At 62.5% G+C, this 57671-nt stretch carries 44 protein-coding genes and 1 tRNA gene (1 of these 45 only partly in view); 32 read left to right on the top strand and 13 right to left on the bottom strand.

Going from position 1 to position 57671, the window contains the following annotated elements:
* The 4 genes in view from AC3A3X_RS00740 to AC3A3X_RS00725 are tightly spaced (each overlapping or abutting the next) and all read right to left on the bottom strand, a layout consistent with a single transcriptional unit that may run on beyond the window.
* Positions 1-1025, bottom strand: partial view of an AGE family epimerase/isomerase gene (locus AC3A3X_RS00740; protein WP_487581153.1) — the 5' portion only. 217 nt of this gene lie to the left of the window's left edge; only the first 1025 of its 1242 coding nucleotides appear in the window; the start codon lies at positions 1023-1025; its stop codon lies off the left edge, out of view.
* Positions 1022-2029 carry a carbohydrate kinase family protein gene (locus tag AC3A3X_RS00735; RefSeq protein WP_487581152.1) on the bottom strand — a complete coding sequence of 336 codons (1008 nt, stop codon included), beginning with the start codon at positions 2027-2029 and terminating at the stop codon, positions 1022-1024. Before AC3A3X_RS00735 ends, AC3A3X_RS00740 begins: the two co-directional genes overlap by 4 nt.
* Positions 2026-3327, bottom strand: coding sequence for a sugar MFS transporter (locus AC3A3X_RS00730; protein WP_487581151.1), 1302 nt, complete (start codon positions 3325-3327; stop codon positions 2026-2028). The genes AC3A3X_RS00735 and AC3A3X_RS00730 overlap by 4 nt, the downstream gene beginning before the upstream one ends.
* Positions 3324-4373: a LacI family DNA-binding transcriptional regulator gene (locus AC3A3X_RS00725; protein WP_487581150.1), complete on the bottom strand. Its 1050-nt coding sequence runs from the start codon at positions 4371-4373 to the stop codon at positions 3324-3326. The genes AC3A3X_RS00730 and AC3A3X_RS00725 overlap by 4 nt, the downstream gene beginning before the upstream one ends.
* A 276-nt stretch (positions 4374-4649) precedes the next feature.
* Between AC3A3X_RS00725 and AC3A3X_RS00720 the strand changes: the two genes are divergently transcribed.
* The 3 genes from AC3A3X_RS00720 to AC3A3X_RS00710 all read left to right on the top strand — a co-directional run bounded on the left by AC3A3X_RS00720 (position 4650) and on the right by AC3A3X_RS00710 (position 8581).
* The gene (locus AC3A3X_RS00720; RefSeq protein ID WP_487581149.1) at positions 4650-7046 is read left to right on the top strand and encodes a GH92 family glycosyl hydrolase; all 2397 of its coding nucleotides are present in this window, start codon (positions 4650-4652) and stop codon (positions 7044-7046) included.
* A 67-nt stretch (positions 7047-7113) separates the two neighbouring features.
* Positions 7114-7186, top strand: a tRNA-Ile gene (locus AC3A3X_RS00715).
* Between the two features lie 180 nt (positions 7187-7366).
* Positions 7367-8581, top strand: coding sequence for a tyrosine-type recombinase/integrase (locus AC3A3X_RS00710; protein WP_487581148.1), 1215 nt, complete (start codon positions 7367-7369; stop codon positions 8579-8581).
* 736 nt (positions 8582-9317) lie between these two features.
* On the opposite strand, the gene AC3A3X_RS00705 is transcribed toward AC3A3X_RS00710, so the two are convergent.
* From AC3A3X_RS00705 to AC3A3X_RS00695, 3 genes are read right to left on the bottom strand one after another with little or no spacing between them, the layout of a single operon-like run.
* Positions 9318-10043, bottom strand: coding sequence for a hypothetical protein (locus AC3A3X_RS00705; protein WP_487581147.1), 726 nt, complete (start codon positions 10041-10043; stop codon positions 9318-9320).
* Position 10044: 1 nt separating this feature from the next.
* Positions 10045-12387, bottom strand: coding sequence for an N-6 DNA methylase (locus AC3A3X_RS00700; protein ID WP_487581146.1), 2343 nt, complete (start codon positions 12385-12387; stop codon positions 10045-10047).
* Positions 12384-12839: a MerR family transcriptional regulator gene (locus AC3A3X_RS00695; protein ID WP_487581145.1), complete on the bottom strand. Its 456-nt coding sequence runs from the start codon at positions 12837-12839 to the stop codon at positions 12384-12386. The genes AC3A3X_RS00700 and AC3A3X_RS00695 overlap by 4 nt, the downstream gene beginning before the upstream one ends.
* A gap of 687 nt (positions 12840-13526) precedes the next feature.
* On the opposite strand from AC3A3X_RS00695, the gene AC3A3X_RS00690 reads away from it, so the two are divergent.
* Positions 13527-14483, top strand: coding sequence for a DUF932 domain-containing protein (locus tag AC3A3X_RS00690; RefSeq protein ID WP_487581144.1), 957 nt, complete (start codon positions 13527-13529; stop codon positions 14481-14483).
* Positions 14484-14531: 48 nt separating this feature from the next.
* Here AC3A3X_RS00690 and AC3A3X_RS00685 read toward each other — a convergent pair whose 3' ends face one another.
* Positions 14532-14972, bottom strand: a complete 441-nt coding sequence (locus AC3A3X_RS00685) for a helix-turn-helix domain-containing protein (protein WP_487581143.1) — start codon at positions 14970-14972, stop codon at positions 14532-14534.
* 156 nt (positions 14973-15128) lie between these two features.
* Here AC3A3X_RS00685 and AC3A3X_RS00680 point away from each other — a divergent pair, with 156 nt between their 5' ends.
* From AC3A3X_RS00680 to AC3A3X_RS00650, 7 genes are all read left to right on the top strand, one after another.
* A complete protein-coding gene (locus AC3A3X_RS00680) occupies positions 15129-16430 on the top strand; it encodes a J domain-containing protein (RefSeq protein ID WP_487581142.1) in 1302 nt (433 codons plus the stop codon).
* A 78-nt stretch (positions 16431-16508) separates the two neighbouring features.
* The gene (locus tag AC3A3X_RS00675; protein ID WP_487581141.1) at positions 16509-16721 is read left to right on the top strand and encodes a hypothetical protein; all 213 of its coding nucleotides are present in this window, start codon (positions 16509-16511) and stop codon (positions 16719-16721) included.
* Between the two features lie 2 nt (positions 16722-16723).
* Positions 16724-17530, top strand: a complete 807-nt coding sequence (locus tag AC3A3X_RS00670) for a hypothetical protein (protein WP_487581140.1) — start codon at positions 16724-16726, stop codon at positions 17528-17530.
* Between the two features lie 106 nt (positions 17531-17636).
* The gene (locus AC3A3X_RS00665; RefSeq protein ID WP_487581139.1) at positions 17637-18134 is read left to right on the top strand and encodes an antirestriction protein ArdA; all 498 of its coding nucleotides are present in this window, start codon (positions 17637-17639) and stop codon (positions 18132-18134) included.
* Between the two features lie 102 nt (positions 18135-18236).
* On the top strand, positions 18237-19205 hold the full coding sequence (locus AC3A3X_RS00660; protein WP_487581138.1) for a YqaJ viral recombinase family nuclease: 969 nt from the start codon (positions 18237-18239) through the stop codon (positions 19203-19205).
* A complete protein-coding gene (locus tag AC3A3X_RS00655; RefSeq protein WP_487581137.1) occupies positions 19199-20098 on the top strand; it encodes a recombination directionality factor in 900 nt (299 codons plus the stop codon). The genes AC3A3X_RS00660 and AC3A3X_RS00655 overlap by 7 nt, the downstream gene beginning before the upstream one ends.
* Positions 20099-20472: 374 nt before the next feature.
* Positions 20473-20838 carry a JAB domain-containing protein gene (locus tag AC3A3X_RS00650; protein ID WP_487581136.1) on the top strand — a complete coding sequence of 122 codons (366 nt, stop codon included), beginning with the start codon at positions 20473-20475 and terminating at the stop codon, positions 20836-20838.
* A gap of 90 nt (positions 20839-20928) precedes the next feature.
* Here the strand turns inward: AC3A3X_RS00650 and AC3A3X_RS00645 are convergent, their stop codons facing one another.
* Positions 20929-22320: a DUF3987 domain-containing protein gene (locus AC3A3X_RS00645; RefSeq protein ID WP_487581135.1), complete on the bottom strand. Its 1392-nt coding sequence runs from the start codon at positions 22318-22320 to the stop codon at positions 20929-20931.
* Positions 22321-22707: 387 nt separating this feature from the next.
* Here AC3A3X_RS00645 and AC3A3X_RS00640 point away from each other — a divergent pair, with 387 nt between their 5' ends.
* From AC3A3X_RS00640 to AC3A3X_RS00600, 9 genes are all read left to right on the top strand, one after another.
* The gene (locus AC3A3X_RS00640) at positions 22708-22902 is read left to right on the top strand and encodes a helix-turn-helix transcriptional regulator (protein ID WP_487581134.1); all 195 of its coding nucleotides are present in this window, start codon (positions 22708-22710) and stop codon (positions 22900-22902) included.
* Positions 22903-23117: 215 nt separating this feature from the next.
* A complete protein-coding gene (locus AC3A3X_RS00635) occupies positions 23118-24458 on the top strand; it encodes a YagK/YfjJ domain-containing protein (protein ID WP_487581133.1) in 1341 nt (446 codons plus the stop codon).
* A 100-nt stretch (positions 24459-24558) separates the two neighbouring features.
* Positions 24559-27441 (top strand): SNF2-related protein, encoded by a 2883-nt coding sequence (locus tag AC3A3X_RS00630; protein WP_487581132.1) that lies wholly within the window; start codon positions 24559-24561, stop codon positions 27439-27441.
* Positions 27442-27454: 13 nt separating this feature from the next.
* Positions 27455-27631 carry a hypothetical protein gene (locus tag AC3A3X_RS00625; RefSeq protein ID WP_487581131.1) on the top strand — a complete coding sequence of 59 codons (177 nt, stop codon included), beginning with the start codon at positions 27455-27457 and terminating at the stop codon, positions 27629-27631.
* The gene (locus tag AC3A3X_RS00620; RefSeq protein WP_487581130.1) at positions 27628-29949 is read left to right on the top strand and encodes an AAA family ATPase; all 2322 of its coding nucleotides are present in this window, start codon (positions 27628-27630) and stop codon (positions 29947-29949) included. The genes AC3A3X_RS00625 and AC3A3X_RS00620 overlap by 4 nt, the downstream gene beginning before the upstream one ends.
* Positions 29950-29955: 6 nt before the next feature.
* Positions 29956-31755, top strand: coding sequence for an AIPR family protein (locus tag AC3A3X_RS00615; protein WP_487581129.1), 1800 nt, complete (start codon positions 29956-29958; stop codon positions 31753-31755).
* An 11-nt stretch (positions 31756-31766) separates the two neighbouring features.
* Positions 31767-33476 (top strand): site-specific DNA-methyltransferase, encoded by a 1710-nt coding sequence (locus AC3A3X_RS00610; RefSeq protein WP_487581128.1) that lies wholly within the window; start codon positions 31767-31769, stop codon positions 33474-33476.
* Positions 33476-36211: a DEAD/DEAH box helicase gene (locus AC3A3X_RS00605; RefSeq protein WP_487581127.1), complete on the top strand. Its 2736-nt coding sequence runs from the start codon at positions 33476-33478 to the stop codon at positions 36209-36211. The genes AC3A3X_RS00610 and AC3A3X_RS00605 overlap by 1 nt, the downstream gene beginning before the upstream one ends.
* Before the next feature lie 12 nt (positions 36212-36223).
* Positions 36224-37435 (top strand): hypothetical protein, encoded by a 1212-nt coding sequence (locus AC3A3X_RS00600; RefSeq protein WP_487581126.1) that lies wholly within the window; start codon positions 36224-36226, stop codon positions 37433-37435.
* A gap of 451 nt (positions 37436-37886) precedes the next feature.
* Here the strand turns inward: AC3A3X_RS00600 and AC3A3X_RS00595 are convergent, their stop codons facing one another.
* On the bottom strand, positions 37887-40352 hold the full coding sequence (locus AC3A3X_RS00595) for a ComEC/Rec2 family competence protein (protein WP_487581125.1): 2466 nt from the start codon (positions 40350-40352) through the stop codon (positions 37887-37889).
* 789 nt (positions 40353-41141) lie between these two features.
* On the opposite strand from AC3A3X_RS00595, the gene AC3A3X_RS00590 reads away from it, so the two are divergent.
* The 6 genes from AC3A3X_RS00590 (at position 41142) to AC3A3X_RS00565 (ending at position 47054) form a co-directional block, all read left to right on the top strand.
* A complete protein-coding gene (locus tag AC3A3X_RS00590) occupies positions 41142-43844 on the top strand; it encodes a CHAT domain-containing protein (RefSeq protein ID WP_487581124.1) in 2703 nt (900 codons plus the stop codon).
* Positions 43845-43917: 73 nt separating this feature from the next.
* The gene (locus AC3A3X_RS00585) at positions 43918-44199 is read left to right on the top strand and encodes a hypothetical protein (protein ID WP_487581123.1); all 282 of its coding nucleotides are present in this window, start codon (positions 43918-43920) and stop codon (positions 44197-44199) included.
* Positions 44200-44242: 43 nt separating this feature from the next.
* Complete coding sequence (locus AC3A3X_RS00580) at positions 44243-44914, top strand: Vgb family protein (RefSeq protein WP_487581122.1); 672 nt, start codon at positions 44243-44245, stop codon at positions 44912-44914.
* A gap of 181 nt (positions 44915-45095) precedes the next feature.
* Complete coding sequence (locus AC3A3X_RS00575; protein ID WP_487581121.1) at positions 45096-45881, top strand: DUF899 domain-containing protein; 786 nt, start codon at positions 45096-45098, stop codon at positions 45879-45881.
* A gap of 83 nt (positions 45882-45964) precedes the next feature.
* On the top strand, positions 45965-46537 hold the full coding sequence (locus AC3A3X_RS00570; protein WP_487581120.1) for a hypothetical protein: 573 nt from the start codon (positions 45965-45967) through the stop codon (positions 46535-46537).
* Positions 46538-46640: 103 nt separating this feature from the next.
* Entirely contained in the window at positions 46641-47054 is a 414-nt protein-coding gene (locus tag AC3A3X_RS00565) for a low affinity iron permease family protein (protein ID WP_487581119.1), read from the top strand.
* Positions 47055-47084: 30 nt separating this feature from the next.
* Here AC3A3X_RS00565 and AC3A3X_RS00560 read toward each other — a convergent pair whose 3' ends face one another.
* Positions 47085-47762, bottom strand: a complete 678-nt coding sequence (locus AC3A3X_RS00560) for a DUF3011 domain-containing protein (RefSeq protein WP_487581118.1) — start codon at positions 47760-47762, stop codon at positions 47085-47087.
* Positions 47763-47767: 5 nt separating this feature from the next.
* A complete protein-coding gene (locus tag AC3A3X_RS00555) occupies positions 47768-48094 on the bottom strand; it encodes a hypothetical protein (RefSeq protein WP_487581117.1) in 327 nt (108 codons plus the stop codon).
* A 187-nt stretch (positions 48095-48281) separates the two neighbouring features.
* Between AC3A3X_RS00555 and AC3A3X_RS00550 the strand changes: the two genes are divergently transcribed.
* The 4 genes from AC3A3X_RS00550 to prpF all read left to right on the top strand — a co-directional run bounded on the left by AC3A3X_RS00550 (position 48282) and on the right by prpF (position 54022).
* A complete protein-coding gene (locus AC3A3X_RS00550) occupies positions 48282-49310 on the top strand; it encodes an NADP-dependent oxidoreductase (protein ID WP_487581116.1) in 1029 nt (342 codons plus the stop codon).
* A 308-nt stretch (positions 49311-49618) separates the two neighbouring features.
* A complete protein-coding gene (gene acnD / locus AC3A3X_RS00545; protein ID WP_487581115.1) occupies positions 49619-52216 on the top strand; it encodes a Fe/S-dependent 2-methylisocitrate dehydratase AcnD in 2598 nt (865 codons plus the stop codon).
* 130 nt (positions 52217-52346) lie between these two features.
* The gene (locus AC3A3X_RS00540; RefSeq protein ID WP_487581114.1) at positions 52347-52805 is read left to right on the top strand and encodes an SRPBCC family protein; all 459 of its coding nucleotides are present in this window, start codon (positions 52347-52349) and stop codon (positions 52803-52805) included.
* 29 nt (positions 52806-52834) lie between these two features.
* Complete coding sequence (prpF, locus tag AC3A3X_RS00535) at positions 52835-54022, top strand: 2-methylaconitate cis-trans isomerase PrpF (protein ID WP_487581113.1); 1188 nt, start codon at positions 52835-52837, stop codon at positions 54020-54022.
* Between the two features lie 174 nt (positions 54023-54196).
* Here the strand turns inward: prpF and AC3A3X_RS00530 are convergent, their stop codons facing one another.
* Entirely contained in the window at positions 54197-54874 is a 678-nt protein-coding gene (locus AC3A3X_RS00530; protein WP_487581112.1) for a hypothetical protein, read from the bottom strand.
* A 347-nt stretch (positions 54875-55221) separates the two neighbouring features.
* On the opposite strand from AC3A3X_RS00530, the gene AC3A3X_RS00525 reads away from it, so the two are divergent.
* Both AC3A3X_RS00525 and AC3A3X_RS00520 read left to right on the top strand, forming a co-directional pair.
* On the top strand, positions 55222-56592 hold the full coding sequence (locus AC3A3X_RS00525; protein ID WP_487581111.1) for a hypothetical protein: 1371 nt from the start codon (positions 55222-55224) through the stop codon (positions 56590-56592).
* A gap of 151 nt (positions 56593-56743) precedes the next feature.
* Positions 56744-57547: an SDR family oxidoreductase gene (locus AC3A3X_RS00520; protein WP_487581110.1), complete on the top strand. Its 804-nt coding sequence runs from the start codon at positions 56744-56746 to the stop codon at positions 57545-57547.
* Positions 57548-57671 lie beyond the last annotated feature (124 nt).

Here is a 57671-nt window from a genome sequence, read left to right as displayed (position 1 = left end):
GCGTCGCCGGTCGCCTGCGCCAACCGCGCCGCCGCGGCGAGCGATTCGGCCTGTACCCAGAAGTACTTGTCGTGGTCGCAGACCGGGTAACCGGATTCGGGCGAGAAGCCGTAGAACAGGCCGCCGTGGCGCGCGTCCCAGGAGGCAGCCACCGCAGTGTCGAACAGGTGCGCCGCGCGCTCGCGCAGCCAGTCGGCGACGACACCGCGCTCGCGCAGGTGGCCATCGAGGATCAGCAGCAGCTTGCTCCACTCGGTCTGGTGGCCGGGCTGGAATCCCCACGGGCGGAACAGGTGCCTGGGATCGTCGCGGTGGTAGTCCCAGTCGATGTTCCAGTCGCGGTCGTAGTGTTCCCAGACCAGGCCGCCGGCCTGCGCGGCCTGACGGCGGGTCATGTGGTCGGCCAGCATCAGCGCGCGATCGAGGTAGCGCGACTGGCCGCTGGCCTCGAACGCGGCCAGCATCGCCTCGCACATGTGCATGTTGGCGTTCTGGCCGCGGTAGCCGGAGAAGTTCCAGTCGGCGTCGGCCTCGTCGCGGTAGAGGCCATGTTCGGCCTCCCAGAAGCGCGATTCCAGCAGCTCCCAGGTCTCGTCCATCCAAGGCGCGGCCTCGTCGATGCCGGCCTTGAGTGCAGTGGAATAGGCGAGCAGCACGAAGGCGACGCCGTAGCAGTGGTTGGTACGGTCCTCGGCGACGCCGTCGCGGATGGTCCAGGCATAGCCGCCACTGCGCGGGTCGCGGTGGACCTCGCGCAGATAGCGCAGGCCATGATGCGCCACGTCCAGGTACTCGGCATTGCCGAACTCGCGCGCTGCCATCGCGTAGTTGAAGACGAAGCGCGTGCTGCTCACCAGGTGCCGGTGGGTTGCGTCATAGACACTGCCGTCGTCGCGGAAGTAGTGGAAGAAGCCACCCTGCGGGTCGATCGCACGCGGGTGGTAGAACGCCATCGTCTCGGCGATGTGCGAACGCAGGAAGTCCTGGCTGCGGAAGTCGGGCAGGGAAGGGGGAATGCGGCTCATGGTTCCGTCCGTGAAATGGGTCGCAGCAGTTGATCGAGGTCGTCGCGGCCCGGCATGGCGGCGAACGCGCCATGGCGTGTCGTCGCCAGCGCGCCACCGGCGGCGGCGTGTCGGAGTGCATCGGTGAGCGCGACGCGGTCATCGAGCAGCGTCACCAGCGAGTCGGCACCGGCGCCGCGTTCGACCAGCCGGTGCAGCAGGGCGCCGACGAACGCGTCGCCGGCCGCGGTGGTGTCGATCGCCGTGACGGCGAAAGTAGGCGCCACGCCTTCGGCATCGCGCGTGAACCAGCGCACCGGCTGGTCGCCGTCGGTGATGAGCACGCACTTGGCGTGCCCCTGCCACAAGCGGCGCAGCATCGCCTTCTCGTCGCCTGCGCGACGGATCAGGAAGTCGGCCTCGCTGCGGCACAGCTTCACCAGGTCGGCCTGCGCGAGTGCGTCCCACAGGCGCGGCGCCGGGTCGACGCCTTCCGGCCACAACGACGGACGCAGGTTCAGGTCCATGCTGACCATCGCCCCGGCCTCGCGCGCCAGTTGCATGCCGGCGAGCGTGGTGGCGGCGATGTCGGCCTCGGTGAGGCTGTTGGAGCACACGTGCAGCACGGCTGCGTCGTCGAAGCAGGTCGGGTCGAAGTGCTCCTCGCGGAACAGCAGGTCGGCGGCCGGCGGGCGGTAGAAGCTGAAACTGCGTTCACCGTCGGCGTCGAGCGACACGAAGGCCAGTGCCGTGCGTGCTGCCGACGTGTGCACGGTGTAGCGCGTGTCCACGCCCATCGCGCGCAACTGCGACATCAGGAACTCGCCGAACATGTCCGCGCCGAGCATGCCGACGAAGCGCGCGTTGCCGCCCAGCCGCGCCACCGCGGCGGCGACATTGGCCGGAGCGCCGCCGGCGTACTCGGCGAACTGGCGTGGCTGACCGGCCACGGCCGGCACCGCGAGGAAATCGATCAGCGCCTCGCCGAAGCAGGCAATCGCGGTGCGGCCCTGCGTCGTGCTCATGGCGAGGTCACCGCCGCTGCCTGCACCGGCACCTGCTCGCGTCGCGCACCGCGGAAGCCGTACCAGGCGACATAGACGTAGCACAGCAGCGGCAGCACGAACGCGTGCTGGATGCCGATGCGGTCGGCAAGCACGCCCTGCAGCAGCGGCACCACCGCGCCGCCGACGATGGCCATCACCAGCAGGCTCGACGCCTTGCTGGTCAGCGGGCCCAGGCCCTCGATGCCGAGGGTGAAGATGGTCGGGAACATGATCGAGTTGAACAGGCCGATGGCTATCACGCTCCACATCGCGATTGGGCCACCGGTGACGATGGTGGTCGCCAGCAGCGCCATCGTGACGATCGCGAACAGGCCCAGCAGGATCCGCGGCTCGATCCTGCGCAGCAGCAGCGACCCGATGAAGCGGCCGACCATCGCCGCGCCCCAGTAGTAGGACACGTACTTGGCGGCGGCCGACTCGTCCATCGCGCCGATGCCGGGGCTGGCGATGTAGTTGATCAGGAAGCTGCCGATCGCGACCTCGGCGCCGACGTAGACGAAGATCGCGACCACGCCCAGGCGCAGGTGCCGATGGCGCAACGCTTCGGCAAAGGTGTGGACCTTGTGGTCGGCACCCTCCGTGGCCTCGGTCAGCGCCGGCAGACGGAACAGCAGCACGAAGGCCGCCAGCGCGAACAGGCCCACGGCCAGCCCGAGGTAGGGCAGCTGCACCGATTCGGCCTGGGCGATGCGGTAGGCGGTCTGTTCGGCCAGCGGCATCTGCGCCAGCTCGGCGCCGCCGATCACCGCGACCGACAGGATCAGCGGACCGATCAGCGCCGGCGCGATGGCATGGCCGAACGAGTTCAACGCCTGCGCCAGCGTCAGCCGGCTCGACGCGCTCTGCGCATCGCCGAGCAGCGCGATGTACGGATTGGCCGAGACCTGCAGCAACGTAATGCCGCTGGCGAGCACGTACAGCGCGAACAGGAACAACGGGTACGACGGGATCCTCGCGGCCGGGAAGAACGCCAGCGCACCGATGCCGGCCACGACCAGGCCGATCACGATGCTGCGCTTGTAGCCGAAGCGTGCCACCACCTTGCCGGCCGGCAGCGACATCACCAGGTAGGTGCTGAAGAAGGTGAACTGGATCAGCATCGTCTGCGCGTAGTTCATCGCGAACACGGCTTTCAGGTGCGGGATCAGCACGTCGTTGAGGCTGGTCAGTGCGCCCCAGGTGAAGAAGATCGTGGTCAGCACCGCGATGGCGGTGGCGGGCGACGAGGTGGCTGGGGTCTGGTCGTTTCGCATCATGCGCTGGTTCCTCCTTGGGGCTGCGGGATGGTGCTGCTGGCACGGATCTGCAACTGCACGGGTGCGACGACGGTGGCGACCGTGGCGGACGGGTCGCGCAATCGCTGCAGGATCAGTTCGGCTGCCTGGCGCCCGCGCGCGCGCGGGTCGACGGCAATGGTGGTCAGCGGCGGCGCGCTGACGGCGGCTTCGGGGATGTCGTCGAAACCGGTGATGGCGAAATCCTGCCCGGCGCGACGGCCGCGCGTGGCCAGTCCTGCCATCAGCCCGAGCGCGACCGCATCGTTGTAGCAGACCGCCGCGGTCGGCGCGGGATCGCGCACGAACAACGCGCCGGTCTGGCGTGCCGCTTCCAGGCGCGTCGGCGCGCACTCGACCAGCCACTGCGGCTCGGGCGTGATGCCGGCCGCGACCAGCGCCTCGCGATACCCCTCGCGACGCTGATGGCACGAACTGGAATCCTGGTGCCCGCCGAAGAAGGCGATGCGGCGATGGCCCTGCGCCAGCAGGTGCTCGGTGGCGATGCGCGCACCGCGCACGTTGTCGAGCGAGAGGAAATCCCAATCGGCGCCGAGCTCGCGGTTGAACACCAGCGTCGGCGTATGCACGCCGAGCAAGCCGCGCAGGCGCGCACCGTCGCTCCCCTCGGCGGGCGAGAGGATGATGCCCGCCGGATCGTGCTCGAGCAGGGAGGCCAGCACTGTCTGCTGGCGTTCGGCCGACTCGCCGGTGCTGCCGAGCAGGGTGACGTAGCCGGCCGCGGCCAGGGCCTCGTCGACGCCCGCCGCGAACTCGGCGAAGAACGGGTTGGACAGGTCGTTGATGACCAGCGCCACGGTCGAGGACACGTTGCGGCGAAGGTTGGCGGCGCCGCGGTGATAGACGTAGCGCTGGCGCTTGAGCTCGGCCTCGACCCGCGCCCGCGTCTCGGCGTTGACCAGCGGGCTGCCGCGCAGGACCAGCGAGATCGTCGCCCGCGACAGGTCGCAGGCGCTGGCGATGTCGGCCAGGGTTACCCGGGCGCGGGGTCGCACCGGTGGGGTCATCGCGGAAGTCCGGAGGGCATCTGGCGGGATTTGGATCGTTCTAAATTGCACACATCCTGCGCCCGGGGTCAGAGGAGCGCATTCTGCACCGCAGCATGAACCGGCGGCGGTCGCGTGCTAGGTTGCCGCGGCTTGCTCTGTCATCCCGAGCGGAGCGAGGGACCTGCTTTCCGCGGCCAGACAGCAGGTCCCTCGCTACGCTCGGGACGACATTCGACTTGGCATTAGAACGATCTAAATTCCCGTCCGCCAGCACCGCGGACCCCAGGAGCGACCATGCCCCGCCTTGCCCGCCAGACCACCCCCTCGCCCGCGATCCAACGCCGTCTTTTCCTGCTGTCGGCGCTGTGCACCTGGGCGATGGCCGGCATGGTCGTCGCCGCCCCCGCACCCAGGGCCGATGCCGCCGCCGCCCGCGCCTACGCCTCGGTCGACCCCTTCATCGGTACCGGCGGCGAAGGTCATACCTTCCCGGGTGCAGTGGTGCCGTTCGGCATGGTCCAGCTCAGCCCCGACACCCAGATCAAGTCGCGCAAGGAAGGCTACGGCTGGGCCGCCGGCTACCGTTACGACGACAACACGATCACCGGCTTCTCGCACACGCATTTCTCCGGCACCGGCCACTCCGACCTCGGCGACGTGCTGGTGATGCCGATCGCCGGCGAGGTGAAGCTCGAACGCGGCGACATCGGCAAGCCCGGCAGCGGCTACATGTCGCGCTTCAGCCACGACGGCGAGATCGCCCAGCCCGGCTACTACGCGGTGACGTTGCAGGATTACGCGATCCGCGCCGAACTGACCGCCAGCGCCCGCGTCGGCGTGCACCGCTACCAGTTCCCGAAGGGCAAGCCGGCACACGTGCTGGTCGACCTGCGCACCAGCATGTACGACTACCTGGGCAAGGTGCAGTGGTCGCGGCTGCGCCTGCGCAGCGACGGCACCGTCACCGGCTTCCGCGAAACCCGCGGCTGGGCGCCGGGCCGCCAGCTGTATTTCGCCATGCGCTTCTCGCAGCCGGTCAGCGGCCACCAGTTCAACGACACCGAGCAGGACGTCCCCTACAAGGGCTTCCCGCCGCCGGGCGAGAAAGACCCGCGCCAGCGCGCGCAGATCGAAGGCCGCCAACTGGTCGGCGCCTTCGACTTCGACGGCGCCGCCGGCAAGTCGATGGTGGTGAAGGTCGCGATCTCGCCGGTGAGCGAGGACAGCGCGATCGCCAACCTCGACGCCGAAGTGCCGGGCTTCGACTTCGACGGCGTGCGCAACGCCGCGAAAGCACAGTGGATGCAGGCACTGGGTGCCGTCGACGTCGATGCCCCCGAAGCGCAGCGCCGCAGCTTCTACACCGCGCTGTACCACACGCTGATGGGCCCGAGCCTCTTCATGGACAGCGACGGCCGTTACCGCGGTCCCGACAACGCCGTGCACCAGGCCAAGGGTTTCACCCACTACTCGACGTTCTCGCTGTGGGACACCTACCGCGCGCTGCATCCGCTGTTGACGCTGGTGCAGCCGGAGCAGCGCAACAACGACTTCATCAACTCGCTGCTGGCCTCGCACGACCACAGCCCGTATGGCGTGCTGCCGGTGTGGTCGTTCCACGGCCTGGAGACGTGGTGCATGATCGGCTACCACGCCGTGCCGGTGATCGCCGATGCCTACATGAAGGGCATCCGCGGCTATGACACCGACAAGGCGCTCAAGGCCATGGTCGACAGCGCCAGCTACGGCCCCTACGACGGCATCGCCCAGTACATGCAACTGGGCTACGTGCCGATCGACGAGGAAGGCGAGGCCGCCTCGAAGACGCTCGAGTACGCGTTCGACGATTGGACCATCGCGCGCATGGCCGAGTCGATGGGCAACAAGGAAGTCGCTGACCAGTTTGGCAAGCGCGCCTCCAACTGGCGCCACGCCTTCGACGAGAAGACCGGCTTCATGCGCGCACGCAAGCGCGACGGCAGCTTCCGCGAACCCTTCGACGCCACCGCCAGCGGCTACGGCAGCGACTACACCGAAGGCAACGCCTGGCAGTACTCGTGGTACGTACCGCAGGACGTCGCCGGCCTGGCCGCCGCGCACGGCGGCGAGGACAAGCTGGTCGCGCGCCTGGATGCGGTGTTCGACGCCAAGGTCGACCCGAAGATCTTCGAGCACATGGAAGACATCACCGGCCTGATCGGCTGGTACGCGCACGGCAACGAACCCAGCCACCACGTCGCCTACCTGTACGCCTATGCCGGCCAGCCGTGGCGCACGCAGGAACGGCTGGGGCAGATCATGGCCTCGCAGTACGCGGCGCGGCCGGATGGGCTGGCGGGCAACGACGACCTGGGGCAGATGTCGGCCTGGTATGTGTTCACCGCGCTGGGGTTCTACCCGGTGGCGCCGGGCAGCAACGAGTACATCATCGGCCGGCCGTTCCTGCCGCGTGCGAGTCTCAACCTGCCCAATGGGAAGCGGTTCACGGTGGTGGCCGACGGGCTTGATGCGGCGCATCCGTATATCGGCCGGGCGATGCTCAATGGCAAGCCGCTGGAGCGGGCTTTCATCCGTCATGAGGAAATCATGGCGGGTGGGGAGCTGCACTTCACGATGCAGGCGCAGCCCGACAAGGCATGGGCGACGGGGGCGGCGGAGCGGCCGTATTCGATGTCGGCAGCTGGGCGCTGAAGGCGCGGCGGGCTCGCCCGAGCGGCGAGCCGCCTGAAAGCGTGGGCTGGTAAGATGCGCAGCCCACGGGCCTATAGCTCAACGGTTAGAGCAGGGGACTCATAATCCCTTGGTTCCAGGTTCGAATCCTGGTGGGCCCACAAAAAAGTAGTCCAGGGCTGTCCGAGTTGGTCCGGAAGACACCAGGAACGCCAATGAAATAGAGGCATGCGCGGCTGCTTGGGTCCACTGATGTCCAGTTGCATCCAGAAATAAAGTGAGTCAGGCTGTGAGTCGACGAGCGACATGGGGTCGCTTCGACTCACAGATGCCTGACTCACATGCTCACGGACACCAAGCTTCGCGCACTGAAATCCAGAGAGGCCTCATTTCGCGTGGCTGACTCGAATGGTCTGTGCATAGAGGTGCGTCCCACTGGTGCAAAGGTGTGGCGCTACCGCTACCGCTATGCCGGCAAGCCAAGCATTGTGACTATTGACGAGTATCCGGGGATGTCGCTCATGCAGGCCCGCGCTGAGCGCGACAAGCTGCGCATGCTGCTGAAGGGTGGAGCTAATCCGGCCCATGTCGCCCGGGTCGAACGAGCCGTGCAGGCCGAGCGAGTAAACAGCACCTTTGGGGCCATTGGGCTGGAGTTGTTGGCTAAGCGAGCGAAGGAAGGGCTCAGCCCGGGTTCGGTAAAGCGGGAGCGCCGATTGATCGAAAAGGATCTGGCCTCAATTGCCGACATGCCGATCACTGACGTAAGTGCGCCCATTCTTTTGGCTGCTCTGCGGAAGTTAGAACGGCGAGGCGTCGTGGAAACCGCTCATCGGGCCCGCGCCCATGCAGGGCGCGTTTTCCGGTACGCCATTGCTACGGGCCGAGCCCAGCGGAATCCCGCTGACGACCTGACAGGGGCATTAGAGCAGCCACAGACCAAGCACTTCGCAAGCCTCACTGAGCCCGAGCGGATCGGTGAGCTTCTGCGCGCGCTGTGGACTTATCAGGGTTCGCCCGTAACCCAGGCAGCCCTCAAGCTTGCCCCGATGCTCTTTGTGCGCCCCGGCGAACTGCGGCAGGCCAAATGGGCGGACGTCGACTTGGAGGCCGGCGAGTGGCGCTACGTCACCAGCAAAACCAAGACCGCGCACATCGTCCCATTGTCAGTGCAGGCTGCGACGGTGTTGGAGGAACTGTGGCCTCTGACCAAGCGCAGCGACTATGTGTTCCCCGGCGTCCGTAGCGCTGATCGCCCCATGAGCGAGAATACGGTCAATGCCGCCCTCCGTAACTTGGGGTTTGACGGAGAGACCATCGTAGGGCACGGGTTCCGTGCGATGGCGCGTACTGTCCTGGACGAAGTACTGGGGTTCCGTCCGGACTACATCGAGCATCAGCTAGCGCATGCAGTACGTGATCCACTAGGACGAGCCTACAACCGCACGGCTCATCTGTCGGAACGTAAGAGGATGATGCAAGCGTGGGCAGATTACTTGGACGGCTTGCGACAGGCGAGCAAGAAGGTCGTGCCGATTCGCAAGAAGATGGAGTGAGTTCCAATAACCGGTGGCGAAGTGCACCGAGCAACCCATGACGCATGGCTATTCTGTTGGCCCCCTCCTATGGCGCGCAGTAGTTGGCGTGGAGGCGATTCAGCGTTCGTCCCGGCCCTTTGCTACCCATGCGGGCAGTCGCTACAGTCGGGTCCTAAATCTCCCAGCTGCATCGCCTCCAATGTCGCGACGAGTAGCCCGTCGCGACATTTAAACGACAAGCTCGCCGCATCATCGGACCTAGCCATGGCATCACAACGGGGGGATATGCCCGCGTAGCGATGCAAGCTGGGAACTGAGGTTCGAGGGTAGGTTGCTGTACCTTCTCATGTCTGCGGTTTCGACCGGCCGTTGCAACGGCCGGTCGAAACCGGCAGCTAAAAGCGATCGTTCCACATCTAGACGGCCAAACGACGCAACCCTGGCGCTCTCCGGAATCCCAGCCACCTTAGGTGTTGCCCCTTGGCGCGAAGAGAAGATCGGCGACAACATGCAACTCTTTCAAGAACTCATCGCGGATCGCGGGGCTATAGTCACTCTGGCGGTATCGCTCATCGTGCACGGTCACGCCCCGTAGTGCGGTCAGATTTCTTCGCGCGAAGGGGCTGCTTCAACAAGTGCTAATAGCGCCCATTGCATAGCAGTCAGCTGGCCGAAGAAGGCGTCCTTCTCGTCCATTGTGACTCCCCGGTAATCCATGGCATCAGCGCTGCAGGCTGAGGCGAAAGCATGGGAATTAAGTAGCGACGCTGCCAGTCTTTCGATCAACGTGGTCTAGCTGATGGCGAATGTATCGCACGCAGCTTCCAAGCCAAGACAACAGTGCGGATTCGTCTGCGAGCACTTGGTAATGCCCTGTCGAGGGCGTGCGGTGCCAGTCGGTAGCCATCGCATAGTGGAAGTGACCGTATGCTTCGCCACTGATAGGTGTCGGTTGCGGATCGGCAAGAAACTCTTCAAACCCTGGCGTCGCCTCCACGACCTCATCAAACGTGGGCAACTCTACAATGCCAGCTGCGCTGAGGACGTGCCAATGGGGTTGCGCATGTCCAGAATCATCCACCGCTTCATGAATTTGCCACTCCGCACGCAGCACTTGATCCTTCTGGGGCGTGGATGGATCGCCTTGAAGCAACCCGATTGAGATGTGATTCACGCGCCAACGCTTGTCAGCGATGAAATGCAAATCGATGGCAACGTGCAGCCAACGCTTTCCGTCGGGCAGCGGAAGCACCGGGCGGTTCTGCCCCCGGATCTCCGCCTCAATCAGCGGTGGCGTGAAGAAGTAGAGCGAAGTCGTGCCTCGGTGTTGCCACTTCTGATGCTCAACATGATCTAGTCCAAGTGCGCCACTTAACGCCTGCCCGCACTTGCGTGCAAGGCTGTCGTCCGATGCGACAATGCACTGCGGCGCATTGGTCGATTCAGAGGCGCGATGCCGCTTCTTGTCTGCGCGTCTCACGTCAGGGCCGCGGCTTCAGTCCATATGCCTGATAAACCGTTCGCGTCCACAAATCACCGTCAGGCGGCTCACCCTTGCCCAAGGCAATGCCCATCTCGCCCAGCGCTTCGGTCAGCGATGTATCAGGCTTCAGCTTAGGCAGGGGCAGATGATTGACGTAGCGCTCGGACAGGTTCCATTGTCCTCCAGACAGGTTGTTGGACACACCCGACAAGAAAATATCGATCAGCGGATGGTTCAGCAGGGCCAGGTATGCCACTTCGCAGCCGACGATGTCACCCGTCTTCGGGGTCCAACCATAGCCTTGAATGGGGATATAGCGCCCGTCGGGATCCCACGCGAAGGACCCAGACCCACCGAAGTAAGTGGAAATGATCTTGGGGCCGACGGCATCTAGTTTTTGCCGTGGCAGCGAAAGCACCCACCATTGATCTGGCTTGATCCTCGATCGCTTGCGCAGCGCCGTCTTGTTCGGAAGCAGGCGATCTGCAGCGAAGACCTTCAGCTTCTTGACCAATGTCTCTTCCGAGTCGATCTCGAGGCCTTTGCCGTGCGGGTAGAAGACGTAAGTTACGTCGTTCAACATCCCGTCGACGATCGAATTGTTCACGACCGCCGGGCGGAAGTACTTGCGCTCGCCCTTAGGCAGGGACAGAACGTAGTCGCGGCTCACTAGGTAGACACTGTTCAGGCCCGTGATGGTGCCTTGGGAGACATCGAACAGGGACTTGGCTCGTGGAAGAGCATGGACATCCTGGAGGAGTCGGTAGGCGGTATAGGATCGTGGCGCCCAACTGCTGCCATCCCGCCCCAAGTGTTCTGCGGCGTAGACGCTGAAGTCGCCGTTGTCGATCACACAACCCTTGACCGCTTCGGGCGTGATCGACCGTAGGCGGCGCAAGGCACGCGCCGACGAGTCAGCCTTGTGATTCGACCACACGGCCAGTGGTGGCCGGTCGAGTTCGCCGCGTACGCCCACGTAGAGCCCGGCATCCACGACAGCATCGGCAAAAACCGTGTGGCTTCCCAAGCGGGCGATCAGATGATGCTTGATGTTCGCAGCAATGGAACTGCGCAGCTCCACGTACGACTCGCCGTCCAGCAGCGAAGCGGGCAGCACCGCGCCGAGCACGCCACCTTCGGGCAGGGCATTGACCGCGTTGTAGAAAAAGGCGCTGGCATAGTCGGGCCGCTTCGAAGCCAAAGTTCCCAAGCGCTCGGTCAGCCGCTGCTTTTGTTCTTCGCCCATCCCCTGCCAGGAGACGAAGGGCGGATTCATCAGTATCAGGCGGGCGCCCGTATTCCATGCATCAAGCGCCAGTGCGTCGCGTTCCTCGAGCACGACCTCGACGTCTAAGTCGCTCTGGCTGCGTTCCCAGTCCAGGACAAACCGCGCCATGGCTAGCGCCGCGGGCGAGATGTCCCAGCCAACCAGCTTCACCCGGTGGCTGTGGCCACGCATCTGCAGCTGGCGTAGGGCCTCCCGCAGAAATTCAGCCGAGCCGCACGCCGGATCCAGCACTGTGATATCGGAGGCGATCTGTGGCTGCGCCTTCAATGCTTCCTCCACCACCGTGCGAACCAAGGGGCTCGGAGTAAAGAATGCGCCGCTTGCGGAGTCGTGCCCCACCCTCTTGGCTTCGGAGGCGCCAAAAAACGACAACTGGGGGTCCAGCTCTACCAGGTAGTGCGCCTCTTGGAAAAGTCGACCTGAGGCATGGCGTAGCACCAGTGGGATGATCGGCTTGAGCTGATCCCCGGGCCGCACGCGCACCATGTCCTCGCGGAGACCATCGCGCTGAAGTTTCGTCAGCGATTCGGTCAGCTCTTGTGCGCGAGGCAGTTTGGTCCAGTCGATCCGCGTGACAGCGCCCTTTTCCCCTTCGTCTGCGCTGGCCAACAGATACAGGAAGGCCTGCAGCGCATCGGGGCCCGTGACACGCTCACCTAGCATGGTGCGGACCTGGCGGTAAATCGACATGAAGTGACCGACCACCGAACTGGTCTTGGACGGCTGTCGTTCCTCGAGGTAGGTCTGAAACTTGACGATGTTGCCCGCAACGAGCTCGTGCTTGTAAACCTCTGGTGTGGACTGGTCCCAGCGCCAGACACGTACGGCGTCACGATTGACCTTTACATAGTGCCCGACGTCCGTCGACCAGGCGCGATCGCGCTCGGCGCCGTTATCCTGTTCGTCGGCGGCCAAGTCGAGGCAAAAGTTGCCCTTGCCGCCATTGAGGAGCACATGGCGGCGTTCGTTCTGGTGGCCGAACAACGGAACCGGCATCAGTCCCAGCTGCGTTCGCCACGTATCCAAGTTGTCGATGGCTAGTGCCAAACTCATTTCGACCTCCCTTGGGCAACACCCAGCGGCGGAAACACAATTTCGGGTTGCGCCGGGCGCACCTCTTCCTCGGACAAGCGCTGCTGAAGTTGCTCGATCAACAGCTTCAGGGGGACGGCGATACGGGTCTGCTGCGCCCAACGCCCCTCTTCGCCGATGGTCATGACTTCCATGGTTTGGCTGTCGAAGACCAAAAGCTTGTTCTCCAAGCTGGACCAGACGCCCTGCGAACAAGTCTTGAAGAGATCGGTCGCGATGGGCTTGAGCTGGCGGACGCTGATGCCCAGCCCATGGAGCTCGGTCACCACTTTTAGCGCGAGCAAGTCTCCAGGACTGAAACAGGGGGCATATCCCCGCTTTCCCTTCAGCGGGGAAAGGCTCCTCCGCCAGTGGCGAAGGGTTTCTTCGGTGACCCCTAAGGCCTCCTTCATCTGGGCGGGCGTGTAGCGCATGGCACGGAACTATACGCCAATTTAATTCGTTGCGAACAACGAAGTAATACGGGGTAAGTTGCGCAACCGGCCTTCCTTGCAGGCGGGCTCACGCAAGCCGTAGACCTGACGCAATCGCCCCCCGCGCATCCCAGGGCGGCCAATTCCTTTGTCCGGAACGGACCGCAGCGCCGCTTTGAGCGAGCCCGGACCAGTTGGGCTGTGTGCGCCTTTAAGACGTTCGCCGGGGAGCGCGACTAGGCGCTCAAGACGATCCTGCTGACCTTCGGCATGACGATCGCCGTTGAACATCAACCCTAGGCCGCACTTACTTCGCCAGCGCGCCCATGCGGTCGCATAACTAGTTGATGAGAGTGATAGATGCTTCCATCGTCCGCCGGGACTCATGCCCAGCACATTGAAGGAGATTTCAAACCTATAACACCCTCATGAAGTCGGTGGAGACCCGCTTCGCGCTTGGACGCTCCGCTCGATGCGTCCGTAACGGGTGTTTGATGTGAGCAGAGGCAAGCTCGACGCGATCTATTGTGTCTTGGTCGTGACCGCGGCCGTCCTGGTGGGCATCGTCAGATGCACCACCTGCGATGGCTCAAAGGTCCCCTAATTCAATCCATCACTGGCTCCACACAAGGCCCGGCATCGCGCCCGGGCCTTGTGTGTTTATGCCGCGAACAATGAGGAAACGAAATGCATCTGGTCGAAACGATGGCCTACACCGGCGAGCGCCCGTGGCATGGCTTGGGCAACCCGCTGGCGCCGCAGCAGCCGATTGAGGTCTGGAAGAAGCAGGCCGGGATGGACTGGCAGATCGACGAAGCGGAAGTCCGCTACGTCACGGGCAGCAACAACATCGGCGTGATCAACGCCTTCCCGGAGCAGAAGGTGCTGTACCGCTCGGACACCAAGGCCCCCTTGTCGGTGGTGTCCAAGCGCTTCCAGGTCGTGCAGCCGGGCGAGATTCTGGAGTTCTATCGGGATCTGACGGCCTGCAATGGATTCGAGCTGGAGACGGGCGGCGTGCTGCGCGAAGGCCGCAAGTTCTGGGCACTGGCCCGGACCGGCCAGAGCGCGAGCCTGAAGGGCCGGGACAAGGTGGATGGCTATCTGCTGCTGGCCACTGCATGCGACGGCACGTTGGCGACCACGGCGCAGTTCACCTCGGTGCGGGTGGTCTGCAACAACACCCTCGCCATCGCCCTGGGTAACACCAGCAGCGCCATCAAGGTGCCGCACCGTAGCCAGTTCGACCCGGATGCCGTGAAGCGCCAGCTGGGCATCACCGTGTCCTCGTGGGATGGCTTCGTGGCGCGCATGAAGGCGTTGGTGGAGCGGCCGGTCGATCCGGATTCGGTGGAAGCTCTGCTGCGCCGCGTGTTGACCTACCAGGCGCAGGACAACAGGGCCACGGTGGTCAACGAGCAGGCGATGGCCACTGTCCGCTCGCTGTACGAGGGCGGCGGTCGGGGCGCGCTGATGGCTTCCAGCCGCGGCACGGCGTGGGGCTTGCTCAACAGCGTGACCGAGTACGTCGATCACCGTCGTCGTGCTCGAAGCGACGATCACCGTCGAGACGCGGCTTGGTTCGGGCAAGGCGCCCAGCTCAAGCAGCGGGCTTGGGACGAAGTGATGAAGTTGGTGGCCTAGTCGGCAGGGGGCGATAGAGGCCTTGAAGCATCCGGAGTACCGGGTGCTTCAGGCGTCTTCGCCCTTGCCCGCGGGATCAGGCAACAGTCCCAGCAGGGCTTGGGTGATGCGTTCCTGCTCGTGCTTGGGGAGCTGCAGCACCTTGACCAGGACTTTGGTCAGTGCCGGCGTCGCCGTCAGTCCTTTGACGGCCAAGGCCAGGCTGGCTTGCTGGCGCTGGCTGGCCTTGGACAGTTCAAGAATGGCGTCGGCCATGGCGGCGTTGTCCGCCATCAGGTAGGCGACGGGCACGTCCAGCACCTCTGCGAGCTTCTCCAGGTTGTCGAAGCCAATGGCCGTGACCTGGTGCTCGTAGCGGTTGATGCGGGAGGACCCCTTGTCCTTACCCAAGCCCATGCGGTCCCCCAGCGCACGCTGGCTGAGGCCACGCAGTTGCCGCGCCTGAATCAGGCGAGCGGCGAACAGAGCGCGTGCGGAGGATTCGGGCACCGAGCAACGAAGAGACGAAGGTGGCCCAAATCATGACGAAACCTCTAACAGCGTGGCAGACTCTATCTTTCAGATAGAGGTATGGCTCCGTCAAGCCGGGGCCAGTGGACGGGAGCTGAGGCTCCTGCAGAACAATGCGTAGGAACAGGGGGAAGCGTGTCCGGCAAGGACTATTACGACATTTTGGGGATTCGCCCGAACGCCGGGCGCCAGGAGATTGAATTGGCCTACAAAGGCCGACGCAGCCAGTACCACCCCGACCGTTATGCCCAGGCGGATGCCGAAACCCAGGCGTGGGCAACAGAGAAGATGCAGCTGGTGAATGAGGCCTACCAGGCACTCACCAGCCCCGAGCTGCGCGCCAGGGTGGACCAAGGCGCATCCGACCGTTCCGCCCATAGCGCGCCGACTCGGGAATGCGCGGCCCCTGCTCCGGGCATCCAAGACGCCGCGGCCGTTCTTCTGAAACCGGAATGGGAGTGGTTTCACGACAAGGTGTACGCGCGGCCCAACATCCCGCGCAAGAAGCTGGAGGGCGCCATTTCCTCCTACGCGCCTGGCGTCTCGTCGGGCGAGGTGATCGTCCTCTTGGACGACACCCTGTTCGGCGGCGCGAAGGAGGGGCTTCTGGTCACGAGCGATGCGATCTATTGCAAGCAGAAGTTCGAGAACCCGAGGCGGATCGTCTTCCGGGACATCAAGCAGGTGGAGCCAGGTACGGATAGCCGCGTCCTTATCAATGGGGCCGAGTTCTTCAAGGCCGACCTGGTTGACCACTTGGCCATCCTGACCTTCGCAGCGCGCTTGTCGGAGGTGTTCAAACCGACCAAGGCATCCGCCAATGACCGCGCTGAATCCAAAGTAGCGCGCGGGGTGTCTGGCGTCGATGCGCTCTGGACGCTTCATCGCTTTGCCATGGCGGCGCTGCGGTCGGAGCGAGAGGGACGAACATTTCTGATCGATGAGCTGATCGATCGCCAAATGCGGGGCATCGCCGACCGCTTCTCAGACTTGTGCGAGGCAGTGCGACGCAACCCGCGGCATGGCCAGGCATCGGCCGACGCCGAAAGCGCCGAGCTCGCTTTGATGCTCTTCCTGGTTCTGCACTACTACGGGTTCTCGAAGCTTCCCAGTGAGTTCAAGGAGGGCGCGGGGCATCGGTTCACGCGGCTGCACGAGATCAGCGAGGTCTACAAACTCGCATATCGAGAAAGGTTTCCGTTCGTTTTCGGACGGCCCATCGAGCTGGATGACGAAGACCTGCTGATGATGTCAGCGATGTTCCTCCATCGAGATGGAACGGGGGAGTTCGAGCTGAAAGTGGCGCGCGAAGAAGCGTTGTTGATTCTGTTCACCCGGATTGGCATCCCGAGGGACGCGGCAAGGGGGTTGATGCGTCAGTTCGAGGACCAATCCGAATCGTGGCTGGAAGCGCTTTCCGCGAGCGTGGAAGGTTAGGTGACCGTGTGAGCGATTCGAGGCTAACGCGGTGCGCGGACAAGTTGATTTTCCAACATAGAGAACGGGGATAGTTGAATGGGACGTATTGTTTTCGGCGTATATGTGCTGCTGATATTCGTGTTTGCCATCTATGGCAACTGGTGGGGTGATTACGCCTACAAGGGCTTTATGTACAACCTGGGGCGTTCCTTGATCTGGCCGGCCATCCTCATTCCTGGCCTGGGGAAAGCCATTGGTGGCTTGGTCCTACTGGGGGTCATCGGCTTCCTGACCTTCGGGAGGAAATGACAATGGTCCAGAAGCGAGTAATGCGCGTGTTGCTTGTCGCTGCTGCTTCGATGATGGTGGCCGCCTGCGGTGGAAAGGTCAGAAGCGAGTTCGTGGCCGGATGCACGAGCCAAGGGGCGCCTAAATCAAAATGCACATGCATCTACGACAAATTAGAGGACAAGTACGGCGTGGACGGTTTGGAGGCAATGCAGAAAGGGGAGTTGATGCTTCCTGGCTTCGTCGAAGCAACGGCCGTTGGCGCGGCCCAATGCAGCGGCGTCGATCCTTCCACGGCGTTGAAGCAAATGGGCATTGAGAGCGAATCGACTGACAGGTCGAATAACAGTCTCAGCGAACCGGTAGCGCAGGATGGTGCAGCGGCTGCCGCGACCCAATCGGACGACGGCGAACCTTCGGCTCTGGGTGGTCAAGCGTCGGATGAGGCAGTGATCGATAACGCCATTGCGATCACGGCCAGTTCCGAAGCCGGCGATGAGTACACGGGCGCGCGCAAGGTGGCGGCGGGAGATCTGAATGGGGACGGGGCTAGCGATGCTGCAGCCTTGTTCACGATTGAGGTCGGTTCACAGAACACCTCTACGCAATACCTCTCCGCGTTCCTGCGGCAAGGCGATGGCTTTTTGAAGTTCGCCAGCACGACGCCCGTGGGCGGGACTGGGAATGCGATCAACGAAGTGACGGTCGAAGAAGGAGCGGTCAGGCTGAAGACGTTGACGCTCGGCCCCGATGATCCTGACTGCTGCCCATCGGTAGAAGGGAAGGTTGAGTACCTGTTGCACAACGGGAAGCTTAAGCAGGTCAATTGAGTGGAAAGCAACGGCTTTCTTGCCTGGAGCTGGCTGCGCTCCCTTGATACATGAGCTGAACCCGAAGGCCGCCTTGTGCGGCCTTTCTTCTGTCAGGAGATTTCCAATGTCCCGGATCCTTGTTGCTGTCCGGGCAGTCGGCGCGTACGGCGGCCGGCGCGGTCAATGGATCGACGTCGACAATGCTGGCGCGATGCGTCGCAAGATTGCCGAGATATTGCGTGAGCAGCCGCAAAAAGGCGCCAAAGGCTGGTGCGTGCTCGCCTATGACGGGATGCCAGATTTCGGCCCGCACCCGAACATCGAGGAGCTACTGGCCTATCAGGACGCTGTGGACGATTACGGCGAGCCCTTCGAGAAACTCTGGGCGAGACGACGCTTTGACAACGTTCTTAACGCGGCGGATGTCTTCGCCGACAGCTATCAGGGCACGTACCCCGATGTCGGGGCCTGGACCCGGCACTACCTCGCGCTGATCGGAAGGCTCTCGCAGACCGGGCCGGGATTCGATTTCGACGCTTACGGCCGCGAGGTTGCAGCAAAGGGCGACGTGCAGTTCATCGCGGCCGATGGCGGCGGCATTCATGTGTTCTGGAACGACTGAAGCAAGACGCAGCGAGCTCAACAATTGCCACAAAGGCCGCCCAGTTGGGTGGCCTTTTCATTTTGGAGAAAGGAAATGGGAAGACGTGCGGCATTGCGCCTGGTGGACACCACGAAGCTGGGTCGCGACCAATGGCTGGAAGTCCGCAAGGGCGGTATCGGCAGCTCTGATGCGGCTGCCGCCGTTGGGCTGAACCCCTACAAGAGCCCGCTGGCGCTGTGGCTGGAAAAGACCGGCCGGGTGGATACAGCCGGCGAGCATCAAGGCATGGACGATCCCCGGTTCTGGGGCACCTTGCTGGAGCCCTACGTGGCAGTGGCCTACCAGCAGAAGACCAGTCGGAAAGTCAGGAAGCTCAACGCGGTGCTCCAGCACCCGACGCTGCCCTTCATGCTGGCCAACATCGATCGGGAAGTGGTCGGCAGTCCCGATGTGCAGATCCTGGAGTGTAAGACCGCCGGTGAGTTCGGCTCGAAGCTGTGGAAGGACGGGGTTCCGGAATACGTCCTGCTCCAGGTGCAGCACCAACTGGCGGTTACCGGCAAGGCGGCCGCGGACGTGGCCGCCCTGCTGTGTGGCCAAAAGCTGGAGATCCATCGCGTCGAACGGGACGACGAGATCATCGCCCGGTTGATGGTTCTGGAGAGTCGCTTCTGGGCTCACGTCGAGTCCGACACGCCTCCTCCCGCGGATGGCAGCGAGTCGGCCGCCCGTGCGCTGCGTCATCTGTACCAGGGCAACGACACGACGCTGGACTTCACCAGCAATGCGGAGCTTGGCAATACGTTCGACGCCCTGGCGGATTTGGATCAGGAGATCGCCGCCAAGGAGCGTGACGCCGAACGTCTCAAGCAGACCATCCAGCAGGCCATGGGCGATGCTTCCAAGGCGGCCTTTGCCAACGGCGTGGCCACCTTCAAGCGAGCCAAGGACGGAAGCCGGATCGATACGAAGGCGTTGGCCGTTGCCTATCCCGACATTGCAGCCCGCTACACCGTGACCACGCCTGGCTCGCGCCGGTTCCTCCTGTCCCGACAAACCGACACCACTGAAAGGAGTGCGACATGCTGAAAGGGCTTGTGATTACGCCGCCCGTGGTCGGGCGGATCTCCATCGGCCGGGTGGTGGAGCGCAACGGCAAGCGCCTGCCGGAGAAGGACGACCAGTTCACCCTGACCAGCCAGGTGCAAAACCGGGATGGTTGGGTGCTGCATCCGCTAGACGAACTGTTGCGCCGAGACAGTGGTGGCAAGCTCCGGTCCGTCCCGGTCCGGCTGCTGTTCAACGACCCGGCGCTGAACCTGCGGGCTGACTACTCGCTGTTCGACCGCAGCTCAGGTAGGCCAGTGTGCGTGGGCAACGGTGACACCTGCCGGCGCTCCGGCAATGACGGCATTGAGGCGTTGCCCTGCGCCGGTCCGGACGCCTGCAAATTTGCCGACGGCGAATGCAAGGCCTACGCCCGCTTCAACGTACTGATCGGCGATGGCGAAGACGACGCACTGGGCAGCTTTGTGCTGCGCACGACCTCGTTCAACACCATCCGCACTCTGGCGGCGAGGTTGCAGTACTTCAGCGCCGTCTCTGGCGGACGACTGGCCTGCATGCCCCTGGAGCTCAAGCTGCGCGGCAAGTCCACGACGATGAGTCACCGGTCCGCAATCTACTACGTCGATCTGGTAGTGCGGACTGGCCTGACGGTGGAGCAGGCCATCGAGGAGGCGCGGGAGCGGGACACGTGGCGGAGAGAGAGCGGGTTCGACCAGGCTGCGCTGGATGAGGCGGCACGGCAGGGATTCGCCAACGGCGCTTCTGAGGAACTGGATGAAGACGTGCCCGCAGTGGTCGAGGAGTTCTATCCACCGACAGGTGAAACCGGTAACGAAAGCGGCAGCCCGACGGAATCGCCGGTCAGTCTGCGTGCCCGGCTTCAGGAAAAAGTCGCCCGTGCGGGCGGCGCGTGATCAACAACGACGAGGTGACGAAATGATGTTTCGTGTGATTGGCGGGGTCGTGGTGTATGGGTTGGCACTGTATGGCGTGGTGAAGCTACTGGGGCGCCGGAAGCAGGTGGAGGCAGTCGAAGCGGCCAATAGGCAGGACGACCAACCTCGCAGCGCCACTGCAGAGCCCATGCACAGGCCGACGAGTGAGCAGTTGGCCAGCGTAGATGTCGATAGCACCAAAGCGGGTGGCTAGGATGTCGACAGAGTTACGGTCCGATTGCTCGCTGTATGTTCGCAGTCGCCGTTCTCGCTATGAGCTGGCGACCGCTGACCAAATCCTGGCGGCTGCGAGGAGCGTGGTTGACCAGCGGATGCGGCGTGGGGAGTCGTTCGTGGATCCGAACGTATCGTGCAGGTTCTTCTGCGAGCGGCTGTCCGGGTACGGCCGTGAAGTGTTCGCGGCCGCATTTCTGGATAGTCGGCACCAACTCATCGAGTACGTCGAGCTGTTCTTCGGCACTATCGATGGCGCCGAAGTCCATCCGCGCGAGGTTGTGAGACAGGCCTTGCTGCACAACGCGGCGGCGGTAGTGGTCTCGCATAACCATCCGTCCGGTTCTGTTGAGCCATCGGTGGCCGATCGGGCACTGACCGCTCACCTAAAACAGGCCCTGGCACTGGTCGATGTGCGTTTGCTCGACCACATCATTGTTGGCGGTCACGAAACTCTGACAATGGCTGCGCGGGGCTGGGTGTAGGCAATGTGAGGATCACGGGGGGGCTCCTGCTCCCCCTTCTATCCTGGTGCTATTTTTTTTGCCGCAGTAGTGCGAGATTCGTCAGCTGGCTTACCCTGAAGGAATACCGAAGCGCGGGGGTAACAGGAGGATAGTCGCGTACTCATCGACGCCTTCCACCACAACGTAGTACCCAGCGACTAGCCAGCCAAGGGTCTTCAGAAAGCGAGTCTTGTCGAAGCCGGTCAGCAACAAGACGTCGGCCAAGCGGACTCTGTTGGCCGGGCTATATGGGGCACGGGCACCGATGGTGTTGAGCATGAATTGCATGTCGGCGTTCAGGCGTTGCTGGTGCTGCGGCAGCTTGGGCTGCTTAACGGGCTCTAGCTTCGTCGGTTTCGATGGAGGCCGAATGGCTTCGACAAAGATCAGACGGTGCTGAGACAACGACCATTCCACGATGGCCCAGGCGCGCTCAGCCATCTCGCGGGATACCTTACCGTTTCCTTCGCAGAAGACGTGGAGCACCACAGCGATGCGCAGTGTGTTTTCCCAGGCGCGTCCAGCGGCTTCACGTATGTCGGCGTAGTAAGCCACCAACCACTGCTTCATGCGGTATCTGAGCTCCAGCATGAATGCAATGGCGTCGGCATCCAGCTTCACGCCGATACGACCTGCGAAGCCGGACTTGTTGCTGTCATTGATCTGCGCCGCTAGCTCTCCCACCCGACGATGGTAGGCGGCTGGGCTGACGGCTCGATCGAGAAACAGATGGTACTTCTCGTTCCACGGGAACTGCTCCGGGTCGTGGCAACCGGCGACGGTCCGAGGCCAGAAGCCAAGCTTGCAGGCCAAACGCCCGCGCTTCTTAAGATATTCGTACATCAGGTCAGGCTGGATGCGAAAACCTAGTCCGCCACGCGCGTCAGCCGCGATCAGTTCGGTGCCGTATACGTGGTGGTCAAGCGGCGGGTCGCCGCTCCAGAGCTGGGTAAGCGCGTCAGTGTTGTCCTTGAAAAGGTCGGACTTCAGGAAACTCGCGCCTTCCTCACGCTGGATGGTGACGTTCCTCCCCTCGCCATCCAGCTCCTCCATCAGAGCTCGGTAACTGGGCTTGTTCATCATGGTCTCTACGAGGAGAGCGCGCGGGGGTGCCGCAGATCGTTCGCCCGTTTCCTTCTCCCTGTCGCGAGGCTTTCGTTCCTTCTGCGCTTGGAGGGCGTGAGCGAAGAACAGCTTGATCGAGCGGCCCTTTCCCGTTGCGCTGGGAGCGACAACGCAGGTGTTGATCGTGGCAGGCATGGGTTCCCCGTCCGGAGTGATGCAGTCGTAGCCGCAGTGCACGATCGCAGAGGCGGCGGAAATGGCATCGGTCAAGGCGACGGCCGCAGGAATCTCCATCTTCTGGATCGCGTGTTGGACAGCGCCCCTTAGTGGCTCCGGAAGCAGATCGATAGGGCAGGTGGGGTAGAGATCGGGAAACGCGAGGAGGGGTTTGACCAAGGCATGGGCTCCGTTGGGAAGAGATCCGCCTTTATGGGCCCTGGCGACATGCCCAGACCAACATTCCGGGGATAGTTCCGAACATCCCACCGCGACTGACTTGCTGCAACGGCATCCACGGGCACAGGTCCCGGTCACATGGACGTTGTTGGACTGTGTCGAGTTGTCCCGTAGCGGTTCCAGCTGGGCTGCCGCCGAAAAAGATGAGACGGCGCGGAATCGCCATTCGACTATTCGGCTCGCCCTAACAAGACGAACTGCATTCGAAGGCCAGTGGCGATTCAAGACCGGACAGTTAAGAACTTTCCGGGGAAAGAATGCGGGCCCCAAATGTCGTCCCGCAAAATGCGCGCCGCCACGACGTTGTGGTGCTTCGGAGGGCTTGCAATGAGCGGCCAGACTACTAACACGATTCTGCGCATTTCCCAGGTGAAAGAAATCACTCGCTTGGGGCGCTCGACGATCTATCTCTACATGAGCCAGGGCACGTTTCCCAAGCAGCGAAAGTTGGGTCAGCGGGCAATCGGGTGGCATTCCGGCGACGTGTTCCGCTGGGTAGCTGAACGCAGCGTCGCCAACTGAGGACCTTGTTCTACAGCGCTATCTCGACACTTGAAAAAATGAGCTGATACCTGGGCTTGGCCGGCAGCTTCGATCGCCAATGGAGGTGTTTCCTAGGGAGTCATTTAGGCCTGAATTCCGGCTTTGTATGTAATACAAATACCAATACAAATACCAAGTCCACCATGTATTCCTGTCACTAACCATAGAAGCATGTCGTAGGAGTGCAACACCTAATGCTCGAGCAACAACTACCGCAGGACTATCTTGATCTCGACAGCGAAGGAGAAGACAACACCTATCTGGGGAAAACCATCACCGACATCATTCGGTGCGAATCGCTGCACGAAGTTGCGGCAGAGAAGTTCCTGTGCTGGCAGACCAACGGCGGGCAGGCGTTCGGCTACAACACGGACGATCAGCAGCTGCTCAATTTCATGCCTCAGTTGCAACGGCTGTACGCTAGCATCATGGAGGGCGATGAATCTCCGGTCGCGCCGACGTTCGCTCGCTGGGCCAACCAGCCTGGACTCAAACTGACCAAGCTGGGCAAGAAGGTTCTGGGTGCCTGCATGTACTTCGCGGCACAAGAGGACGAGGGGCGCAACTGGCAGCAGGCTTACGCCTACCACCGCTTCCATCCGGTCGTCTCGGTGCTGCTGCGCGCGGTGATGCGTGGGTGGCACACGATTTGTCGCTGGGGAAAGCCTTCGCACGCGCTGTTCGATGGCCAGGGGGCCGAGGTTGTTGAAAAGCTGCATCACTTCGTGGATTTCGTGCGCCGCGTGTGCCGCTCGCAGAAGTTCCAGAACCGCCTGCACGACCACGAACGCAAGGCCGAAGATAACTTCAAGAGTGGCTGCGATTACATTACCGCCCTGTTCGAGCGCCATTCTCGGTTGCTGATCCTGCGCATCGATCTCTACTTTCGTCCTGACGCCAAAGGGTGGGGTTACACCAAGGTCGCTGACGCGGCCGTGTTCAAGTACCTGCGCGCGCTGCGCATGGGTCGTATCGTGCCTGGCTATCGGGGCTTCATCATCAAGCGCGAGAACGGCATCAGCCGCGGCGTGCATTACCACTTGATGGTTCTGCTCGACGGGCATCTGCACAAGGGCGCCTGGTTTCTGACCCAGTCCTTGGGTGAGAAGTGGCTCAATCGCGTGGGTCACGATAAGGGCAGTTTCTTCAACTGCTACGCACGGAAGGGCCGGTACCGTTTCAACGGCTTGGGGCTGGTGCACGTCAGCGAGATGAACAAGCTGATCGGCGTTCGCATCGCGCTCTGGTACATGTCCAAGCAGGACTCGGAACTGAAGGTGGACGACGCCAAGATCAAGAATTTCTGGCGCAGCCCGATGCCGAAGGAGCCTGATGGCCGCGGCGCGCCCCGCAAGAACGGGGACGGAATGGGCCTGGTGAAGCGCATGCTGGGCCGCGAGCGCAGCAAGTACCCGCCGGGCTTCGAGCCGCCGAGACAGGAGCTCGCGCTCCGTCGAGTCTGGATTGATCGCTGCATTCGGGCCGTGGAACGTAACGGATGTTCCACGGTGGATACGTCAGTCGCAAGGCTGTGAAAGCTCCTCGTTACCGTGGCGGAAGGCAGAATAGGGAAATTGCGGGCATGGCCCTAAAATCCCATTCAAGAACCTTAACGACAGCCAGCACGACTAACCCATGCCCCAGACCCCGCTGACTCCCTACCAGAGCCAATATGTCGCCTGGTTGCTGACCCGCAGGACGGCGGGTGACACGGTGGAGTCGCTCGCATCCACCCTGGTGGATTCGCAGGTCGACCTCAACCCGCATCAGGTGGATGCCGCGTTGTTCGCCTGTCGGAATCCCCTATCGCGGGGCGTACTCCTCGCGGACGAGGTTGGTCTGGGCAAGACCATCGAAGCAGGTCTGGTCATCTCGCAGCGCTGGGCGGAACGGCGGCGCCGGATCCTCATCGTCGTGCCGGCCAACCTGCGCAAGCAGTGGCACCAGGAATTGCAGGACAAATTCGGTCTGCAGGGCCTGATCCTGGAGGCTAAGAGCTATAACGCCATCCGCAAGCAAGAAGGGCGGAGCCCCTTCCAGACGGCATCTGGACCGGTGATCTGCTCCTACCAGTTCGCCAAGTCCAAGGCCCGGGACGTCAAGGAGGTCGCGTGGGATCTGGTTGTGCTCGACGAAGCGCACCGCCTGCGCAATGTCTACAAGACCGGCAACGTCATCGCTCGGACCCTGAAGGACGCGTTCGACCACGTCCATTCGAAGGTGTTGCTGACCGCGACCCCTCTCCAGAACTCGCTCTTGGAACTCTACGGCCTCATCAGCATCATTGACGACCGCGTCTTCGGCGATCTGGACAGTTTCCGCACTCAGTTCACGGGGGCTGGCAGGGGACAGGCCTTTGGCGCGTTGCGCGAGCGCCTAACCGCCGTCTGCAAGCGCACCCTGCGTAAGCAGGTGCAGGCCTACGTCTCCTACACGGCGCGCAAGGCCATCGTGCAGGAATTCACTCCATCGGCCGAAGAGCAGGAGCTGAGACAGCTCGTTGCCGAGTATCTGCGCAGGCCCAACCTCCAGGCATTGCCGCAAAGCCAGCGCCAGCTGATCTCGTTGGTCTTGTGGAAGCTACTGGCTTCCAGCAGTCATGCCATCGCGGGCGCGCTGGCAACGATGAGCAATCGCCTGCAGGGCGTGCTGGACCAGGCTCCCGACGTCGACTTGACCGAAGAACTGGATGAGGACTACGAGGCGCTCGACGAGCTGGCCGATGAGGGTGGCGACGAAGATGCGGTCGGCGAATCCGAAAGGCCCGCGCCCTTGTCCCCGGAAGAGAGGGACGCACTTTCTTCGGAGATCGACGAGCTTCGCGGCTTCAAGGATCTGGCAACCAATATCCGCGAGAACTCCAAGGGCGAGGCGCTTCTCATCGCGCTAGATCGGGCTTTCGCCGAGTTGGATCGATTGGGTGCGGCCAAGAAAGCCATCATCTTTACCGAATCTAAGCGCACCCAGGAATACCTGCTCGGATTGCTGGCCGACACGCCTTACGGCGATGGCATCGTCCTGTTCAACGGTACCAACAACGATGCGCGGGCGCAGGCTATCTACAAGCAGTGGCTGAAGTACCACGAAGGCACCGATCGCATCACAGGCTCCAAGACCGCCGACACCCGCGCTGCCTTGGTCGAGCACTTCAAGGAGCGCGGCAAGATCATGATCGCCACCGAGGCAGGTGCGGAAGGTATCAACCTCCAGTTCTGCTCGCTGGTCATCAACTACGACCTGCCTTGGAACCCCCAACGCATCGAACAGCGTATCGGCCGATGCCACCGCTACGGGCAGAAGTTCGACGTGGTGGTGGTCAACTTCGTCGATCGAAGCAATGAGGCCGACCGCCGGGTGTACGAGCTGCTGGAGCAGAAGTTCCAGCTGTTCGATGGCGTGTTCGGTGCCAGCGACGAGGTGTTGGGCGCAATCGGCTCGGGCGTGGATTTCGAGCGGCGCATTGCCGATATCTACCAGAATTGCAGGGATACCAACGAGATCAAGGCGAGCTTTGAGCAGTTGCAGATCGATCTTTCCAGCGAGATCAACGAGGCGATGGTCAAGACGCGCCAAGCACTCCTGGAGAACTTCGACGAGCAGGTGCAGGAAAAGCTGCGTATCAGCGCCGAGGATAGCAGGAACGCCCGAAGCCGCTACGAGCGAATGCTGATCGACCTGACCCGTGCCGAGCTTGGCGACCTCGCCAGTTTCGATGATCAAGGGTTCAACCTTCACCGGGTCCCCGAGGGTCTTGCGGTTGCGGGGGTAAGCCCAGGGCGCTACGAGTTGCCGCGGCGCTCAGGAGAGGCGCATCTGTATCGCATCGGCCATCCGCTGTCGGTATGGCTTGCGGAACAAGCCAAGAACCGAACGCTCGAAGGCGCAAAGCTCGTCTTTGATTACGCGGCTCACGGCCAGAAGATCAGCACGCTGGAGCCCTATCGAGGCAAGGCGGGCTGGCTAACGGTGAAGTTGATCGAGGTCAACGCACTAGGCAAAAGCGAGCAGCATCTGCTGGTGGCCGCCAGCACCGCCGACGGCATGGCGCTTGCTGAGGACGATCCGGTCAAGCTGCTCCGCATGCCTGCCACGCAGATGCTAGGCGGATCTCCCGCTCCAGACAGTGCCTTTGTAGCCGATATCGAGACTCGAAAGACCGAACTGCTGCGGGGAATCAATCAGCGAAACCTCGGCTATTTCGAGCAGGAGGTCCAGAAGCTGGATGGGTGGGCGGACGACCTAAAGCTCGGCCTGGAGCAGGAGATCAAGGAGATCGACCGTGAAATCAAGGAGGTGCGCCGCACCGCCGCAACCTCACCCACGCTTGAAGAAAAGTTGGCGCACCAGAAGCGTCAGCGCGAACTGGAAGTAAAACGAAGCAAGTTGCGCCGCGATCTATTCGCGCGCCAGGACGAAGTAGAGGAACAGCGCAATGGCTTAATCAACCAACTGGAAGATCAGCTCCAGCAGCACGTTGAAGAGCGCGCACTGTTCACAGTCGAGTGGGAATTAGTCTAGGCCGGAGAGACGAATGGGAACGCCGTCGGAAGAAGTTGCCAAGGAAGTTGTCTGTGCGCTGACAGAGAAAAACTTGTTGTTGCCGAATGATGGCGAAAAGCTGAAAGCCAAGATTGCGGCTGGAACCATAAAAGCGGAGGACTGGCTTCTCGCGGCCCAGAAGGCGGTCGACAAGGAGGCTGGTCAGTGACTGTTCTTGCACTCGTCAGCTTGTCCATTGAGAACCTTCGGGGCTCAGTGACGCCGTTTACTCTTGCTTTCGAGAAGAACAAGAAGCTCACGATCGTTTACGGTGAGAACGGAACGGGCAAATCCACTATCGCCGATGCACTTGATTTGCTTGGGAATGAGAAGGTTGGCTCACTAGAAAACAGGGGCGTCGGAGTAGCGACACGTCCTTACTGGCCTGCGGTTGGAAAAGCGCATTCGGATGTCAAGGTAACGCTCACGACGCTGGCGGGTGCATGCACTCTGTCGCTCGGCAAGACGAGTGCGGTCGTCGATAACCCCTCCTTGAAGCCGCAGGTTGCCGTGCTGCGGCGCAGCCAGATACTGAATTTGATCGCCGCGCAACCGGCTGATCGCTACAAGGCAATCAGTCGATTTGTAGATGTGTCAGGAGTGGAGGCCTCCGAGGGTAGCCTGCGCAAGCTGATCAATGAAAAGAACAGGGATTTTGATAACGCAACCGCGCGCGTTGGTGCCAATCGAACTTCCATCGAGAACTTCTGGGAACAGGCAGAAAGGCCTTCGTCTGATGTCTTTTCCTGGGCTAAGTCGGAAATGCAGAGGGATCAAAAGGAAATCGATCAGAAGAAGGCTGCAATTGACGAGTTGGTATCGCGCTGGGACAAGGTCATCCCACATCCGAATAAGCTTGTCGAACTTAGTGCTCAGTTAGAAGCGGCTGAGGCTGCTTTGAAAAAGGCCAAAGCTGATCTAGATGCGATCACAAGCGATGCGGCCGATGGCTATCTGGAGGTTCTGGAAATCCTGAAAGCCGCACAAAAGCATTTCACGACGCATCCCCATCCAGCGGTATGCCCGCTATGCGAAAGCAGAGAACGGGCTGAAGGGCTAGTTGTTGAAGTCAATCGACGGATCGAGACCCAAGGATTGCATTCCAAGTTGGATGCTGCCAAGAGGGCGATGGCAGCCCAGCAGATCGCGGTCCAAGCTGCGACGCAACGGCTCGAAGATTTCAAGAAGGATGCCGAGAACGGTTTTTCAGCACTGGAGTCCTACTGTGTGGATGACAGTGGGCTAGCCGAACTGGAGCTTCCCACTTTTCCTGCCCCGAATCAGCCGGAGCAATGGGCAGGTTGGATCGATGGAAACAAGGCTAAGCGTGACGGCTGGAAGCGGGCCGCGGATGCCTGCGTGGACGCTAAGAAGTTCGTTGAAACCCTGCGCCTTTCCCTGAAGAATCTTGAAGAGAGTGAGGCGGCGGCCAAAGAGTTGGAGGTGGTTCTTCCTCGTCTCCGAGAAATCCTAAAAATCATAGAAGGCGAACGCAAGAAGTACACCGACGCTGTGCTGGGTGCCATATCTACTCGTGTTGGGGAGCTATACGAAGTAATTCACCCAGGTGAGGGGTTGAATAAGATTGTTCTGGCGCTGGATGCAGCCAAGCGCGGCTCCTTGGATATCGCGACGGAATTCGCAGGACGGCAGGACAGTCCTCCACAGGCGTACTTAAGCGACTCCCATCTGGATACGTTGGGGCTATGCATTTTCCTCGCATTGGCCGAGCGCGAAGTCCCGGAACAAAAAATCCTGGTGCTCGATGACGTACTGGGTAGCGTTGATGAGCCCCACGTTGAGAGGGTAATCGGCTTGGTTTACGAAGTCAGTCAGAAGTTCCAGCACGCCCTCATTACCACGCACTACCGCCCCTGGCGAGAGAAGTTCCGTTGGGGAATCCTGAAACCGGACCAGGTTTGCCAATTCGTCGAACTCAGGGGTTGGTCGCTACGCGACGGAATGGCCCTGAGTGGATCGATGCCAGAGATCGCACGGCTGAAGATGCTGTTGGATGACCAGGATCCTGATATTCAAGCCATTACGGGAAAGGCGGGGGTCATTCTCGAGGCTTTGCTCGATTTCATCACCCTCAAGTACGGTTGTGCTGTACCTAGGCGGGCAGGCAATGCTTATGTGCTGAGCGATTTGCTTGATGCGGTGAACGGGAAGTTGATGGCTGCCTTGACTGTGGAGTTGGTTGCCGTGGACGGCACAGGTTCTCAGTCCATCACGCCAGTGCCTATCAAACCCATTCTGGAAGAGATAAAGACAATCGCCCAGGCAAGAAATGTCTTAGGAGCGCATTTCAATGCGCTAGCTTTTGATCTGTATCCGAACGAAGGAATCAGGTTTGCCCGGCTTGTCGAGGAGCTGTGTGATGCGTTGATTTGTCCTGATCATGGATGGCCGAACAAAGATACGGGAAGTTACTGGAAGAACGGCGGCGACACGCGCCGCCTTCACCCACTGAAGAAGCCGAGTTAATCGCGCATGGCAAAGCTCGAACCGCAGTACATGGCAATTTTGAAGAAGGTGCTGGCTGAACGATTCGTGCCGTTCCTGCCGCCACTTCTTGACTCCACTAAGTCCGCGAGCGATCAAGCGGCCAAGCAGCTATCGAGGGCGTTCAGCGCCTTCGTGTTGCATAAGCTGCTGGACATCTCTCCGCAGGACGCCGCTGCTTCGGTCGTGGATGATTTCAACGACAAGGGAATCGACGCCATCCACTATGACGAGAGTTCGGAGACGCTTTACCTACTGCAAACCAAGTTGAAAGAGGCGGAGCAGTTCAAGCAGGAAGATGCACTTCCTTTCTGCGAAGGAATCCGTCTGCTGCTCAAACAGGACTTTCTTGCGTTCAACAATAACGTCAAGAACCGGAAGGCTGACATCGAGGCCGCGCTAGATGGGTGCAGCCACATCAAGCTGGTCGTGCCCTACACGGGTGACGGAATCTCCAGTACGGCCAGCGACGCCCTGCAGTCCCTGCTAGATGATGAGGATCTTGACGAGGAGCGTCTTGAAAGACAGGTGACGTACTACGCGGCCGATGAGATCGCCCGGGATCTGTTGGCGGAGAAAGCCTACCAGCCGGTTCATACCGAAATCGCTCTGCAAAAGCACTCTAAGGTTGAGGAGCCCCGCACGACGTACTACGGAATCGCAAGACTGGGCGATCTTGTATCGCTGCACATGGATAAGGGTAAGGCGCTGTACGAGCGCAATATCCGCTACTTTCTGGGAAGCCGTTCCGACGTCAACAAGGCGATAAGGACAACGCTGCGCGACGACCCAAGAAGTTTCTTTTATCTCAATAACGGCGTCACTGCGGTTTGCGACGCTATTGAGCCAAAAGCAAAGAACCCCAACAACGGATTCAAGAAGTTCAAAGTGCGCGGCTTGTCCATCATCAATGGTGCACAAACAGTAGCCTCAGCAGCAGAGTTCGTGGCCCAGAACCCTGGCAGCAACATTGACGATGCCAAGGTAATGCTTACGTTGATCAAGGCTCCCGCGGATGGCCAGTTTGGCAAGCGCGTCACTAAAGCTCGCAACCATCAGAATCCGGTACAGACGGCGAACTTTGCCTCCCTGGATGAGGGACAAGAACGCCTGCGCCAGGAAATCAGCTATCTCGGTTACACCTATCACTACCGACCGGAAGCCAGCATTGCTTCTGGGACGAATCCGATCACATTGGATGAGGCCATTCGCGCGTTGGCACTCCAGCAGAAGGATGCTCGCTATCCAGCCTGGATAAAGACCGAGTTCGGTCGCCTGTCCGATCCCGAAGGGGCTGAGTATCAGGCTCTGTTTCCGTCAGCGCTGACCAGCTTCAATCTGGTCAACAGCGTCTTGTTCTATCGGGCCATACGTGACCTTGTTGCGGACTACGATGCGCGCGCAGCCGCAGGAAGCCAGGAGCGACTGATCTACAGGCATGGGAACCATGTGATTGCGTCGGTTATGATGAAACGCCTGCGCAACCGCATCGGCAGGGTGGAACTCGCTGATGGTGTTGCTATCAATGGCCTGATTGGTCAAGCGCTCGATCAGCTTCGTCAGGAGACGGCCAATCTTGGTGCTGTCCAGCTCGGGGTAAGTGGGCCACTGTCCTTCTTCAGAGGTCAAGGGAATGTTGTTTCCTTCATGGCCTCGCTTATGGAGGCGCATTTTGGGCTGGCCACTGATCCCGCTGTGGTTCATTTGCGGAGTGTCGCTAACGCTGCGGATGAGTATCCGCGCAAGAGTCTGATTAATTACCTGTCCGATCGCGCTCCACAGATTTGAGAGCAATACACATGAGTAAGCAAAAACTAGAGCTGACCTGGATCGGGAAGGAGAAGCGACCAAGGTTAGAGCCGCGCATCCTGCTCGAAGATCCAGAGCGGTCTTTGCATGCCAGGTATCGCGTTTCGGATGCAGATATCTTCGACAACCGACTGATCTTCGGGGACAACCTGCTGGCTTTGAAGGCGCTGGAGCATGAGTTTGCGGGAAAGGTGAAGTGCGTTTTCATTGATCCTCCGTACAACACGGGCAGCGCGTTTACGCATTACGACGACGGTCTGGAGCATTCAATCTGGCTCGGATTGATGCGCGATCGCTTGGAAGTCATTAAACGTCTTCTTGCAGATGATGGATCTTTGTGGATAACCATTGATGACAACGAAGCGCACTATTTGAAGGTGCTGTGCGATGAGGTCTTTGGGCGCGCGAATTTCGCATCGAATGTCGTGTGGCAGAAAACGCTAACGCGGAGAAATGACGCGCGCACTATTTCAACTGCGCATGACCATATCTTGGTGTATGCCAAGAATTTTGACTCTTTTCGTATCAACAAGCTCGATGCGAATGACAAGCAACGCGCAACGTATCGAAATCCAGACAAAGACCCTCGTGGAGATTGGTTGCCTGTGCCGTTTCATGCGCCCAATATCCGGCCAAATTTGACCTACGAGATCATTACCCCAGGAGGGAAGTCGCTTTGGCCGCCGAAAGGTCGGTGTTGGAGCACTACTAGGGAGCAGTTTGAGGCGCTCGTTGCCGATAATCGAATCTACTTTGGCCTAGACGGAAACGGTATGGCCCAGCGGAAAAAGTTCTGGAACGAATCCGACAACAAGATGGTTCCATGGACATGGTGGGGCTATGAGGAGGCCGGGGACAATCGCGAAGCTAACAAGGAAGCAAAGGCAATCGCCGAGCTGTCGGGGATTGAGGATAAGTTCGACACTCCGAAACCAGAAAAGCTTCTGAAGCTTATCCTCGAAATCGCTACGAATTCTGGTGATCTAGTGCTCGACTCCTTCGCTGGTTCTGGCACCACCGGCGCAGTAGCGCACAAGTTGAGTCGTCGCTGGATCATGGTGGAGCTGGGTGATCACATCCACACGCACATCATCCCCCGCTTGAGAAAGGTAATTGACGGCGAGGACAAAGGCGGCGTCACGGGAAGTGTTGGATGGCAGGGAGGTGGCGGATTCCGCTACTACAAGCTCGCTCCCAGCCTGATCGTCAAGGACCGTTGGGGCAACCCGGTCGTCAACCCAGAATACAACGGGGCAATGCTGGCGGAGGCGCTGGCCAAGCTGGAAGGTTTCACCTACGCACCCTCGGAAACCCAGTGGTGGCAGCATGGCCATTCCAGCGAGCGGGACTTCATCTACGTCACCACACAGAACCTGTCTGCAGACCAGTTGCAGGCACTGTCCGAAGAAGTTGGGTCTGAGCAAAGCTTGCTCGTGTGCTGCTCGGCCTTCCACGGCGTCGCCGCGGCCAAGGCGGCAGAACGCTGGCCGAACCTGACGCTGAAGAAGATTCCGAAGATGGTGCTGGCGCGCTGCGAGTGGGGGCATGACGACTACAGCCTCAATGTGGCGAACTTGCCGGCGAATCTTGATCCAGTTGAGCTCGTGACCGAGACCAGAAGCAACAAGCTGGGGAAGGCGGCTGCGTCGAATACGGGCCAGGGCGACATCTTCGAGCAGGATGCCGGGGAGGACGCGTAATGAATCCCCGCGTCCTGCACGCCGTTACCGGCCGTCTCTCCCTTCGCCAGCCGCAAGAGGAGTCCCTGAAGCGGCTGGCCAGCGCGCTCGAAGCCTCGCCCGAACTCCTTAGCCACGAGCGGGAGGTTTCGGCGATTCTTTCCGCGTTGAAGGCCGAGTTCAGTACGCTGGAGGACTTTGAGCGCGAATTCCCCTCGCTGTGCTTCGCGCTCGCGACGGGTGTTGGTAAGACGCGCCTGATGGGCGCGTTCATCGCCTACCTGCACTTAGCGCACGGTATCAACAACTTCTTCGTGCTCGCCCCGAACCTGACGATCTATAACAAGCTGATCACGGACTTCACCCGGAACACACCCAAGTACGTCTTCAAGGGTATCGCCGAATTCGCCCAACAGCCGCCACTGATCATCACCGGCGACAACTACGACCAGACCGGCGCTGCCGTGGAAGATCAGCCGAAGGGGTTCGCCCACGACGTCCGCATCAACATTTTCAACATTTCGAAGATCAACTCGGAAGTGCGCGGCGGCAAGGAGCCGCGCATCAAGCGGATGCGGGAGGTGCTGGGCGACAGCTATTTCAATCATCTGGCGAATCAGAAGGATCTGGTGCTGCTGATGGACGAGTCGCACCGCTACCGCGCCCAAGCTGGCATGCGGGCGATCAATGAGTTGAAACCGCTGTTCGGACTTGAGGTCACGGCGACGCCGTTCGTCGAGTCCAGCCGCGGTCCGGTTCCTTTCAAAAACGTGGTAGTGGACTACCCACTGGCGCGCGCAATGGAGGATGGTTTCGTTAAGGAGCCCGCTGCCGTCACCCAGCGTGATTTCGATGCCAGGGCGCATACGCCAGAAGAGGTCGAGAAGATCAAGCTGGAGGATGGCGTCCGGCTGCATGAGAACACGAAGGTGGAACTGCTCACCTACGCACGCGAGAACGGCGCCAAGCCGGTCAAGCCATTCATGCTGGTAATAGCACGTGATACTACGCACGCCGGCCAGCTGCTGACCCTGCTGGAATCGGATGCGTTCTACGACGGGCGGTACAAGGGAAAGGTAATCCAAGTCGATTCCAGCCGCAGCGGCGCGGAAGAAGAAGAGATGATCACCCGTCTGCTGGCCGTGGAAAGCGTGGACGAGCCGACTGAGATCGTTATCCACGTCAACATGCTCAAGGAAGGCTGGGACGTAACTAACCTGTACACCATCGTTCCGCTGCGCGCGGCAAATGCCCGCACACTGATCGAGCAGAGTATCGGCCGCGGTCTGCGCCTGCCCTATGGCAAACGCACGGGCGTGGCGGCGGTAGATCGCCTGAACATCGTCGCACACGACAAGTTCCAGGAGATCATCGACGAAGCCAATCGCGGCGATTCGCCGATCCGCTTGAAGCAGGTGATCCTCGATGCTCCCAGCGCGGACGACAAGAAAGTGAGCGTGCAGATCGAGTCGGGAGCGGCAACCCGCATGGGGCTTGCGACCACTCCCGCGGTCGACCCGTCGTCGGCCGCAGCCGATAATGGCGACGCCTCGCCAACGCCTATTTTCACGACTGAAGCGGAGAGGCAGGTAGCTCGCGCTGTCATGGAGGTCGTCGGCACGTACGAGGTCAAGCCCAACCGGGTGCCGACCAGCGGCGCATTGCTCAACCCAGAAGTCCAGAAAGAGATCCAGGAGAAAGTTGCCGAATTGCTGAAGCCGAAGCAGGGTAACTTGCTGGAAGGCGCGGACGATCAGGCGCCAGCGATCGATGTGCCTGCCTTGGTTGCGAAGGCCACCGAAGTTATGGTGCAGCAAACCATAGATATCCCGCGCATCGCGGTGGTACCTAAGGGCGAGGTCACTACGGGTTTCCGGCCATTCATGCTGGATGTGAGCCAGCTCCATCTGCAGCCGGGTGAACGCGAAATCGTTGGGCAGAACCTGCGCACCAACGAGCAGTTCACACTGGCCGCCGAGACCGGTCTGAAGGAGCAGCGGTCCGAGGACTATATCGTCCACGCACTGATCAATTTCGATGACATTGACTATTTCACCCATGCCGACCTGCTGTACGAGCTCGCGGGCCAGATGGTGCAGCACTTGAATGGCTACCTCTCGGAGTCCGAAGTCGTCAACGTGCTGGATCGAGATCGCCGCCTTATCGCGAAGGAGATCCGCGCGCAGATGATGTCGCACTTTTTCGAGGATGCGACCGAGTTCGAGGTGCAAGTCAGTCGCGGATTTACCGAACTTAAGCCCTGCAGCTACACGGCCATAGCGGGGCAGGCGCCGCGCCACTACCGAGAGACCGTCAATGACATTGGCCGCATCAAGCAGATGCTGTTCGGCGGTTTCAAGAGGTGCCTGTATCCGCTCCAGAAGTTTGACTCGGATACCGAACGCCGCTTCTCAGTGATCCTGGACCGTGACGCCCTGAAGTGGTTCAAACCGGCAAAGGGGCAGTTCCAGATCTATTATAAGCGGGGCACTGAGCAGCCGGAGTATGTTCCAGACTTCGTAGTCGAGACGGATGCGGTGATCCTGATGGCGGAAACCAAGAGGCGGGACGACTTGCAGGCCGTCGACGTCAAAGCGAAAGCCGAGGCGGCTGTGCGGTGGTGCAAGCATGCTTCCGAACACGCTGTGAAGGTGGGAGGAAAGCCTTGGAAGTACTTGCTGATCCCGCATGATGAGATCGTCGAGAGCAGTACGCTGACCAGCTACTTGCGGTTCGAGCAGAAAGCCGGGTCCTGACGGGAGCGAAGTGTGTCGGAAGAGATGTTGCCGGTGTCGGCTGTCGATTGGCCTCAGGTAATGGCTTCACCGGAGAAACCAGTTGAGTTTCTGCTAAGAAAGGGTGTTGCCGTTTACATTAAGGTGCGGAGAGATAGCGAGGTCGTGTATCGCTATTACAAGGCCCCAATTAAAGAAGGAGAGGGGGGTAGTTCCGTTCCTTATGTGGCCTTCCTGCGAGCGGAAGCGCTACTACTAGAAGGTGAGGCGTTGGCAGACTTTGTCAAATCTCATGCATGTGGTGAGGAGGTGATTGAATCTCTTCCTTATGCCGGATTCTTGGAAGAGGCTGCCTTTCTGCGTCTCGGGGATGCGGCCCTGGCAGAGATCGCTGTGTCTCGGTCCTGCCATGTCTCGAGCTTTTCAGGTCCAGGGTTTTTGATCCCGCGCCCTCATGAGGTTACCGGTCAAACGCGTGGCGGATACGCCATTAGGAAACCGATGCGGATCGAAGCTTCAGCCTTGGCGAGATTCGAGTCCGATCACGCCTTCATCGTCGACAAGAAGAGGCGGGATTGGGTGTTGGCGAGGATGTCGCCAATGGATGCGCCTCCTCCCGCTGAGCACTTCGCTATCCAGGTCGAGGTGGGTGAGAACGACTTGTACGTGACTTCAGCCGACTTCGAGGCGTTGAAGCAGGATGGGCGGCTGGGCTACGAGGTGGCCGACTACCCATTCGATCACGGCAAACACATGCCCGGTATCTATTGGATGTTCCAGGCTGCTGTCGCGCTGAACGACAAACGTCTGATTGGCAAGGACGAGGTCTTGGCTTGGCTTAGGGCCAGATACGCTTGTGATGCGTTTGGGGGTAAGAGGGGTGGTTTCGCAGCGAAGCTCATTCCCAAGGAGTTAGATCGGGCAAAGGGTCGCAACGACGGGCCTAGGCCGTTCAAGGTATGGGATCTGAAGAACTGGGTGGAGAATCCGAGTCAGTTCATCTTCGAGTTTGCAAGCGATGGGCTGACAACGATTCTGGCAGTCGCCGATTGGTGGTTGGATTTGCTTGAGAGAAGTCCTGGCGAGTCAGTGGTCACGCTGGCGGAGAAGCTATACGAACAAAGCTTCGATCAGACGGAGGCCGGCTACGTAGTCCGCCTGATCACCGGAGTTCAGCTTTCCAAGAAAGAGAAAAATCGCTTTGAAGAGTTGACGAACGAAAAGGACCGAAAGGTCGTACGCTGAGTCTCCTTCGCCGTGTTCTGCAAGGCGTGCACGAACGTCTCGACGAACTTGCCTTGGGCACGCGGTCGAGCGTCTTAGTCACATATTCCCGGCGGATCGCGAAGAAGTACGCGACGATCTCGTTCGCGAGCTTCATCGTAATTACTGCGACCAAGCTCGTCTCATCCATCGGTCATCTCCACGACGCGACGAATACTAGCCACGGCTCACCTTGTAGGTCTTGCTTGCAAGCAAGATCCAAGGCCTTTTGAGCACTACTCCAACTTCGCTGATGCGCTTACGTCTTTCGTAGTGCCTTTGGACGCTACTAAAACCGTGCGATTACAGATGTGAGCGGGCTTCCAGCGAAAGGTCCTCGGCGGACAGGCGCGTTTCGACCGTTCGCGCAGGGCCCGGACAGTGAACCGTGGAAGTGAGCATTTCAACTATTAGTCACAGGCTCGGTTACCGGTTAAGGGCGATCACGGGTCTCGTGGGTGCGCGTGCCGGTTGCCGCGTTGGCTCGAGCGTTTGAAGGAATTATCAACGCAATGACGGTCATGACCCCAATCAATAGCGCCGCGGCCAGAAGGTCGAATGAATCTTCACTCGGTTTGGTGTTGTGGTTTGATTCGGGCGGGCAGCTATTCAGGAGCTGGCAATACTCAATCGCCAACGGTTCGGCCTCCGCTGGCCTGGCAACTCCCGTGAAGAACGCTACCTCGTCGTTGAAGTTCCAGGTCGGGCCATAGCTCCAGGTGGACTCTGGCGAAACCGCGGGTGGCAAAGCCGGGAGCGCCCTACTGCCGCGGTTGCTGTACCAATTCAGCAAGGAAACAAGCCGGGCCAGCCGATCAATCGCGATAAGTGGCGCGTACTTGTGGCAGGCGTCGCCCATCCCCGCATTGTTCAGTGAGAGGTCTTCCATGCCCTGTTGCTGTTCCCCTGGTTTCGCGGGTGCCGGGAGGGCGGGGCGTTCTACGCGAATACGCATCAGACATGAAGCTGGTTCGGAGAGCGGTTGGATGACGACCTGAGAGCCGATTACATTGACGCGAGCCTCGTCGTTGTACCACTGGTAGGTCTCGAAGCATTCTCCGTCAGGGCTATCGCAGCTGATGGCAAGTCCAGCGAGATGCTCCTCTTTCATCCTTTCTTTTGCATTAGCTAGGAATGTGGCCACGCTGACGGACATGTCCAAGCGCATTGCGGCAATGGCCAACGGTGAACCGGCGATCGCTGGATGCACGCCAAAGGTCCAACTGTCACCACCTTCGCTTTCGTCAGCCTTGCCAATGAGACCTCCGGCATTTCCTTCCAGTTGATAAAACCCGGACGAGATCATGAGGGCAGGGGTCGGTTGGACGAAGTTGTACGCCGCCCACAGCTCGCCAGGACGTACATTCGTGTAGTCCAGTACCCGTCCATCCTTGAGCGTAAAGCGCACCGAGTACGCCTCTGGAATGTCGTCGGGAGGACCGGGTTCGTTCGCCTGATCAGCGAACTCGGGGACCCACTCGAGCCTTTCCACCGGGGGGCCGGAGACTTTGGCGCCAAGGATGATGCCGCCAAATCCCGCTCTAACTGGCATCGAGCGCAACCGCTGGAAGTTGGATCTGGGTGGGGTGCGTGGACTAGGTCCACCCACGCCGCCTCCGGCAGATGCCGAGGGCATATCAGGTCCATTTGTCCGTGATATCTGGTCCAGTTTGGCAAATGCCACGACTCCTCGATCCTTGTCGGGTCCCCTGGAAGCCCGCTCCTCCGGGACGCCTGCCAACAGCTCGGAGAGAGTCGGTGGAGGCGGCGCTGAAGCCAGATCCGATGGTCCGCCGGCGACAAGCGCACGAGCTTCATCGAGGTACTCCAACTTCTTCTTCGCATCTTCAGGTCGTCTTGAAGGACCTCGTGCGCTCAAACGCGCGATGTGCAGCTGCTGCTGATCGATGCGCGTGCGCAGGACGGCGAGCAGGTGTGCCCGTGAACGTTTTCGGCTTTCCGCCGTCACCCGGCCATGGGAATCTATGATCACGTTGTCACCGGCATCGGAATCGGTTAGGTGCACGTGTTCGGGCTGCAGGGCCTTGATCAGCTCCAACAGCACATCCGGTGCGGGGTGGCGATATCGGTTCTTCCGATTGACCGTGATGATGACGTCGCGCAGCCCGGTCTTTTCCCGATGCTTGAGGAGTTCATCGATCCGGTTGTTCGACGAACCGTGGTGGGGAAGCAACAGGACGTCGACATGCGGGTTCTCCTTGGCCCATCTGTCGATCAGCGCCTGGGAAGCATCGTCGAAGTCGACGATGACGCGCTTGTGCTTGCCTGTGCCCGCGCGGACCTGGACGATCACTGCGGAGTCGTGGACGTCGCGCCCTATGGTATTTGGATCGTAGGCAAAGGTGCTGGCCTTGAACTCTTTGGAGGAAAGCCCCAGTTTGGAGAACGCGTCCCGGTTCGTGGCGTCGACGTGGTTGATATGCGAGGGGTCGAGGTCGAAATGACGGGCGTATATTTCCGCCAGCAGCGGTGCGCCGGGTTTGGCAGGTTTCCCGTTGTCGATAAAGACCAGCTTGCGGAACTTTCGGATCCGAGGATCGACGACAACGTCCGTCAGGCCGCCCATGTGGTCTGCGTCAGGGTGCGAACACGAAATCACCAGGCTATCGATGCGCTTTCCCAGCAGGAAGGCGAGCACGTCCTGGCCATCGACCCTGGCGCCGATGATGCCTGCGTCGCCTTTTCTTCCGCCATCCATGATGATCGCCTCGCGGGCGGTCTCATCAACCAGAACCGTGGCCGAACCCTCACCTTGGAGTGCAAGCACATGGAGTTCGGAAGCAACTCCAACGATTGGCCATGGCAGGGCCAGCGTAAGCAATAGGCACGTCGTCGCCATGAGGCGGGTCAGGCGTGCCACGATGAGACGCCGGCTCACGGCCGATCGCCTGCGAGCGGTAGTCGTACACGAATCACGGCCTTCTCCTCCTGCTGGACGAAATGGCCCAAGCGCGCGGACACGCTGCTCTGCCGTGCCGAGTCTCGGTTGGAGACGTAGCCGTCTGATATCCGCAACGCATAGATTCGCCTGTTCCGGCCAGCGACGGAACGACGGACCAGGGACGGCAGAGTCCTTGCCACAGCGTGGTTGACTACTGGGGTCAGAGTCGACTTTTCTCAGACCTTGTAGGACGCAACAACCGCAAGTGATCGCGCGCCTTTGCTTGTGCCTCTATGGCATGGTCGGCCGGCGCGGCGGACCGCGGCGCATCGTGGTCGACATCGGCCGGAAGTGACCAAAGACCGACGTGGACCTGAGCTTGCAGCTCCTCGACAACCCCAGCAAGGCGCGGCGCAAGCACATTCCTGCTGCATATGAACGTCTGCTCGAAGACCGCGAACTCGAAGTTCCGGGAGACGCGAGGGGCGGGATCCGCACAGCGATACTATGCAGCTCGCGTTACGTCCGGGGCCAAGGGCCAAGAGCCAAGAGCCGCGCCGGGCGTTGCTTACCAAAACTCTCTCCGAGACCAATACTCACGGTGTCCTGCGCGCTTTTGGTAGCCTGTGGACTCTAAGTGCTGGATTTTGTGAAGTTGTATTAGCGGTTGCATGCCAGATTTAGCACTGCAGGATCGCGTTCAGATGGCCGGGTCTTCACTGTCGGCGTCGTTTGACCGGAGATAGCGACGCGACACCACTGTGACCCAAACGAGGAGCCACCGTCATGCCCAAGGGGCTGCCGACACGGGCCCGGGATCTTGAGCTCGTCGTGGCTGCCGGTCTCCTCGAGGCTGCCGGTGACCTGAACGACCAGCTGACGACAGAGGCTGCGACCGAGCGACTGCGCGAGCTTCTGTCTCCCGCAGCGCTTTGGTGGTCAGGACACATGTCGCCTTCGAGTCTCGAGGAGTCGCTACGCCACCGGATCGAGCGCGTGCCCCAGTGGCGCGCGCCGGACGCGGCCTTGCTCGACAGGTTCTCCGGCACGTTGCTCGCCGCCTGGCGCGCGGCGCTTCCCCCGCCGAAGGAAAGTTGGGGCGCTGCAGTCCTCCGGCTGGAGGTGCCCGATGCGGAGGCTGCGCAGCAGCTCACCGCGCTCGGCGAGATCGACCACTACCTGATCGCGCCCCACATCGCACGCCAGCGTGCTTTCGAGTTTTCATGGCGCTGGCCTATGCGGATCGGGATCGCTGGCGGCCCACGAAGCAAACAGTGGCGGCGCGATCTCGAAAGCTCGCAATACAGGTCGCTCTTTGACCTGCGCGACGTAGGACCTGGCGGCACGGAGCCGATGGACATCGTCTTCGTCGATGCCGACGCTGCATCGATCGAACACGCCGCGACATGCGTGGTCGTCCTGGGCAAGTCGAACTCGCCTGCGGAGCGACTCCTGCGCGGCCGCGAGGAAGGGTTGGGGGCGTCGATCGTGATCGGCGCAGCCTCCGCCGACGTCAAGTGGTTCGAGGATGCCGTCCGTGAGATGGCGCACGACCAGCCGATCGACGTGGCGCTGCGCGTCGCCTCCCCGGACGCCCTCATCGCCGCGGATCCGCAATGGCTGCCGTTCACCGCGGTCCGGCAATGGAGCCTGGCGTTGGCAGAACAACTTCGCGAGGAGGCTGCCGAAGGCGCCGTCCTGCGCGGAGGCTCGCCCGAAGACGCGCTGCGCAGTGTTGGCACCGATGGGATGTTCTCTGCGGAATGGGAAGGCGCCACGCAAGCCACGGAAGTCGTGCGCTCACTGGAAAAGCAGGGCTACGAGACGGCGCTCAGGTCCCGCAGGCCAGAGGCGGCCATGGCGCCGCCCCCCGAAGAAGCGACCGCAGGGGCCGAAGCTTCCGAACCCGAGGCCGCGGTCGCGCCAGCACGGCGCCTGATTGCCGACGCCTGGGTCAACGGACACGTCCTCCGCAAGGCGCTGCTGCCGGACACGGACCACGACTTGCAGGTCAAGATTGCTGTGCCGCGCAAAAGCGACACGGCAGCGCGCGAAGTTTTTCCCGAGAAAGCGCTGCCAGCTGGTGCGAGCCTCGAACTCATGGTCGACGTCACGAGCGCAGCCCTTGGCCTGCGCAAGCGGCTGCCGATCGTGCTCTCGACCGCGGACCGTTCCCAACCCAGCACCACGGCAGTGTTCCCCTTTCACACCTTGGGCGAAGGCTCGGTGGTCGACATTAAGATCCTGGTGACCTACCAGGAGCGACCCCTGCAGGAAGCGCACTACGTCGTTGCGGTGCGCAGCCAGCCCGTCACCGGCGATCGCGCCCAGGTGAACGCAGTGCCCCTGACGAGTTCGCCGGAGCCGCTTGCCGATGCAACGCCGGCGCAAGTGTCGCTCGAAGTGAACGGTGCAAATCTGAAGCGAACCAATGGTGACGCGGTCGACCTGTTGCAGATCCGGGCGCTCCTGGACACGATCGAGTTGGAAGCCTCGCGGGTGCTGGCGAGCGATGACGCACCGGCGGCGCTTGCCGGCGAGGCGTCCGAAAAACTGCTGGTAAAACTGGCCCGGGCCGGCTCTGACTTCAAGAAATACCTCAAGCCACTTCAGATCGGCGATGCGGAAACGATCTCGCTGCTGGTCGAGGCGAGCACTTCGGTGCTGCCACTCGAACTGGTGTACGACGCAGCGATCCCGGAAGTCGGCGCCAAGCTGTGCGAGCACCGCGACGGCGGAACGATGGTCGGCAAGGCCGAAGTCTGCGCCAACGCTGGCAAAGCGGTGGTGTGCCCATATGCCTTCTGGGGCCAGCGACGCGTCATCGCGCGCACCATCCGCCTGCGCGACCGACCTACAAGACGCACGGTACTAGCGCCCCTCAATCTGCGCCCGGTGCTCTATGCCGCGGCCGCGCGCGCCGACGCGGATGCGCCGGCAGACCAGAAGCCGTCGGACTTGCTGCAGGCGCAGCTGAGCGGAATGGCGGGGGCAAACGCGTTCGCGCGGGTCAACGACTGGGGCAGCTGGGAGCTGCAGGTCCAGCAACAACATCCGCAGCTGCTGGTCGTGCTCGGACATACGGAGAGCGCGGGACTTGAAACACTGATCGAGATCGGCGCCGGTTCGTGGTTGCGCTCGCCGGATATCAACGCCACGCACCTGAATGACGACACGTCACCGCCGCCGCTCGTGGTGCTGCTGGCGTGCTCGTCCGCGGTGGCACACGATTGCTTCGGCGGCCTGCCCGCCGCGTTCACCGGCAGCGGCGCGGCCGCGGTGGTGGCCACGCTCACCAAGTTGCACGGACCGCACGGCGCGCTGGCGGCGGCAGCGGTAGTGCGGGCCCTGTGCGACGGTGGCGCAGCGGGTCCGGCCAGGCTCGGTGCCGCGATGACCGAAGCCCGGCGCCAACTGATAGAGCAAGGATTGCTGGTCGGCTTGTTGCTGGTGTCCCACGGGGAGATCGATCTTCCCCTGAGCCACTGAAGGGATCGGCCGCCTGCGGCAGCTGGTCGCGCCGCTGCTGGACATCCAGGCCAGTGCGCGCGGATTCGCCCTTGTGCCAACAGGCGGCCGCAGCGTTGTCGTGCTCGTGCCGCCGATCGATGGCGACCAGGCCTCCGTGCTGGCGCTGCTCGCCGACGGCGCGGCCTGGTCCACGTCGGCCCTGGCACTGGCCCTGGGCGACAGTCAGCGCACGGTCCAGCGTGCGCTCGCCGAGCTCGAAGCAGCCGGGCAGGCAAGGTCGATCGGTCGCTCCCGCGCCCAGCGCTGGTTGGCACCGCCGCTGGTGGGATTCACGACGACCTTGTTACTCCCTGCCGCGCTGTCGCCTGAGTAGATTGGTCCCACGGCGCTACCACCGGCGCCACCAGGAGCCCCCGATGAGCCGTAATCCAACCAGCAGCACGGCAACACAGGCACCCACACGCGCCGCGGAGATCGTGCGCGAGTACGGGCCGTTCGACGGCGCCCGCAACGTCGCCGGCGTCACCTTCGATGGCCATCATGTGTGGACCGCGATCGGATCGAAAGTGATCGCCTTCGATCCCGCCAACGGCCAGGTCGAACGCAGCGTCGAATGCGCCGCCGATGCCGGCACCGCCTTCGACGGCAGGCACCTCTACCAGATCGCCGAAGCGCGCATCGACAAGATCGATCCGTCCACCGGTGCCGTGGTGGCGTCGATCCCCGCACCGGGCAACGGCGGCGATTCGGGCATGGCGTGGGCCGAGGGCAGCCTCTGGGTGGGCCAGTACCGCGACCGGAAGATCCACCAGATCAACCCCGACACCGGCGCCATCATCCGCACCATCGAGTCCAACCAGTTCGTCACCGGTGTGACCTGGGTCGACGGCGAGCTGTGGCACGGCGTGTGGGACGGCGACGAGAGCGAACTGCGACGCATCGATGCCGACTCCGGCGCCGTGCTCGAGCGGCTCGAGATGCCGCTCGGCACCGGTGTCAGTGGTCTCGAATCCGACGGCGCCGGGATGTTCTATTGCGGTGGCGGACCGAGCGGAAAGGTCCGCGCCGTCCGCCGACCGCCGCGCTGATCCCGTCTGTCATCCCGAGCGTAGCGAGGGATCTGCTTTCCGCTCCGACCCAGCAGGTCCCTCGCTGCGCTCGGGACGACAGTTGAATTGCCCTGACCTCTTCCAACCTCCGGTCCATCGACCGGAGACGGGCGCGGCTTGCTTCGATCAAGCAACTGCGCATTCGCCCCCGGAGAACACCATGAACACCGCAATCAACGAACTGACCATCGCCGACCTTTCCCTCGCTGATCACCCTGTCGTCAGCAGGGAGCAATGGCTCGCCGCACGCAAGACGCTGCTGGCGCGCGAAAAGGAACTCACCCACCTGCAGGACCAGATCGCCCGCGAGCGCCGCACACTGCCGTGGGTGCGTGTGGAGAAGGACTACCTCTTCGATACCCAGGAAGGTCCGCGCACGCTGGCCGAGCTGTTCGATGGCCGCAGCCAGCTGCTGGTGCAGCACTTCATGTTCGCACCGGGCTGGGAGCAGGGTTGCAAGAGCTGTTCCTTCATGGCCGACCACAACGACGGCGCCAACCTCCACCTGGCGCAACGCGACGTCACGCTGCTGGCTGTCTCGCGCGCGCCGCTGGCCGAGATAGAACGCTTCCGCCAACGCATGGGATGGAAGTTCAAGTGGGTGTCCTCGCACGGCACCAGCTTCAATCATGACTTCGGCGTCAACTTCAGCCAGGACGAGATGTCGAGCGGCAAGGTCGACTACAACTACACGCGGCAGCCGTTCCCACACGAGGAAGCGCCGGGCATCAGCGTGTTCCATCGCGACGAAGCGGGCGAGGTCTTCCACACGTACTCGCGGTACGGTCGTGGCGTGGAGGTGATGATGCACACCTACAACCTGCTGGAGCTCACGCCGAAGGGGCGCGACGAGGACGGCATGGACTACCCGATGGCGTGGGTGCGCCACCACGATCGCTATGACGCGGCAGCGCCGGCCGCGTCGTGCTGCGCGTCGAAGGCGTGAGCCCGGCCGGTCGGCGCGGGACCGCGTAGATGCAAACCTTGTGACCATGGCTGGCCATCGCCGGGCTCGGCGCGTTGCATGGGTTGAGCCCGGTCAACGGCTGGATGTTTGCCGCACGCTGCGGCGTGAGTGCCCGCGATGGTGCCCAGGCATGGCGGGCGCTGCTGCCGATCGCGATCGGTCACCTCGCATCGATCGCGATCGTCGTTGGTGCCGTCTACGGCGGCATCCTGCTGGAGCGAACACTGGTCCAGGCTCTGGCGGGCGCGTTGCTGATCGGCGTGGCGACGTACCGCTGGCTGCGCGGCGCCGGGCCGCCGAAACACGGCGCCCGCGCCGGCAATGCCGGCATCGCGCTCTGGTCCTGTCTGATGGCTACTGCCCACGGCGCCGGCCTCATGCTGGTTCCGGCGCTGGTGCCGCTGTGCATCAGCGACAGCCCGGCCCGTGCGATCACCGCCTCCGGCTCGATCGCGCTCGCGCTGACGGCGGTCGGCGTGCACATGGCGGCGATGCTGATCACGACCGGTACCGTTGCAACCGGCGTCTGCCGGGGCATTGCCATGTATCCCGGCTTCCTGACCGAAGCCACGCCGCGCAACGCATGGACCGCCGCATTGGCCATCGCGGGTGCGGCGTTGCTCCTGCTGCGATAGCAATGCACAGGGCGACCTTCGACCGAGGTCAGCGTCCGTTTCAGCTGTTGACTGCGCCTGCACGCACGCGGGGCCATGGTCTGCCGACCAGCGAGGCCCTCCCATGCACACTCACAAATCCTGGTACACCCGGTTCGCCAAGACCGCCGCACACTTCGCCGGCCGGCCCCGTGTCTTCACCCTGGCGGTCGGGCTGATCGTGGTCTGGGTCGTGACCGGGCCGATGTTCGGCTTCAGCGATACCTGGCAGCTGGTGATCAATACCGGCACGACCATCATCACCTTCCTGATGGTCTTCCTGATCCAGAACACGCAGAACCGCGACACCGAGGCGATCCAGGTCAAGCTCGACGAACTGATCCGGGCAACCGCGGGTGCGCACAACGCCCTGCTCGACCTGGAGGAGCTGGAAGAAATGACCCTCGACGAGTTCAAGGCAAAATACCAGGCGCTCGCCACGCACGCGCGCAAGGACCTCGACCAGGGCGGGAAGGATACCGGGACGCCCGAGGCGTGATGCGCGCGCCGGAAAGCGTTGACGGGACGTTCAACGCACCCGGCTGTAGCGCACCTGGTTGTAGTGGTCGCCCACCTGCGAGGTCACGAAGCCGTCGCCGCTCTGGTTGATGGTGAAGACCTCGTTGCCGATGTGCAGCTGGCCGTTGTTGATCCAGCCGCTGAGACCCTGGCCGTTGGCCTCCGCGTTCATCCGGCCGTCGCCCTGGATGGTCATGCGCACGGTGGCGTTGTGCATGGCGTTGTAGCCGACGAAGTCGCCGACCATCCACCCCGGCACGTACGAGGTATGGCGGCCGCCGTAGTAGTTGTCGTCGCGGTACTGCTGGTCGTCCTTGTCGGCGTTGTGCATCAGCGCGCCCAGCAGCACGGCGCCGGCGATGACGCCGGCGGCGACCTTGGCGTCGTGGTCGCTGCCGTGGCCACCGCTGCTGGTGTGCACCTTGAAGGAGGCGCGGCAGCCGTCGTCGACCCAGACCTCGCGGCGGTCGTAGTCCCAGTTGCGCCCCTGGTCGCAGCTGCTGCTGGACAGCTTGCGATCCAACGTCACGTAGCCGGCTCCCTGGTCGAGCGGGCAGCGCTGATAGCGGTTGTCGCGGCTTTCACAGGTGACGTTGTAGTCAGCCCATGCGCACGTCGACCAGCCGGCGATGCCGAGCACGAGCATCCAGCGAAGTGAGCGGTGCAGCGAACCGGTCGCAGCGTTCATGAGGGTTACCTGCTGTGAGCAGCGGCGGTAGGGTCGGCAATCGTGCACACGCCGTTGGCGCGGTTCTTGCCCGTATAGGACACGTCCGGCGAACCGTCGGGGTTGATGGAGATGGAGACGGTCGTGCCGGTCGCCGCATCCTTGGCTTCGTAGTAGTTCTCGTTGAAGACCTTGAGTTTGGCTTCCTTGCCATTGACGTAGACGGGCCCGCCCAGGTCGACGTGGACGTCCAGCTTGCCAGGGCAGGTGGCGTTGATCAGCGGCAACTTCGCCTGCGCGTTGAATGCGCACAGGGACGTGACGATCGCGATGGGGATCAGGAGCGATTTCATGGCGGGGCACGCTGGCTGGGGACGGCGCTCATTACAGCCGCATGCGGTGATGCCTGCGTGATGGGCAGGAGGCACTCCCGCATCGGTCCGCGACTGCAACACAGTGTCGCGGACCGGGCGGCAGGGTGCGGGCATAAGATGTCCGCATGATCGCGGCAGCACTGTCGCATCGCCACCGGAGCCCCCCATGCCGCAGACCGCTAATGTGAACCGCCGCATCGTCCTTGCCTCGCGCCCGAAGGGTGCGCCAACCCCGCAGGACTTCCGCCTCGAACAGCTCGATGTGCCCACGCCTGCCGAAGGCGAGCTCGTGTTGCGAACGCTGTATCTGTCGCTCGACCCCTACATGCGCGGTCGCATGAGCGACGCGCCATCCTATGCGCCGCCCACCGCGGTCGGTGACGTGATGGTCGGCGCTACGGTCAGTCGCGTCGTCGCGTCGCGCCATCCGAAGTTCGCCGAGGGCGATCTCGTCCTCGGCGGTGCCGGCTGGCAGGATTACGCGGTATCGAACGGACGCGACCTGATGGCGCTCGGCAATGCCGCCCGTCCTTCGCTCGCATTGAGCGTGCTCGGCATGCCGGGCTTCACGGCATACCACGGCCTGTTGAACATCGGCGAGCCGAAACCCGGCGAGACCGTGGTCGTCGCCGCGGCCAGCGGCGCGGTCGGCGCGGTGGTCGGGCAGATCGCACGGATCAAGGGCGCGCGCGTGGTCGGCGTGGCCGGTGGTGCCGACAAGTGCCGCTACGTGCTCGACGAGCTCGGCTTCGATGCCTGCATCGACCGCAACGACCCGCAGTTCGCGCAGCAACTCGCGCTGGCATGCAAGGACGGCATCGACGTTTACTTCGAGAATGTCGGTGGCGCAGTGCTCGATGCCGTGCTGCCGCTGCTCAACGATGGCGCCCGCGTGCCTGTGTGCGGACTGATCGCCCACTACAACGACCAGAAGCTTCCCGCCGGACCCGATCGCCTGCCGCTGCTGATGGGCCTGGTGCTGCGCAAGCGCATCCGCATGCAGGGCTTCATCATCATGGACCACTACGGCGATGGCTTTGCGCCGTTCTACCGCGATATGAGCGGCTGGGTCGCGGCTGGCAAGGTGAAGCTGCGCGAGGACATCGTCGACGGGCTGGAGAGCGCCCCCGCAGCCTTCATCGGCCTGCTTGAAGGGAAAAACTTCGGCAAGCTGGTCGTCCACGTCGCCGACTGATCCCCCCGTATCCGTAGGAGCGAGCTTGCTCGCGATCGGGCTTGACCGCCATGGATGCGCCTTTTCGCGAGCAAGCTCGCTCCTACGGATTTGGCGGTTGCGAGCCTGAAACCGCCCCGCCAACCGGCGCCACCATCCCTGGGCCTGGAAAATGGGGGTCCGGCCCCCGGCCAATTGCGGGATAATCGCCTGTGCCGGGATTCCCCGGCCTCAGCGCACTCGCCCGTCCGGGCTCCGCATGGCCACACGATGCGAAGTCCGCGCCCGGGTGTCGCTGCCGCTCTCCGATCAAGACCACTGCAGCCGCCATGAACAGCCAATACCGCAAGCCGCTCCCGGGCACCGCGCTCGACTACTTCGATGCACGCGCCGCGATCGACGCGATCGCGCCCGGCGCCTACGACCGGCTTCCGTACACCTCGCGCGTGCATGCCGAGAACCTGGTGCGCCGCGCCGAACCGGGCATGCTCGATGCCTACCTGACGCAGCTGATCGAGCGTCGCCGCGACCTCGACTTCCCGTGGTTCCCGGCGCGCGTGGTCTGCCACGACATCCTCGGCCAGACCGCGCTGGTCGACCTGGCCGGCTTGCGCGATGCGATCGCCGAGCGCGGCGGTGATCCGTCGCAGATCAATCCGGTGGTGCCGACGCAGTTGATCGTCGACCACTCGCTGGCAGTGGAATACGGCGGATTCGACAAGGACGCGTTCGCCAAGAATCGCGCCGTCGAGGATCGCCGCAACGAGGACCGCTTCCACTTCATCAACTGGACGAAGAAGGCGTTCCGCAACGTCGACGTGATTCCGCCGGGCAACGGCATCATGCATCAGATCAACCTGGAGCGGATGTCGCCGGTGGTGCATGCGCGTGATGGCGTGGCGTTCCCGGACACGCTGGTCGGCACCGACAGCCACACCCCGCACGTCGATGCGCTCGGCGTGATCGCGATTGGTGTAGGCGGCCTGGAAGCCGAGAGCGTGATGCTCGGCCGCGCCTCGTGGATGCGGCTGCCCGACATCATCGGCGTCAACCTCACCGGCAGGCCGCAGCCCGGTATCACCGCCACCGACATCGTGCTGGCGCTGACCGAGTTCCTGCGCCAGTCGAAGGTGGTCGGCGCGTACCTGGAATTCCACGGCGAAGGCGCATCGGCGCTGACCCTGGGCGACCGCGCCACGATTTCCAACATGGCACCGGAATACGGCGCGACCGCGGCGATGTTCTTCATCGACGACAAGACCATCGATTACCTGCGCCTGACCGGCCGCGAAGACGCGCAGGTCAAGCTGGTCGAGACCTATGCAAAGCAGGCCGGCCTGTGGGGCGATGCGCTCGAGACGGCCGAGTACGAACGCGAACTCAGCTTCGACCTGTCGTCGGTGGTGCGCAACATGGCCGGCCCGTCCAACCCGCACAAGCGCCTGCCGACCTCCGACCTGGCCGCGCGTGGCATCGCTGGTGCATGGGACGACGTGCCGGGGCAGATGCCCGACGGCGCGGTGATCATCGCCGCCATCACCAGTTGCACCAACACCAGCAATCCGCGCAACGTGATTGCCGCCGGCCTGATCGCGCGCAACGCCAACGCCCGCGGTCTCGTTCGCAGGCCGTGGGTGAAGTCGTCGCTGGCGCCGGGTTCCAAGGCCGTGCAGCTCTATCTGGAAGAAGCCGGCCTGCTGTCGGAGCTGGAAAAGCTCGGCTTCGGCATAGTCGCCTTCGCCTGCACCACCTGCAACGGCATGAGCGGCGCACTGGATCCGGCGATCCAGCAGGAAGTGATCGACCGCGACCTCTACGCGACTGCCGTGCTGTCGGGCAACCGCAATTTCGACGGCCGCATCCATCCGTACGCCAAGCAGGCCTTCCTGGCCTCGCCACCGCTGGTGGTGGCGTATGCCATCGCCGGCACGGTGCGCTTCGACATCGAGCGCGATGCCCTCGGCCATGACGCCGACGGCAACCCGATCACGCTCAAGGACATCTGGCCGAGCGACGAGGAGATCGACGCGATCGTCGCCAGCAGCGTCAAGCCGGACCACTTCCGCCAGGTCTACGAGCCGATGTTCCGCATCAGCGAAATGCACGGCGAGAAGGTCGGCCCGCTGTACGACTGGCGCCCGCAGAGCACCTACATCCGCCGCCCGCCGTACTGGGAAGGCGCGCTGGCCGGCGAACGCACGCTCAGCGGCATGCGCCCGCTGGCGGTGCTCGGCGACAACATCACCACCGACCACCTGTCGCCGTCGAACGCGATCATGGCCGCCAGCGCCGCCGGCGAGTACCTGGCGAAGATGGGCCTGCCGGAAGAGGACTTCAATTCCTACGCCACCCACCGCGGCGACCACCTGACCGCGCAGCGCGCCACCTTCGCCAACCCGAAGCTGCTCAACGAGATGGTGCGCGACGAGGCCGGCAACGTGAAGCAGGGATCGCTGGCGCGGATCGAGCCGGAAGGGCAGGTCACGCGCATGTGGGAGGCGATCGAAACCTACATGGAGCGCCGCCAGCCGTTGATCATCATCGCCGGCGCCGACTACGGCCAGGGCTCCTCGCGCGACTGGGCGGCCAAGGGCGTGCGCCTGGCGGGCGTCGAGGCGATCGCCGCCGAGGGCTTCGAGCGGATCCACCGCACCAACCTGATCGGCATGGGCGTGCTGCCGCTGGAGTTCCTGCCTGGCACCAACCGCACCACGCTGGCCATCGACGGCACCGAGACCTTCGATGTCATCGGTCAGCGCACGCCGCGCGCGCAGTTGACGCTGGTCATCCAACGTCGCAACGGCGAGCGCGTCGAAGTGCCGGTGACCTGCCGCCTCGACACCGCCGAGGAAGTGTCGATCTACGACGCCGGCGGCGTGCTGCAACGCTTCGCCAACGATTTCCTCGAGTCCGCGCAGGCAGCCTAGCGAAACACATGTCGTCCCGAGCGCAGCGAGGGACCTGTTGTGTCGCCGCGGAAAGCAGATCCCTCGCTATGCTCGGGATGACAACACTGGACTTGATCCTGCAGTACCACCCCAGGAAGGAGAGAAGGCAATGTCAGCAGCGACCGGAACCGTGCGTCTTCACCGCGTACTTCGTGCGCCCGCCGAGCGCATCTACCGCGCGTTCCTCGATCCCGACGCGATGGTGAAGTGGCTGCCGCCACACGGCTTCACCGGAAAGATGCATCACATGGACGCCAAGGTCGGCGGCAGCTACCGCATGTCGTTCACCAACTTCGGCACCGGCAAGAGCCACTCGTTCGGCGGCAAGTTCCTCGAACTGGTGCCCGGCGAACTGCTGCGCTACGTCGACGAGTTCGAAGACCCGAACATGCCCGGCCAGATGCAGGTCACCGTGAAGCTGAAGACGGTCGTCTGCGGCACCGAGCTCGATATCGTGCAGGAAGGCATCCCGGCGATGATCCCGGTCGAGTTCTGCTACCTGGGCTGGCAGGAATCGTTGACGTTGCTGGCGCAGCTGATCGAAGCCGACATCCCCGACAACCCCTGATCGCACCACCAGATCGACGGAACCCATCCATGTCCCATCTCCCCCAGATCCGCATCCCCGCCACCTACATGCGTGGCGGCACCAGCAAGGGCGTGTTCTTCCGCCTGCAGGACCTGCCCGAAGTGGCGCAGGTCCCGGGCCCGAAGCGCGACGCGCTGCTGATGCGCGTGATCGGCTCGCCCGATCCCTACGGCAAGCACACCGATGGCATGGGCGGCGCGACGTCCAGCACCAGCAAGTGCGTGATCATTTCCAGGGCGTCGGTGCCCGACCATGACGTCGACTACCTCTATGGCCAGGTCCTGATCGACAAGCCGTTCGTCGACTGGAGCGGCAACTGCGGCAACCTCAGTTCGGCGGTCGGTCCGTTCGCGATCAGCGCCGGCCTCGTCGACGCCAGCCGCGTGCCCGCCGATGGCATCGCGGTGGTGCGGATCTGGCAGGCGAACATCGGCAAGACCATCATCGCGCACGTGCCGATGAGCAACGGCCAGGTGCAGGAAACCGGCGATTTCGAACTCGACGGTGTCACCTTCCCGGCGGCCGAGATCGCCCTGGAGTTCCTCGACCCGGCCGACGACAGCGACGGCGGTGGCAGCATGTTTCCGACCGGCAACCTGGTCGACGACCTGGAAGTGCCGGGCGTCGGCACGCTGCGCGTGACGATGATCACCGCCGGCATCCCGACGATCTTCGTCAACGCCGCCGACCTGGGCTACACCGGCACCGAGTTGCAGCCGGTGTTCAACGACGATGCCAAGGCGCTGGCCCGGTTCGAGGCGATCCGCGCGCACGGTGCGGTGCGCATGGGGCTGATCGAGAGCATCGAGCAGGCCGCCACCCGCCAGCATTCGCCCAAGGTCGCGATCGTGGCGCCGGCGCAGGACTACGTCGCCTCGAGCGGCAAGCACATCGCCGCATCCGAGATCGACCTGCACGTGCGCGCCATGTCGATGGGCAAGCTGCACCACGCGATGATGGGCACGGCCGCGGTCGCGATCGGCACGGCCGCATCGATCCCCGGCACGCTGGTCAACCAGGCCGCCGGCGATGGCGAGCACGGCGCGGTGCGCTTCGGCCATCCGTCCGGCACGCTCCGCGTCGGCGCCGAGGCGCGCAAGGTCAATGGCGAGTGGACCGTCACCAAGGCGGTCATGAGCCGCAGTGCGCGCGTGCTGATGGAAGGGGCGGTCCGGGTTCCCGCGGATTCGTTCTGATGCGCTGACAAAGGCGTCGAAGCTCCCTGTCCCGGGCCTCCGCTACGCTTTGAGCCCCTCTCCCGCTTGCGGGGTGAGAGGACACCGCTTGCGAGCCATTGGCTCGCGTGTCCTCGAACGCCCGAGCGCTATGCGCTCGGGCCGGGGTGCGGGTTGGGGTGAGGGCAAGGCAGATCAGAAGCCGGCGCGAACACCGAGCGTGTACTGCGAGTAGCCGCTTCCGCCCTCGAACTCGCCGGTGATGCCCCAGGTCGGGCCGAAGCGGACCTGCATGCCGATGCTGGCGCTGAGCTCGGTGTCGTAGAACTCTCCGCTGGTGTAGTTGCCTTTGCCCCAGATCTCGACCGCATCGGTCAGCGCCGAGCGCGCGCCGACCGACATACGGCCACCGTAACCGCTCGGGTAGCCGCTGTCGTCTTCGTCCTCGTCTTCGATGTCCAGCTCGGAATCGATAACCGAGACCTCGGCCAGCAGGTCGGTGCGATCCGAAAGGCCGTAGTGATAGCCGGCACCAAGGTTGAGCCGCATCGCGCTGACGTCGGCGTCGTACGTCGATGAAACGACGCCCATGAACGTGTCGTGGACCTGCACCTCCACGGTGTCAGTGCCTCGACGGACGCTGCCAAAACCGTAGAACGCCTCACCCACCGCCACCGAGACGGCGACGAAGAAGCCGTCGCTCTTCACGTCCCCAGGACGCCCCGACAAGAATCTCGCTATCCCGAACGAGGGAACATCGTCCTGCGCCAAGTGCGCGTAGCCGCCTTCTACATACGAGTAATTCAACGAGCCGGCGAAGGCGGTAAACGGTGCCGCTGCCAGCAATGCAGCCAGTACGAGTTCCTTCTTCATTGCTTCCCCTGGTAGTGAGTTCATCCATGCCAACGGCCATTGCGGCCGGTCTTGCGATCAAGTCGCGATCGCGCTCCCCAAGAGCATCCCGGGCTGCTTCCGGGAACCACGCAGCGTCGAAAGTATGCATCGGCCCGAACATGCAAAGCTGCGCCTTGCGTTCGACATGGCTAGACTTTTTCTCAGGGCGCTCGCGGTCATGGCAGCAGTGCTCCTGCCGAGCGTGATGGCCGTCACGCACTGCTGCGGTGGGTGTCCGGCCCATGAGGTCAGTTGACGCAGTTTGCGGCAACGCCAATGATTCGCCGGCTGGTCTCGTTCCATACGCGACTTCATGGGGATTGGAAATGGATATTCGGCGTGCGGCGCGCTTCGGCGCGTGGACCGTTGCAGGCGGAGCAGTTCTCGCAATCGTGTTGTGCGCCGCGCTGGTAGCGATCAACTGGTCCGACGAGAAGCCTTCTGCCGAGGCGTTGAAACTGCAGCGCATCGTCCTCGACCGTCCGGCAGTGCCAGACACCGACAACGGATACGTGCTGGCACTGGGTCTGGCGGCGCCGCAGGCGCAGGACCCGATGGCCTTGGGGCAGACACGCAAACAGTTCCTGGCCAGCCTTCAGCCGTCGATCGAACAGTTCGCGGCGCTGCCGGGGGAAGACGTCGACTACAGGGCGTCAAGGTCAGAGGCGATCAGCGCACTGGCGAAAGCGTGCAAGAAGGGAGACGAGGCGTGCCTGCAACAGGTGCGACAGGATCCCGGACAGGTCGACCATTGGCTGGCATCGGAGGGGTGGCTGCTGGAACGCTACCGCGGGCTCGTGCAACTGGGGCAGTGGGAAGACACGATCCCGAAGGGACCGGACGCACCGTTTCCGAAGTATCACCCCGTACTGGACGGGCAGCAGCTGCTGCTCATGAAGGCATGGCAGCACGCACGTGGCGCGGACGGCAATGCTGCCCGCGAACTGCTCCAGCAGGATCTGGCCTTCTGGCGCATGGTGCTGCGCTCGACGGACATGCTCATCACCAAGATGATCGCTGCCGCCGCCATCGACCGGAACTTCTCGGTGGGCAACCTGGCGCTTAGCGAGCTGCACGGCGCGGGCGCCGACGCGACGCCGCCGGCGCTGTGGACGGTGCCGGTCACGCAGGAGGAACGCTCGATGCTGCGAGCACTGTCCGGCGAATGGGTCTTCATCGCCTCAACGTTGGACACACTGCTGGGTCCGGGTGTTGATCTGGGGCAACTGCTGGATGCGAATGTCGGCGATCGCGTCCTGCGTCCCATGGTCAAGCTGCAGGCAACGAAGAACCTCCAGGCAGCGCGCATCGTTCGCGTCGCCGGTGCCCTGGACGTCGACTACCGGGATCTGCCGCCGGTCATTCAAGCGATGGAGCGGGCAGCGGCAACCGGGAAGGATCCGTTCCATCTGTATAACCCCGTTGGCCACATTCTTGACCAGGCCGGGGCAGATGCCGGCTACATCGGATACGCGGTTCGAGTCAGCGATCTCGAAGGAACGCGTCGAGCGGCGCTGTTGGCGGCGGAACTGCGGGCCAGCAGTCCAGTCGTAGCGGACCTTGCGGACCGCGTTCGTACCGCGGCGCTGAGGAACCCCTACACTGACGCACCTTTCCAGTGGGAAGCGGCAGCACGGACCGTTGTGTTCGTCGGTCTCGAGCAGGGCCCACGATCGCGCCATGCGATGCCGCTCTAGGCGAAGGGCATAGACACGACTGGACAGCCAGCACCCGGCATTGTTGCCAATGGGGCAACACGGGGTGTCCGCCGCCCGGCCTTCCCGCGCGGCACGAAAGCGGGTCTGCTGTAGTCGGCCGCGAAGCGGACTACAGACAGGACTCCGGACCATGAAGATCGTAGTAGCCGGCGGGCATGGTCTCGTCGGATCCAAGCTCGTCGCCCGGCTGAAGACGCGCGGACACGAGGTGGTGGCCGCTTCCCGCAGGTCCGGCGTCAACACCGTTACCGGCGAAGGGTTGCAGGCGGCGCTGGACGGGGCAGCCGTCGTCGTCGACGTGACCAATGCGCCCTCGTTCGACGAGCCGGAAGTGACTGAATTCTTCACGCGTTCGAGCGAGCGGCTGCTGGCCGCTGCCAAACGTGCCGGCGTGTCGCACTACCTGGCGCTATCGGTGGTCGGCACGCAACGCTTGCAGACCAGCGGCTACTTCCGGGCGAAGGACGCACAGGAGCGTCTGGTGAAACGCTCGAGCGTCCCGCACTCGCTGGTGCAGGCGACGCAGTTCTTCGAGTTCATGGCCAACATCATTCCGCCAGGAAGCGGAAAAGACATCGTTCATCTGTCGCCCGCACTAGTGCAGCCCGTGGCCGCGGATGACGTCGCCGATCGGCTTGCCGAGCTGGTGGCTGCGCCACCGTCGAATTCCACCATCGAGATCGCCGGACCGGAGACCTACCGGCTGTGCGAGCTAGTGCAATGGGTCATGTACAGCTACCAGGACGATCGGCCGGTGATCGCCGACCCTGCGGCCAGTTACTACGGCGCGATCCTCGACGACCACACGCTCACGCCCGGGACGCAGGCGCTGATCGCGGACACCTACTTCAAGGACTGGCTTGACGGTTATCTGACCGGGGCCATCGAGATCCCGCATGTCCATCACCCGGATCCCCTCGCGCACAAGCCATAGTCAACGCGGATCGGGCCGCTGACGAACGGGAGTTGCGGCACTCCGCGCTGCGGCGTAGAAGAATGGATCAGCAGGCACTGGACAGCTGCCTGGCAACCACCGTCCCCGGTGGCATTCATCCAAG

This window comes from Lysobacter sp. Soil_N_23 (assembly GCF_057656135.1).
The sequence above is the reverse complement of the archived record's forward strand: the minus strand, read 5'-3'. Positions and strand labels throughout refer to the sequence as shown.

Coding starts and splice junctions, on each gene's coding strand:
- AC3A3X_RS00550 (WP_487581116.1), top strand. CDS start 48,282: ATGCCGCAGACCGCTAATGTGAACCGCCGCATCGTCCTTGCCTCGCGC.
- AC3A3X_RS00670 (WP_487581140.1), top strand. CDS start 16,724: ATGGTCCAGAAGCGAGTAATGCGCGTGTTGCTTGTCGCTGCTGCTTCG.
- AC3A3X_RS00640 (WP_487581134.1), top strand. CDS start 22,708: ATGAGCGGCCAGACTACTAACACGATTCTGCGCATTTCCCAGGTGAAA.
- AC3A3X_RS00695 (WP_487581145.1), bottom strand. CDS start 12,839: ATGCGCTACACGCCCGCCCAGATGAAGGAGGCCTTAGGGGTCACCGAA.
- AC3A3X_RS00615 (WP_487581129.1), top strand. CDS start 29,956: ATGGCAAAGCTCGAACCGCAGTACATGGCAATTTTGAAGAAGGTGCTG.
- AC3A3X_RS00630 (WP_487581132.1), top strand. CDS start 24,559: ATGCCCCAGACCCCGCTGACTCCCTACCAGAGCCAATATGTCGCCTGG.
- AC3A3X_RS00665 (WP_487581139.1), top strand. CDS start 17,637: ATGTCCCGGATCCTTGTTGCTGTCCGGGCAGTCGGCGCGTACGGCGGC.
- AC3A3X_RS00560 (WP_487581118.1), bottom strand. CDS start 47,762: ATGAACGCTGCGACCGGTTCGCTGCACCGCTCACTTCGCTGGATGCTC.
- AC3A3X_RS00520 (WP_487581110.1), top strand. CDS start 56,744: ATGAAGATCGTAGTAGCCGGCGGGCATGGTCTCGTCGGATCCAAGCTC.
- AC3A3X_RS00565 (WP_487581119.1), top strand. CDS start 46,641: ATGCACACTCACAAATCCTGGTACACCCGGTTCGCCAAGACCGCCGCA.
- AC3A3X_RS00675 (WP_487581141.1), top strand. CDS start 16,509: ATGGGACGTATTGTTTTCGGCGTATATGTGCTGCTGATATTCGTGTTT.
- AC3A3X_RS00655 (WP_487581137.1), top strand. CDS start 19,199: ATGCTGAAAGGGCTTGTGATTACGCCGCCCGTGGTCGGGCGGATCTCC.
- AC3A3X_RS00700 (WP_487581146.1), bottom strand. CDS start 12,387: ATGAGTTTGGCACTAGCCATCGACAACTTGGATACGTGGCGAACGCAG.
- AC3A3X_RS00580 (WP_487581122.1), top strand. CDS start 44,243: ATGAGCCGTAATCCAACCAGCAGCACGGCAACACAGGCACCCACACGC.
- AC3A3X_RS00625 (WP_487581131.1), top strand. CDS start 27,455: ATGGGAACGCCGTCGGAAGAAGTTGCCAAGGAAGTTGTCTGTGCGCTG.
- prpF (WP_487581113.1), top strand. CDS start 52,835: ATGTCCCATCTCCCCCAGATCCGCATCCCCGCCACCTACATGCGTGGC.
- AC3A3X_RS00605 (WP_487581127.1), top strand. CDS start 33,476: ATGAATCCCCGCGTCCTGCACGCCGTTACCGGCCGTCTCTCCCTTCGC.
- AC3A3X_RS00725 (WP_487581150.1), bottom strand. CDS start 4,373: ATGACCCCACCGGTGCGACCCCGCGCCCGGGTAACCCTGGCCGACATC.
- AC3A3X_RS00575 (WP_487581121.1), top strand. CDS start 45,096: ATGAACACCGCAATCAACGAACTGACCATCGCCGACCTTTCCCTCGCT.
- AC3A3X_RS00735 (WP_487581152.1), bottom strand. CDS start 2,029: ATGAGCACGACGCAGGGCCGCACCGCGATTGCCTGCTTCGGCGAGGCG.
- acnD (WP_487581115.1), top strand. CDS start 49,619: ATGAACAGCCAATACCGCAAGCCGCTCCCGGGCACCGCGCTCGACTAC.
- AC3A3X_RS00635 (WP_487581133.1), top strand. CDS start 23,118: ATGCTCGAGCAACAACTACCGCAGGACTATCTTGATCTCGACAGCGAA.
- AC3A3X_RS00690 (WP_487581144.1), top strand. CDS start 13,527: ATGCATCTGGTCGAAACGATGGCCTACACCGGCGAGCGCCCGTGGCAT.
- AC3A3X_RS00610 (WP_487581128.1), top strand. CDS start 31,767: ATGAGTAAGCAAAAACTAGAGCTGACCTGGATCGGGAAGGAGAAGCGA.
- AC3A3X_RS00540 (WP_487581114.1), top strand. CDS start 52,347: ATGTCAGCAGCGACCGGAACCGTGCGTCTTCACCGCGTACTTCGTGCG.
- AC3A3X_RS00720 (WP_487581149.1), top strand. CDS start 4,650: ATGCCCCGCCTTGCCCGCCAGACCACCCCCTCGCCCGCGATCCAACGC.
- AC3A3X_RS00710 (WP_487581148.1), top strand. CDS start 7,367: ATGCTCACGGACACCAAGCTTCGCGCACTGAAATCCAGAGAGGCCTCA.
- AC3A3X_RS00525 (WP_487581111.1), top strand. CDS start 55,222: ATGGATATTCGGCGTGCGGCGCGCTTCGGCGCGTGGACCGTTGCAGGC.
- AC3A3X_RS00730 (WP_487581151.1), bottom strand. CDS start 3,327: ATGATGCGAAACGACCAGACCCCAGCCACCTCGTCGCCCGCCACCGCC.
- AC3A3X_RS00590 (WP_487581124.1), top strand. CDS start 41,142: ATGCCCAAGGGGCTGCCGACACGGGCCCGGGATCTTGAGCTCGTCGTG.
- AC3A3X_RS00555 (WP_487581117.1), bottom strand. CDS start 48,094: ATGAAATCGCTCCTGATCCCCATCGCGATCGTCACGTCCCTGTGCGCA.
- AC3A3X_RS00530 (WP_487581112.1), bottom strand. CDS start 54,874: ATGAAGAAGGAACTCGTACTGGCTGCATTGCTGGCAGCGGCACCGTTT.